Raw genomic sequence first — 56,699 nt, 5'->3', positions numbered from 1 at the left:
ATGAAAGCGACGGGGGTCTCACCGCGGCTCATGGCGTCGGTCAGGGAGTCGAACAAGGCGTCCTCGGAGACCCCTTTCACGGGAACCCTCTGCACACCGCTGTGCGGGCGGTGCTTGAGATCGCGCAGCACGTCGGCGACTGTGTCGACATCCGATTGGAACACCAGTCCGTCCGTCAGGAAGCTGTTGGCCAGGTCCCGCGCGAACGCCCACGTACGCGGATCGTCGATGAACGTGCTCGAGATCGCCACCGTGACGCGCGTCAGCGCACCGCCCGTCCCGCAGTCCATCTCGCACAAAACCTGTGGCCGGAATTCAGGGTTTCCCGGTCGGAACCGGACGATGCCGGAATCATCGGCACGAACCTGCCTGTCCACCTCCTCGAGATGGAACCATGAGAAGAACTCGGTGCGCACCGCACTGTCCACGCTCTCGCCGAAGCTACCGAAGGTCGGTACCCCCATGATGCTGCCCCGCCTTCCGGGGGCCGGCTCCGCGACAGCCGGTGACCCCCTGTTCCGACTCACCGACTACGACGTGCGCGCCCTGCCGACCCACCTCGTCGAGCTGGAGATGTCCGAGACTGCTCAATGGCTGCTCGCGCTGCGTCGATCGGACGGCACCAACGCATGGTATGCGACAAAGGCGGACCAAGTCGCCTATTTGGCAGACCTCCTGATGGTGCGACAGCTTGCTGCAGCCCGCGGGGAGTGGGGCTGGTGCGTCCGCCATGCCCTCGTCGAACGCGCCGTCCGGGACGCCGCCTCGGCCACTCCCCTGCTCCTCGGCACGCTCGTCGAGCGCGGTCTGATGCCGCTCGCGACGGCGTTGTCGAACGTGGAGACCGCGAGCGACCCGGCGGTCCGCGTCGAGGGCCGGGTCCGGCTGCTGCCCCATGTGGGCGACCAGGAGCGCGCCCGGCTCATCGAGGAGGCCTTGACCCTGGCCCGCAGCCGCGTGCGGAACCGCTCAAGCATCAGCGTGGAAGCCGAGCGCCCTCGCGCTCCCTTGGACGACCGTCAGCACTTGGACGTCGTAACCCGGCTCGCCGGCCTTCCCGATCTGCCACCGCAGGCGGTTTCTGAGCTCGTCTCGCTGGCGCGTGAGGCACCCACCTCGTTCGCCGCGGTCCGCGCACTCACCGTCGTGGCCGACCGCTTCCCGGACGAGGACGGGTCGCGGTCGGACCTCCTGGCCGAAGCGTGGTCGCTGGCAGGCGGCCTGGGCCGGTTCGATGGCCGACCGGAGGCACAGGCGTTCGTCGCGGCACGATTCCCCGGCCGGACGGGCCGCGAGCACGTGGAGGAAGCACTGTCCAGCATCCTGCACGTGCTGGAGGACTCCTCGGAGCGCCTCAGGTACGGGATCTGGGGTCCGTACATCGATTCGCCCAGGATCGGCCACTCACGGCTGCTGCGACTGGAGGCGTTCGCGGAACCGCTGCGTGTGCTCGCTCCCGTGCTTACTCCGGACGAGGTGAACACCGTGATGCACGGGCTCGTCGTCATGGATCCGGCGTACAGCGACTTTCCCATGATGGCGGTTCTGACGAGGGTGGCCGAGCTGGGTTCTCCCGAGTTCGCCTGGGATCTGACGCAGGCGTTCGGCCCGTTGACGGTGGCGGCCCTCGCGGTGCTCGGCGGGTCGCCCGCCGGTCTGCCGCCGGGAATCACCGCGAGCGACCTCGCCGAGACGCTTTCGGCGTCCGACGACGCTCAACTACACCTGCTCTCGCTGGTCGCCCTCGCACCGCTGCTCGGCCCTCCGCAACGGCGCGACGTCGTCGTCCGTGTCCTGCGCGAGACGCTTGACAAGCGGGCCGAGACCGAAGGGACCTTCGGGTTCCGGCGTGAGATGCTCAACCGGCTCGTGCCGGTGGTGCGCTCGCTGCCCTCGGAGTTGCGCGATCCGCTGATCGCCGGGCTCGACGAGGGCGACCCGCGGCTCGTGGAGGACGAGGAGGACGCCGCACTGCTCCTGAAGCCGCTGACGGACGTGCTGCCCACTCCCATGCTGGAGTTCCGGTGGTCCGCCACACGGTCCATCGGCCTGGACGACCACGTGGCCGACCGGTTCCGGCGCACGCCCACGGCCCAGTCGGCGCGCCGTCACGTCGGCCCCTCGCTCGACGACCGCCTCGCGCGTGAGGCGCTGCGCATCGCCGCGGCAGCACGCCCCCTGACACGCGCTCGGATGCTGATCTTTCTCGCTCCGCTGCTGAACGCGGACCACCGCGCCGAGGCACGTCGGGTGGCGCGGACCATCGACCTCGTCCACCTGCGCGCCGAGCCGTTGTGGCGGCTCCTGGAGCCCGAGAGTCCCAGACCCGCAGAACTCGTCACGGAATGTCTGCGAACCGTGTTCGACATCAGCGGCGGGCTGGCGCGCGTGCAGCCCCTCATCGACGACATGGCCGCCGGTCTGCGCTCGCCCGAAGGGACCAGTCCGGACGGGGAAGCGGTCCAGGTCATCGACGGCTTTCTCCGCGACGTGGGCCCGGTGGCGGACCTGGCCGCCGCCCTCCCCTTCCTGATCGCGCTGGACGGGGAGCGGGTACGCGAGCGGACCGCGGAGACGATCCAGGATCTCGCGTGCTGGTTCGGTGACCTGCCGAGTGCGCGGGTGCCGGCCACCCGCCCGCGGCCGGACGGACGACCGGAGTCTCCACCGTTGGTGCTGGAGCGACCCGTCGGCGGAGCCGAGTTGGTCGAGGCGGCCGTGGCGCATGGCGGCTGGGACGTCGTCAGCGCGGCTCTTGACGTCCTGCGTTCGATGGGCGAGGAGGCCACGGACGCCCTGCACCAAGCCGAAGGCCACATCGTCCGGCATCTCGCCGAGACGAGCGACGGAGCGAACGGCCCCGTTCACGCCGCAGAGGTGGAACTGGTCGAGGTCATCGCGGACGGCGCGCCGGCCCGGGAACACCGCCTCGAAGCCCGGGCGGCACTGCTGCGGCAGGCCGTCAGCACCGCCGACCGGTCCGCGGCCGAGGCCCTCCTGGCGCATCTGGCGGTCGACCTGGAGGGTGCGCGGGAAGGAGACGGCCTCTCCGAGGAAGCTCTGTTCCCGTTGTCCGCGGACATGATCCAGGCCGAAATCCTGCTGTACCGCACCGAGGCGGCGACTCGCCGACTCCGCGCGCTGCTCGCCGGGCCGGGACCCTACACACCCCTCATGGGCCGGCTTCTCACGCGCGCGGTCACCACCCTGCGGAACGAGGGAGACGCGAACGCCGTCGGCACACAGGGTGCACTCGACGCCTACTTCGACTTCGTCCAGGTACACCATGAGGACTACGCCCTCCAGGAGGACGCCGGGCGCCTGCTGCGCGACCTCGTCGTGACCGACGCGGCCGCCGGACGCCGCGTCGACCCCGCTGCCCTGTGGCGCTTGGACAACCTGGCCGACGCGGACGATCCGGACGAGACCGTGCTGCACGCCCTCGCCGTCGACGCCTGGTGCGCGGCCGCGGCGGCGGCCGACCCCGACGGCGTCCTCGTACCGCTGGACAGGGCGTTCGCCCGGTGGCACCGGCATCCCGAGGTGGAGGCCTGCTCCGAGCGGTTCGTCGACACCGCACTGGCCGTCGGTGAAGCGGCGCGCAACGCCCGTGCCCTGCGGGTCGCACCCCGGGCCGCCGCTCTGGCCTTCCGGGTCGCGTCGCGGCTCGGTGATCCCGTGCGGCTGGCCCGGGCACGGAAGCTGCTGACCCCCCGCCCCTGACCGGATGTGTTCGCGCATCAAGGCTGTTGGCATGAAAAACGCTGATTTCCTCATCGACGAGTCGTCGTCCGGGCACACTTGGCGCACGACGACGGCTCGGCGAGGTCGGGGCGCGGGAACCGGGGGTCTGATGGCGAAGAAGCCACTGCGGGACATGGTCGTGTTGTTGCCCGGGATCACGGGAAGTGTCCTGCGCAGCGAGGGCCGGGACATCTGGGGCCCCTCCGCCGGGGCCCTGTGGTCGGCGCTGACTGCTCCGGACGAATGGCGGGACCAGCTGTCACTCCGTGACGGCGACCCCGGTGCGGTGACGGCCTCGCGGCTCATGCCCGACGCCCACCTCGTGCCGGGGCTCGTCAAGATCGACGGTTACTCGTCGCCGGCCGCCCTCATCCGTGACACGTTCGACGTCGTACCCGGCTCGCCGGACCAAGACGCGCCGGCCAACTACATCGAGTTCCCCTACGACTGGCGCCTGGACAACCGCGTCTCCGCCCGGCGGCTGGCGCAGGTCGTGGACGGCGCGCTGCGCCGGTGGCGGAAGCACAGTCAGGCACCCGACGCGCGGGTCATCTTCCTGGCGCACAGCATGGGCGGCCTCGTCGCCCGCTACTACCTCGAGGTTCTCGGCGGCTGGCGCACCTGTCGCGCACTGATCACCTTCGGTACCCCCTACCGGGGTTCGCTGAACGCCCTCGACTTCCTGGCCAACGGCTACAAGAAGCTGTTCGTCGACCTCACCGAGGTGATGCGGTCCTTCCCGTCGGTGCACCAGCTCCTGCCCGTCTACCGCGCCCTTCGCGTGGGCGACGAGTACGTGCGCGTGGCCGAGACGGACAAGGTTCCCGGTGTCGACCCGGTCCTGGCCGCAGACGCGCTCGCCTTCCACCGGGAGATCGAGGCCAAGGTGACCGAGCATCTCGACGACGAGGACTACAGGACCGGCGGATACACCGTCCTGCCGGTGGTCGGCACCCACCAGAAGACCCGGCAGTCCGGGACGCTGACCGGCGCCCGTGTCGAGGTGAGCTCACGCCTGCCGGACTGGATCGACCCGTTGCTCGACGACGGCGACGGTACGGTGCCTCGCGCCTCGGCCACTCCCATCGAGCTGTCGGACGCCCATCGCGACACGTTCGTCGCGGAGCGGCACGGATCGCTGCAGTGCAACCCCACGGTCCTGACGGACCTGCGGGGGCGGCTGGAGCAGTCCCAGGTGCGGGGTCTGCGCGAGATCCGAGGGCCGCGGGAGAGCCCGCGCGCGGCAAAACGCCCCGCCCTGGCCCTGGACATCGACGACCTGTATCTCGCCGGTGAGCCGGTCGTGCTGCGGGGCCGGTCGATCGGCCCCGCTCCCGACGAACCCGTACGGGCCGTCGTCCAACCGGTGGTCCACGGCCGGGCACCCGCCCCGTTCACCGTCGAGCCGGTCAGCAGCACGGGCGGTGGGCGCCTCGAACTGCCGCAGCTGCCACCGGGGCTGTACCGGGTCGAGGTGCGCACGGCGAAAGCCGGCCCCGACGCACCGCTGCCCGTCCACGACATCTTCGCCGTGGCGGGAGTGGAGCGATGACGCCGGACGACTCGCTGCTCGCCTGGCCGCCCTGGCCGCGCGCGGACGAGCGGGGACTCGTGCGCCACGTCACCGCACGGGCCGCCCGCTGGCTGAGCCTCGACATCGCACCCTTCGACCTCTCGGACCGGCCGGACCGGTGTCGTGAGGTCGCCGCGGCGATCTACGACAGCCTGTGCCGTCGCAACATCCGCTACGCGCTGGAGCCCTACCACCCCTCCGACGCCCTGCAGACGATCCGGAGACCGCCCGAGGTGCTCGTCTCGCCCAGGGAGGGGACCTGCCTCGACCTGGCCGCCCTGTACTGCGGCCTGTGCCTGGCACACGAGCTGCTGCCGGTGCTGGTGGTGGTCGAGGGGCACGCGTTCGCCATGGTGTCCACCACGCACGGCCTGCGCGACTGGAACGCCTACGATCGCCCCGGCCGTGCCCTGTTCGAAGCGGGGCCGGTCGGCGACGCCGCCGCCCTGCGTGAACTGGTCGACAGCGGGTCCTACCTGGCCGTCGAATGCACCGGCTTCGCCCACAGCAACCTTCTCGCCCCCGGATCGGACCTGCCCGAGGCCCGGCATCGCGAGGACGGGCTCCTCACCTTCGACCGGGCCGTGGCGGCCGGCCGAGAGCAGCTGAACCGGCCGGAACGGCCACTGCGGTTCGCGGTCGACGTGGGGCTCGCCCAGTACGGCTGGCGCTTCGAACCGCATCCGCTCGAAGCCTTTCCCGGGGCCTACGGGACCGACATCTTCCGCGTACTCGCCCAGGCGCAGGGGCCACTGGCACGCGAACTGCAGGCGCTGGACGTCGAAGCATACGTCCTTGATCACACCCGGGCGTTCGTCGGCCGCGACTTCGTGTTCCAGGCCGTCGACCAACTGGTCGCCGACCCCGGGTTCCGCTCCGGCTACATCCTGATCCGCGGCGAACCCGGCATCGGGAAGACCTCGCTGCTCAGCCAGTTGGTCAGGACGCGTGGGTACGTCCACCACTTCAACATGGCCCAGGGACGCGTCGACAGCACCCGTGCATTCCTGGCCAACGTGTGCGCGCAGCTGATCATCCGCTACGAACTCGACCACACCTTCCTGCCGCCCGAGGCGACCACCGACAGCGCCTTCCTGAGCCGGCTCCTGGCCGAGGCCTCCGCCAAGGCGGGCGACCAGGCAGTCGTGGTCCTGATCGACGCACTCGACGAGGCCGAGGACGAAACCCTGGCCCCACGGGCCAACCGGCTCTTCCTGCCCAAGGTCCTGCCCGACAACGTCTTCTTCGTACTGACCTCCCGCGAACAGATCGGCTACCAGCTCGTGGTCAACCGCCGCGAGGACATCTATCTGCGCGACGACGACCCCCGCAACCTCGACGACGTCCGAACCTACGTCTCCCACTACCTCGCCACGCACCCGGACATGGCACCGCGTGTGGCGGCCTCAGGTCTCTCGGCGGAAGAGTTCCTGGAGATCATCACCGACAAGAGCCAGGGCAACTTCATGTACCTGGTGTTCGTCCTCGACGACATCCGTACGGGCCGGATCGTGGTCGAGACCATGGACGACGTCCGCAACCTGCCCACAGGCCTGCTCGCGTACTACGACCAGCACTGGAAGGCCATGCGTGCGCACGACACCGCCAGGTTCGAGAGCGTCTACGAACCGGTCCTGCGGATCCTGGCCACCGTGCGCGAGCCGGTCGCCCTGCCGGCCGTCGAGGAGTGGACGGGTGTCGAACCGGCGAGGATCCGCGACGTCCTGCGCGACTGGCGCCCCTTCCTCAACGAGACGCATACGGAGGCCGGCGAGCCGCTGTACCGCGTCTACCACACGAGTTTCCAGGACTTCCTCGCCGAGGAGGGCGTGGGCCTCAGGCCCTACCACAAAAAGATCGCGATGACCGCGCTGAGCAAGATCCCCGGCTTCACGTGGGGCGGGGCGACGCCTCCCGGGTCCGCGTAGGACGGAGAGGCGGGGCGCGTGGGCGGTGCACGGACCGACGGGTTGACCGAGTACGAGCTCTCTCATCTCGTGGCCCACCTGGCCGTGGCGGGGCGGGAAGGCGACGTGCACACCCTGCTGCGCCACGAGAAACCGGACAGGCGGAACTTCTGGCACGCCGCCAAGACCCGGGCCGGACAGACCGGCGGATACGTCGCGGACCTGAAGCGCGCCCGGGCGCTGGCGGAGGAGGACGCGGAGCACCCCGGCTGCGGGAACCTGGGGCGGCAGATCCGCTACGCGTTGATGATCGCATCGATGCGCAGCCGCGCGAGGAGCACGCCGCCGGGTTTCCTCGCCGTACTCGCGGGAGCGGGGGCCATGCCCGTCGCCGAAGCCCTCTCCCGCCTCGCTCAGGTGCCGGAGGAGGACATCCGGGTAACGGGGTTCGACCTGCTGGCCGCCTGTGTGGGACCGGAGAGCCTGGGCGAGGTCCTTTCGGCCGTAACGGCGTCGGGCGACGACGAGGCGCGCGAGCACGCCCTGAAGGACGTGGTGCCTCGTCTGCCGCCCGAGTTGTTGCCCCGCGTCGTGGAGATGCTGGGACCGGGAGACGAGGGGACCACGTCCATCCTGTCGAAAGTCGTGATCCGCTACGCCGAAACGGGTGCGTTGGCGGAGGCCCTCGACCTGCTCGGCCGCTTTCCCGTGGGCTACCCCTGGTCGGCGGATCGTGCCGAGGCGGAACTCCAGGTGGCCGCGCGGCTGGGCAGGGACCGGGTCGGCCGGTTGCTCGCGGTGCCGGGGAGCCTGTGGTCGCTGCTGCGTTCGCCGGAAGGCCTCTCCCGTCTGGCGGGGCAGTGGTTGATCGTCCCTCCCGATCCTTGCCGCAGACGCCCGGGGCAACGGGGCATCCATCGCATCTTCCTGCCACCGCACTTTCTTGGACGGTTCCTTCGCCTGCTGCCGGAGGAACTGCGCACCGAACTCGACGCCGTCGCGGTCGCCGTCGCGCTCGACGATCCGAGCCTGCGAGTGGAGTTGCTGGCACAGGTCATCCCGTGGCTTTCGCCGGTGGCCCGGAACACCGCCCTGGAGTTCGCCGTACAGCAGTGCGAGTTGGTTCCGACCGAGGCCATCGACGAACTGGGTTCGTGGAATCCCCAGGAATGGGCGAGGGCCCGTCTCGCGCCGCTGCTCTTCGAGCACGGGCGACCGCAGGAAGCCGTAACCCAGGCACAAGCCGCGTTCGAGGCGTCACTCGCCCAGAGCGGAGCCGTGACCTACCTCCCCGACGGATTTTGGGCGGGCACCGTTCTGTTCCGTCTCGCACAACGTCTCGAACCAGAGGCTCGCGAGCGGATCACTCAGGACGCACTCGACCGGGCCCTGCGTTCGGACGAGCGCCCGGTCTGGATGTCCGACGTGATCCCCTGGCTTCCCGAACCCCTGAGGACGGAGACCGCCGCCCGGGCATGGGCCGAGACGCGGAGTCTCGAGCCGTTCGGGGCGGCGTGCGTCCTGATGGAACTCGTGCCGCTGCTGCCGGAGGAGGATCGCTTGTCCGCCCTGCGGGAGGCGTTGGCGCGGGATCCGCAGGAAGTCCTCGCCGCCAACGACCTCAGTGCCGACGTGAGGGCCCACCGGCTTCACTCCTGCCTCGCCGTACTCCGGCCGGACGAGCGGCAGGAGTTCCTGGGCGCGGCACACCGGGCCGCCGAGGCCATGGAAGGGGTCTCCGAATCTGTCAGTGTCAGATCCTCGGTCGGCCCGTACCGATCAACCGCGAACGTTCCCCACAGAACCTTCCTGAGGCCGGAGGCGCTGCTGACGGTGGCCGCGTGCCTGACGTGGGACGAGCGGCCCGCGATCGTCGCCGAGGCGTTCAACAGGCTGTACGACGACGTGTGGGCAGCGGATCTGCCCAACTATCTGCCGTGGCCGCTCTTCGAGGAACTCCCCGACTACCCCGAACCCCTGCTCGCGGGCATGCTCGCGCTGACCGAGCAGTGCGGCGACTTCGTCGAAGTGACGGTCCGGCATGCCGTTCCGCTCGCCGCCCATTTCGAAGGCCCACTGCGGGCGGAGCTCCTGGCGGTCCTGCCCGACCTGCCCGACGAACTGCGGGCGCAGGCCGCCGTTCTGCTCAGCTGTGCCTTCGCCGAGACGGACGACCTTGATGCGGCCCTCGAAACCCTCGCTTGTGTTCCGGACGACGCCGAGCGGACCGAGGCCACCGCGGTGGCCCTCGAGTTGTACGCGGCGCAGGGCGAACCCGAACGGGTCCTGCATGAGATCGACGCGGTGGGCGAGAAGGAGGGCACCAGCATCCTGCGCGCCCTCATGGAGAGGGCGTCGCCGGAAATGTGTTCCCTCCTGGTCTCCGCGGCGCAGACCATGTCTCCCCAAGGGCACGGCGAAATGCTCCTCGCCGCGGCCGAGCGGTTGTCCCGCCTCGGCCGTGTCCAGAAATCGCTCGAATGCGCCCAGCGTGCGTGGGACCTGGCGATCGGAGTCGGTGCAATTCCCGCACTCGACGGGATCGGGACGACTCTCCCCTGGTGGGGCGACAAGTGGCTGGCCGCCGAGGCACTTCGTCTGCTCGTACGGGGACAGCCTGCCGCCGGGCAGCGGAATCGGCTGCTGCTCGCCAGGACCCTGGCCACGGCGGACACGCTCTTCATCGGCAGGTACGCCGTGCTGCGCGGCATCGCCCGCTGGCTCCCGGCGGACATGAGCGACGTGGCGGTCCGCGAGTCCGACAAGGTGGCCGACGCCCTGCAACGGAGTCTGCTTCTCGCCGCGTTGGCCCGGGACGACACCCGGCAAAAGCGTCACGCGGCGGAGGCCCTGCGCCTCGCCACCCGGCAGCGCAACGGGTTTCAGCGTGCCCGGTCACTCGATGACGTGGCCGCGGTCCTCCCGCTGAGCCTGGTTCCCCGGGCGCTGCGGCTGATCGGCAGGATCGCGGACGAAGAACACCGGGCCGAGGCCGCCAGAGGGTTGGCCAGGCGTCTCGTGGAGCTCGGATCCGTGTCGCCGGCCGTTGACATCGTGATGAGCCTGTCGGCGAATCGCCGGGGGTGGGACGAGGGAAGCCCCCGCGAGACCGCCGCGGACGGGCTGCCCCAGGCTCTGCTCCGTCACGGCTTCCTCGCCGAGGCCGAGGCCGTCCTGGACCAGTTGCCCCAGCGCAACGGCTGGGAGGAGTCGCCCCGCACCGAGGCCCTTCTGGAGATGCTCCCCGAGCTGACGGTCCGCGACCCGGACACCGCCTGGCGGCTGATCTGTTCCATCGGCGACCGGCGGGACGATCTGACGCAGGGTGTGGTCGTCTTCGCAACGCACGTCCGCGACGTGCCGTCCAGACTCCGGTCCTGGAGATCGATCCTCCGGCACGCGTCCGACGCGACGCGGGACATCGCCTCGGAACGTCTCTACGCGGCGCTCCCGCTCACCCTTGCGCTCGGCGGCAGCGAGGCTGCGGCGCTCCAGGCGCAGGCGTTGCGGGACGTCTCCCGATGGTGGCCGTGAGGCACGGCACGCCCCCGGGTGTTCAGTGATCCCAGGGGCCGGCGGGCGGCCCCACTCCGCCCGGCCGGCCCCTGGGTGCGAGATCGCGATGCGCCCCCGCGTCAGTGACCCGCACTCCCCACCTGCGGGCCTCTCGCGGCGTTCACGGGGAGATCGCGACCCCGGTCTCAGAACGCGAAGAGGCTGGTCCCGTAGGAGCTCTTCACGCACTCGTTGGCGAAGGTGCGCTCGTAGGAGACGCGCTTGCCCTGCCAGACGCCGTCGACGGTCACGACGACCGGGTCGTACTGCTTGGTGCACGCCACGCCGTCCGGGCTCCCCAGGGCGTCGAAGTCCCCTTCGGCACTGCGCAGTTCGGCGCAGGCCTGGGCGGCGGCCGGGTGGGTGCCGGAGGGCCTGGGGGCGCAGGTCAGGGTGACCGCACGGGCCGGGTCGGCGAGGGCCGAGCTGTCTCCGTGAGCCACGGTCAGGACGAGCGCCGAGGGGGCGTAGAGCGAGGTCGGGGCGGCGTGGGCGGGTCCGGTGAGGGGGCCGTATACGGCGGTGGCCGCGAGGCCGAGGGTCGCTGCCCAACGCGCGGTGTTCCGCATTGTGTGCATCCTTCCGCTTGCTTCGAGGGTGTGCCGGATCCGACTCGGTCGGTGCCGGAGCGGCGAGCGCGAGTCTGCCGAGTCCGCCGTCGAATCTCACATCGAACCCACGGGTTTCAGTAACCTTGCGTATTGAATCAGTGGCGTGAAGTTACAGAATTCGAACGTTCCAACGCCGGAAGCAAGCGCTTCTTGATCCCTATGACGGGTCGGATGGCCGGTTTCCGCCTGTTCGTTAATCGTCCTGAAACATTCCGCTTCTGCTCTCAGCAGACCGCTCCGCACCCCCTTGTGTTCATGCTCCGGACGAGTAATCGTCATTACATGATTACGACAGAACAGCGTGAGAAGTTGCGCGGATGGTTCGCGGGCCGACTGCCCGACGACCTCTTCGAGGAGCTGACCGAGGTGACGGTCGACCGCGAGGAGATCACCGTGATCGGCCGCATCCCCGAACCCCGGCTGACCGAGGACGCCTCGGTCGCCGAGCGGGAGGCGGCCGTGCGAAGCCGCATCCAGGAGTTCCGGGAGCGCACCCGGGAGGCCCGGATGGCGGTGGCCCGCGAGGCCGAGCACCGGTTCGACCGCAAGGTCTCCTGGGGCGTGGTGTGCGACGGGGAACGCGCCCTGTTCACGCATGTGGCGGCGCCCGTGATGACGCGGCTGCGCCAGCCCGAGCGCCAGGTCCTGGACACCCTCATCGCCGGGGGCGTGGCCCGTAGCCGCAGCGACGCCCTCGCCTGGTGCGTCCGGCTGGTCCAGCAGCACACCGACGACTGGCTCACCGAACTGCGGGACTCCCTGGAGCACGTCCAGCGGGTGCGGGCGCAGGGACCGGACACGGAGGCGGAGCAGAAGGATCGACCGGCCGAGGGAGAGTGACTGTCAGACCCCTCCGCCACGTTGCGGGCATGACTCACTTCGTAGTGGTGGCGGGTGCGTGGCTCGGCGCGTGGGCGTGGGACGAGGTGGCGTCCGACCTGCGCGCCGCCGGGCACGACGTCCACCCCTGCCCCTGTCCGGGCTCGCGGAGAAGCAGGGGCTTCCCGCCGAACCGAACACACACGTCGGGGACATCGTCGGCGAGGTCGAGCGCCTCGGCGGTTCCACCCCGCACCCCGGCGCCACGCTCACCGACCCGGCCGCCCTCGCCCGCCCGCTCGGCGCGTGGCCCGACCGCCTACGTCAAGTGCCTGCTCGACGGCGACGAACCGATGGACGCGGTCGCCGGGCTGCTCAAGAGCGCGCTCCGGGAGCTGGTCGAGATGAACACCGGCCTCTGGCCGATGTTCTCGCAGCCGCGCGAACGCGCCCGGATCCTCCACGAGCCGGCCGCCGGCCGCTGACCCGTCCGTCTCACCTACCGATCGGTATGGTCACCGTGCGGTGGTGTCGTCGACGACGAAAGGCGGGACGGACGGATGGCCAGGCACTGGGCGGACTTCCAGTACGAGATCTATCTGAACGGGATGTCGGGCGCGGTGCCCCGACTGCCCACCGATCTGACCCGGCTGGAGGAGCTCACCGAGCAGCGGCTGGGCCCAGGCCCGGTCGGCTATGTGGCGGGCAGCGCGGGCGACGGCAGTACGGCGCGGGCGAACCGGGCGGCCCTGGAGCGCCGCCGGATCGTCCCGCGCATGCTGCGGGACGTGCACGAACGCGATCTCTCGGTCGAGGTGCTCGGACGCTCCCTGCCCGCCCCGCTGGCGCTCGCCCCGGTCGGCGTGCTGTCGATCATGCATCCGGACGCGGAGTCCGCCGCCGCCCGGGCCGCCGCCGCGCAGGGCGTGCCGTACATCCTGTCCTCGGCGTCGAGCACGCCGATCGAGCAGGTCGCGGAGGCGATGGGCGACGCCGAGCGCTGGTTCCAGCTGTACTGGGCCAAGGACCAGGAGGTGACGCGGAGTTTCCTCGGCCGGGCGAAGGCGTCCGGGTTCACGGTGCTCGTCGTCACGCTGGACACGCCGCTGCTCGCCTGGCGCCCCCGCGACCTCGACCAGGCGTATCTGCCGTTCCTGCACGGCGTGGGCACCGCCAACTACTTCTCCGACCCGGCTTTCCGGGCGGGCCTGGCCAAGCCGGTGCACGAGGATCCGAACGCGGCCGTCCTGCACTTCGTCGGCCTGTTCGCGGACCCCGGCAAGACCTGGCCGGACCTGGCGTTCCTGCGGGAGAACTGGGACGGCCCGATCGTCCTCAAGGGCGTCCTGCATCCCGACGACGCGCGCCTGGCGGCCGACGCCGGGATGGACGGGGTGGTGGTGTCCAACCACGGGGGCCGGCAGGTGGCCGGCTCCGTCGCGGCGGCCGACGCGCTGCCCCGAGTGGTGGAGGCGGTCGGAGACCGGCTGAGCGTCCTGTTCGACAGCGGCGTGCGCACCGGCGACGACGTCTTCAAGGCCCTCGCCCTCGGCGCGCGTGCGGTGCTGCTGGGCCGGCCGTACGTCTACGGGCTCGGTCTCGACGGGCAGGCCGGTGTGGAGCACGTGATCCGATGCCTGCTCGCCGAGTTCGACCTCACGCTGGCCCTGTCCGGGCACGCCACGCCGGGCACCGTCGGCGCCACCGACCTCGTCGAGGAACGGTGACGCCGGTCGCCTCATGTCACGACCTGCGGTCGCCTCACCTCACGACGTGCGGTCCGTCAGCTCCACCGGCTGTGCGGAGGGCGTCTCGGTTCCGCTGATCGAGAGGGAACCAGGGGTGGCCGACGCCGGGTCGGTCACCCAGCGCTCCCCGCTGGAGCTGTCACGGACCTTGGCGACGACATCGGCGCCGGGGTCCTCGGTGGTGGAGGCGAGGGCGAGGGCATCGTCCCAGCGGGGCAGCAACTCGCCCTGGCCGGTGAAGTCGTAGCGGACGTCGTCGGCCCGCTTGTCGTCCTCGTCCGCGCACTCCCCGAGGATGACGACACCGGCGTCCGCGTGCGAGTCCAGGCACAGTTCGGGGTCGGCCACGCTGCGCAGCAGCCCGTCCTCCCCGTAACTCCACTGCTGGGTCCAGTCGGAGGAGCACACCGCCAGCTCGGTCGCGGCGCCTTCCTTCGCCTCGCCCCGGACGTCGAGGCAGAGGTCGGCGGCGACGTTGCGCAGCCTGGTCTGGCGGGTCGCGGTGGGCAGTTGGGTGGTGCCGGGCGGCGAGGAGGACACGGCGGGCGGGGTCGCGGAGTCGGTGTCCGGCGCGCTGCCGCGGCCGCCGGCCGCGCTGGTGGAGGCGGCCGGGTCGGCGCCTGAGTCGTCGGCCCACATACCGGCGGCGAGCAGCGTCGTGAGCAGCCCGGCCGAGGCCAGGCCGACACCGGTGAGCAGCGTGCGCGGCGCCTTGGGCCCGCCGGTCACCCGGCGGGCCGGGGACGGGATGCGGGACAGGAGTCGGCGGCCTGTCCCGCCCGGGCGTCCACCGCGGTGGCGGGCGCCACGCACGCGCACGGTCTGCTGCTGGTCGCGGCCCGGCCGCGACTCGATGTAGCGGCGGGCGCCCCAGCCGAGCACGGCCTCCGCGAGGAGCACGCCCAGCCGGCCCTCGAAATGACCGAGTTGCTCGGCGGCGGACCGGCAGTAGCGGCACTCCGTCAGATGCTTCTGGACGTCCGGCAGCAGGGCGCCGCCGCGGCGGATGGGGACGTCGAGGAGCCGGTTGTAGAAGCGGCAGTCCTTGCTCGGGGCGAGTTCCCGGTGGGCGCGGACGAGGCCCTCGCGGAGCTTGTCCCGCGCCTCTTCGAGAGCGGCCGCCGCGGTGGCCGGGTCCAGGCCCAGCAGGCCGGCGGGGACGGTGAGGGGCTCGGCCTCGACCTCGACGTGCCACAGCATGGCCCGGGCGACCGGGAGAAGGCCGTGGAACGAGCGCTCGGCCAGCTGGCGGTTCTCCGGCGTCAGGGACTTGGCGGTGCGCATTCCACGGCCTCCGGCGGGCTTCTGCAGCTCCGTCAGAACACCGGATATGCGGTCCTCGGCGGCCCAGAGCCGGACGGTGTCCCGGACGGACACCAGGAGCCGGGGGCGCAGCGCGGCGCCGGGCTCGCCCAGCGTCAGCCGGTCGAGGACCTGGTGGAAGGCAGCCGTGGTGACCATGGCGGCGACACCCGAGGAGGAGGCGAGGCAGATCACCGCGTAGTCGTGCGCGGGCTGCCAGTGCCGGGTGATCAGGAGGGCGGTCGCCTGGGCGACCTCGTCGTCCGGGCCGCCGCGTGTACGGGTGGCGAGGGAGTCGTCGGACTCTCCGGACGCCCCGCCCGGCGGAGGGTAGGAGGGACGGGGCGGATGGGGGGTGGGCACTGAGCGGATTCCTTCGGTACGTACCTGCGCGGCGCGAGGCGCGAGGGGCACGCGATCACGGCGATACGGACTCGAGTCACCGCCGGACGCACAGGACCCGGCCATTGCCCCCCACGGGTGGTTTACCTTTGCACAACTTGTTCACACACAACAAGGCGCATGACCTAACATCCGATCACTGAAGGAAAGTCAGGGGCGGCGGCCAACTCGTGCCACTCGCGGCGCCCTTCGGTGGACGTGTGCGCCCCGTGTGAATCGTGCGCACTCACCGGGGCGGCGCGCACGGTGCCGGGGCGCTCGCCGGCGTAGTCCACTGAAACCGGCCCATCCTCGGGAGCCCCGCGCAGGACGGCGGCTCTTCTGCGCGAAACGGGCCGCCGGCCCTGTTCCTCCCGCCCTCGGCCGGCGGCCCCGAGGCCTGTCCGGAACCCGTCCGGGGCCCGCCCAGGACCTGTCCGAGGCAGGCTCCGGCAAGGCGGTCAGATCTGCCAGGAGCGCAGCCGGTCCGCCGCGCCGTAGATGTCCGTCTTGCTGTCGATCAGGTCACGGGCGAGGTCCACCAGGGCGCCGTAGGGCGGGTCCATGCCGACCCCGCTGACGAACATGTACGCCACCGCCGTCGCGCAGGCGAACCGGGCGTTGGCCGACGGCAGGGGCTTGAGCAGGCTGAGGGTGTGCAGCAGGGCGGCGGCCCGCCAGGCCGGGTCGGAGTCCACGCCGAGGCGTGGCGGATCGACGCGGTGCCGGGCGACGGCGGCGACCAGTGCGGAGAAGTCGTTGATGGTGGGCTGGTCCGGCAGGACCTCTTCGTGGCGCTGGAGCAGCCAGGGCACGTCGATGTGGATGACGGGTGCCATCGGTCAGGCGCCCCGCCCCTCGCCCTTGGCGGGCGGCTCGTCGTCGGGGAACGCGGCCGCGAACTCGTCGGCGTGGGACGCGAAGAACCGGCGGAAGGCCTCCGCGCCCTCCTGCAGCGCCCGGTGCCGGGATATGTCGGCTGCGGCCGCCTCGCGCACGAGGGCCTTCATCGACGTACCCCGCTCCTTGGCGATCTGTCGCAGGTCCTCCAGCTCGCGATCGCTGAACTCCACGTTGAGGGCTGGCATGCCCCTCACGGTACCGCGCGGGTACTTACTCGTAAATATTCCCAGTTCAAGAGCATCAGAGGGAGGTACCGGGGGGAGAGGTACCGAGTAGAGACAAGGACGGCCCCGGTCCGTCGTCGGACCGGGGCCGGTGCGCCCTCCCGGCGCCCTCAGGCAACTCTCACCTTCACTTTCAGGCCTGATCCGCCACGAAGGACGCCATCCGGGTCAGCGCCGCGTTCCAGTTGATCGCGGTCTCGTTCGTCGACCAGGACTGGATGTCGTCGATGTAGCAGAACTGGCCCACGCAGCCCCGGAGCTTGAGCTGGGCGTAGGGGTCCTGGATGCTCGAGTTGGGGCCGCCGGCGAGGGTTCCCGCGGGCGGGTTCGGCAGGTTCGGGTCGAGCTGGTGGGCGTACCAACGGCTGTGCTGGTTGTGGGCGTGGGCCTCGCCGTAGCCGGTCACGTACGACATGTTCAGGGCGTTGCGGCCGAGGAGGTAGTCCATGCTCTGGACCGCTGCGTCGCGGTACTTCGAGGCGCCCGTGATGTCGTAGGCGGTGGCGACGACCACGGCGTTGTTGAGGACCTGGTGGCTGGAGCCCCAGTCGTAGAGGTTGTTGGCGGGTGCGTAGGGCATGCCGTACGGCTGCGACCTGAGTGTGGCCAGGTATGTGTCGGCGCCCTTGACCACCGACTGCCGGATCTTGTCCCGGCCGGGGAGCTTGCTCGGGACGGTGGCGAGGTCGAGGCGGCCGGCCGCGGCCGTCCTGCCCCAGTCGAAGCCGGACGGGCCGAAGATGTCCGCGGTGTGGACCGGGGAGTTCAGGACATGGTCGGCGAACTGCTTCTCGCCGGTGGTGAGGTACAGCTCCGCGGCCGCCCAGTAGAACTCGTCGGTCGCGTCGGTGTCCGGGTAGGCGCCGCCGCCGGTGCCGTCATCGGGGTCGGCGTACACCGCGGGGTGGGCGAGCGCCGCCGACCACGCCTTGCGGGCCGCCGCCAGCGCCTTCGCCGCGAACGCCTTGTCGTAGGGCCGGTACAGGCGCGCGGCCTGTGCGGCCGTGGCGGCGAGGTTCAGGGTGGCCTGGGTGGACGGCGGGTGCAGTTCGCGCTTCTGCGGGTCGTCGCTCGGCAGCAGCGGCAGGCCGGTCCACGCCTCGTCGTGGATCTTGTGGTGGGCCATGCCGGCCAGCGGCTGCCCGTCGGGCACCTGCATCTTCAGCAGGAACTCCAGCTCCCAGCGGGCCTCGTCGAGGATGTCCGGCACCTTGTTGCCGCTCTCGGGGAGGGCGAGCGTGCCGTCGCCCAGCTTCGCCGGCTGTCCGGTGCGGGCGTGCAGGGCGCGTTCGTGGGTGCTGAGCAGTTCCCAGGTGGTGATGCCGCCGTTGACGACGTACTTGCCGTGGTCGCCCGCGTCGTACCAGCCGCCGGTCACATCGAGCGTGTAGTCGCAGACACCGGGCTGGCAGGGCACGGCCGAGTCGCCCCGGTTGGGTGCCACGTCGACGTGACCGGCGCGCCTGCCGTAGCCGGGCCGCAGGTCCTCCCGGATCGGGGTGCCGCTGCGCTGCGTGTAGTAGTACTTCACCGCGTCGAGCCGCAGCTTCTCGTAGGCGGCGCCGCCGATGTCGAACGGGCGGCTGGTCTCGCCGTCGGCGACCAGGGTGAAGCCCGTGCCCTGCTTGCGGTAGGCACCGAAGTCGATCGCCTGGACGTTCTGCCCCGAGGAGACGTCCACCCCGCGCGGTGCGCTCCAGCCGTGGGCGACCGTGGTGCCCTGCGCGTTCTTCAGCTGCCAGGGCAGTTTCGTGGTGGCGTCGGTGACGAGCGTGGCGTTCTTCGGGCCGGCGGGCAGGTAGGCGACCTGGTTGACGCGGACCCGCGGACCGGTGTCGGGCTCGTACACCTCGGGCGGCACCCCACCCAGCAACGACACGTCGTCCATGCAGAACCGCCAGGCGTCCGCGCTGCCACCGAGCTGGAAGGCGACCTGACCCTGGGCGGTGTCGACGGGCGAGGTGAAGGTGAAGCTGTAGGAGTCGCCGGACACGCTCAGCACCGGGCTCGCCTCGTACCAGGTGTCGTACGGCGACACGGACAGGCCGACGAGCGCCCGCGCCACGTGGCCCTCGGGCGCGCCGGACGCCTTGAAGGAGAACCGGTACGACTCCCCCTTCACCAGGGTGATGTCGTTCTGGCCGACGGCTGCGTCCCAGCGGTTGGTGGTGCCGCCCGGCACGTCGGCGCACAGGCGGCCCTCGGACAGGCCCGCGGTGACGTTGCTCGTCCACCACGGGTCGGCGGTGGTGTCGAAGGTGCCGTTCCTGACCTGTTCGACCTCGTCGGCCCCGGCCGGCTGCGCGGGGAGCGCGCTCAGTGCGGTGGCGAGCAGGGCCGTCAGGGACAGCAGGGCGGTTCTGCGTCGTTTCACGTCTGGGCTCCTCGGGGAGGTGCGGGGGACGCTCGTTGTGGGAGCGCTCCCAGAGACGGACGGGGCCATGCTGGTTCGCCGGGTGACACCCCGTCAACGGTCCGGACGGGACTGGTTTCCCGCCCGGACCGTGAGCCGCCCCCGTCGGCTCCCGCTCAGCCCGCCGGTGCCTCCAGCCTGCTGATGCGGACCGCCCCTTGGGCCTCACCGGGGTGGCTGCCGGCCAGGGTGAGCCGCAGCCGGGAGCCGCGCACCGCGTCGAAGGTGATCACCGTCGGCGCGTCCGAGGCGGTGGCCCAGTCGACGGCCGCTCCGGTGACCGGGGTGTACGCGCGCCCGTCCCAGACGGCGACCTCGACCGACGCGGGCCGGGTGTGCCCGGCGTCCACCGTGAACGACACCTCCACCCGGTCGAAGCTCCGCGTCCGCCCCCAGTCCACCGAGATCCAGTCCCCTTGCCGGGCCCCGCCGAAGGCGGGCAGCAGGGCGGTCGCGGACTTGAGGAAGCCGTTGGACCAGCCGGTGGCCGGGTCGCCGTCGAGCACGGCCGCGGGAAGGGTGTCCGGTCGGCCGGAGTAACTGGCCTCCGCGTAGGGGTAGTTCACGGGCGCCGGGTAATCCGGTGCGAAGTCGGGCGCAGGGGTGGTCGCCGCCGAGCGAGCGGTGGTCGTGCGCACGATCGCGGTGCCCGACCGCAGGCCCTCCGCCCGTGCCGTCACCTTCAGGACGCCCGGCTTCGTACCGGCCCGCACGATCGCGAGCGCCTTGCCGTGGAAGGCGGTGCGCGTACTGGCCTGGTAGCGCTCGGCGCTCTCCTGGCGGCCGTTGTCGAGCCCGGCGAGGGATCCGCCCCTCACGTCGAAGCCGATCAGGTGCTCGGCGTCGGGCACGACCACCCCACGGACGTCGACGACCTCGGCGGTCACGAAGGCCGGCGAACGGCCGTCGGCGGCAACGGACTTGCGGTCGACGGTCAGTCGTACGGCGTGCGGCTTCCCCGCCGTGCGCAGGACGTCCGTGGCGACCACCCGGCCGCCGCGGCGCGCCACCGCCTTCAACTCCCCCGGCCGGTACGGCACTTTCCAAGTGAGGTGGAGTTTGCCGGCGCTGCCGTTCGGGCTGGTGTAGCTGCCGGGGTAGGGGCCGTCGGTGAAGGTCTTGTCGTCGCCGGTCGCCTCGGTGGTCTCCAGGTACTCCCGCCCGTCGACGGTCTTCTTCGTGTCGAACTTCCTTGTGCCGAGGGACTTTCCGTTGAGGAACAGCTCGACGGTGTCCACGTTGGAGTAGGCCCACACCTCGACGGTGTCGCCCTTCTCGTGGTTCCAGGTCATCGGCAGCAGATGGACCATGGGTTCGTCGGTCCACTGGCTCTTGAAGAGGTGGTACATGTCCTTCGGGAAGCCCGCGGTGTCGACCGCGCCGAAGAAGGACGCCTTCACCGGGAAGACGTCGTAGGGCGTGGGCTCCCCGATGTAGTCGATGCCCGACCACAGGAACTGCCCGGCGAACCACTTCCGGTCGCGGTCCTTCTTGTGTCCGTACTCGCCGCTCATGGTCCAGGAGGCGAGGTTGTTGTCGTACGAGGAGGTGGCGCGCCTGCCGGGCGTGTGGTTCTCGCCGGTGTTGAGGCGCTCGGGCTCCTGGTACGCGCCACGCGTCGAGGTCTCCGACGACGACTCGGACTCGAAGAGGAACAGCTTGGGGTAGCGGGCGTGCAGCGCGTCCACCGACTTGGCGGTGTTGTAGTTGAGGCCGAGGCCGTCGAGCTCGGCGAGGATCAGGTCGCCCGGGGAGCCGGGGGCGGGCACGCTGCGATGCCGGTGGCTGCCGATGACGATCGGCCGCGTCTCGTCATGGGCCTTGACCGCGGCAATGAGCCGGTCCGCCATGCCGAGACCGGCGGTGGAGGTGAACTCACTGATCTCGTTGCCGATCGACCACATGACGACGGCGGGCGAGTTGCGGGCGGCGAGCACCATCTCCGCTATGTCCTTGTCGGCCCACTCGTCGAAGAACCGTCCGTAGTCGTACCGGGTCTTGGAGCTGCGCCAGCAGTCGAAGGCCTCCACCATCATCACGATGCCCAGCTCCTCGCAGACCTGGATCATCTCCGGCGAGGGCGGGTTGTGGGAGGTGCGGAAGGCGTTGACGCCCATCGATTTCATGATCGTCATCTGGCGGCGGACGGCGTCGGCGTCGACCGCGGCGCCGAGGGCGCCCAGGTCGTGGTGGAGGTCGACGCCCTTGATCTTGGTGTGGGTGCCGTTGAGGGAGAAGCCCTCGTCCGCATCGAAGCGGAAGGTGCGGATGCCGAAGGGGGTGCGGCAGGTGTCCGTGGTGGTGCCGTCGACGCGCAGCTCGGTGTGCAGGGTGTAGCGCTGAGGGGTCGCGAAGTCCCACAACCTGGGCTTCGGGACGGTGAGTTCATGGGTCGCGGTGGTCTCGTCGGTGACGGCGACCGTGGCGGACGTACGGGCGACGGTGCGGCCGCGGGGGTCGGTGATCCGGGACACGACCTCGACGTCGGCGGCGCTGCCGGTCTCGTTCACCACGGCCGTCCGCACCCGTACGAGGGCCCGCTCGGCGGTGATGTCCGGCGTGGTGACACTGGTGCCCCAGCGCGCCACGTGCACCGGTTCGGTGACGACCAGGCGGGCCTCGCGGTAGATGCCGCTGCCGGAGTACCAGCGGCTGCTGGGCAGCCGGTTCTGGACCTTGACCGCGAGGACGTTCTCGGTGGTGCCGTCGGTGTGCACCAGGTCGGTGAGGTCGAAGGCGAAGCCGGTGTAACCGTAGGGGTGGCGGCCGGCCTCGGTGCCGTTGCAGTGGACGTACGAGTCCATGTAGACGCCGTCGAACTCCACCGAGATCCGCTTGTCCGCGAGGGCGGGCGGCAGGGTGAAGGCGAGGCGGTACCAGCCGAGGCCGCCGGGGAAGAACCCGGTGCCGCTGGTCGTGCCGTGCTGCGTGGTGGGGGTCTGCTCGATGCTCCAGTCGTGCGGGACCGCGACCTCGCGCCACGCCGAGTCGTCGTAGGCGGGGTCGGCGGCGCCGGCGTAGGCGCCGGTGGGGTCGGTGATCCCGCCCGGGTTGACCAGCGCGAAGCGCCAGCCGTCGCGCAGGGCGACGGTGTGGCGGCCGGACGTGTCGCGGGTCGCTTCGGCGGCCGTCGCGGCCGGGGCTGCGCCCAGGAGCGATCCGGCGGCCGGGGTGGCCGCGGAGGCGATCAAAACCGATCTGCGAGTGACTGACATGGCGGCTCTCCCTCATCGGGACTCATCAAGACCCATAAGTACTCACAACTGATCGTGAACCAACAGAATCTGACGACGTGCCACACGTCCCCGTCAAGAGTGCGGTGAGCCGGTCCCGTCTCTCACGTCCCAGCGGTGGCGCTCCGCCGGAAGGGGTCGACGTTCGCGGAGGACCGGTACGCACTAGGCTGGAACAGCGGTGACACCTGTTCACTGTGAGTGTGCGCGATGGAGTGGCGACGATGAGCCCGGTGTATCCGTTCGACGATGCCGCCACGGCGCGGGCCCTCGTCGGCGCGGACGGCCTCCTCGCCGAGTGGAACGAGGGCGCGCGCCGTCTGCTGGGCTGGTCGCCGGAGGAGGCCGTGGGCCGCCCGGCCACGGACCTGCTGGCCGGCGAAGTGCCCGCCATCCGCGCCGACGAGCGCCGCTGGAGCGGCGAGCTCGCGCTGCGGCACCGCGACGGCCGCACCGTCTCCGTCTGGGTCCTCGTCCATCAAAGACGTCCCGAGGACGGCGGTCGGCTCGTCGTCAGCCCTCTGGAGGCACTTCGACCGCTGCCACCGGACGACCCGCTGTCCCGGGTCGAGCTGACGCAGTCCCCCTGCGCGGTCGCGATCTTCGACGAGCGGCTGCGCCTGCACCGGATCAACTCGCCCATGGCCGAGATCCTGCGCGTTCCCGAGGAGCGCCTGCGCGGTCTGCGCGTCCCCGACATCGACGCTCGGCCGCAGAGCGCGGACTTCGAGCAGCAGATGCACCAGGTGCTCACCACCGGCCGGGGGCACGACGTGCGGTCCTACCTCCCGATCAGCGGCGACGGCCGCGTGGCGGCGTGGCTGGCCCGGATGTCCCCGGTCACCGACGCCGACGGGCGGGTGCGGGGTGTGTGCGTCGCAGCCCACGACTTCACCGAGCATTACCTGGCCCGGGAGCGGCTCCAGCTGGTGAACGAGGCGAGCGTGCGCATCGGCACCACCCTCGACGTCACCCGGACGGCCCAGGAGCTGGCCGACGTCTGCGTGCCGGTGCTGGCCGACTTCGTCAGCGTCGACCTGCTGGAGCCGCCGGAGCAGGGCGCCGAGCCCGCCGTCGGCCGGCTCAGCGCGCCGATCACCCTGCGCCGGGTCGCCCTCGGCTCGGTCAACCCGGGCAGTCCCGAGGCCGTGGTCAAGCTGGGACAGGTCGACGTCTACCCGACGCCCTCACCGCAGGCCGACTCCCTGCTCGCGGGCCACGCGATCGTGGCGTCGACGGTGACGGACGACCTCGAACAGTGGCTGGCCTGGGACCCGGTCCGCCGGCGGCGGATCGATGAGTACGGCATCCACTCCACGATGTCCGTGCCGATCCAGGCCCGGGGCACGACCCTCGGCGTCGCGGTCCTCGCCCGCTTCCGGCGCCGCGACCCGTTCACGCCCGACGACGTCATGCTCGCCGAGGAGATCACCGCCCGGGCCGCGGTCTGCATCGACAACGCGCGCCGTTTCTCCCGCGAGCGCGAGACCGCCCTCGCCCTGCAGCGCAGCCTGCTCCCCCGCAACCTGCCGCGCACGGCCGCCGTCACGGCCGCCTCGCGCTACCTTCCGGCGGCACAGGCCGGGGTGGGCGGCGACTGGTTCGACGTGATCCCGCTGTCCGGGATGCGGGTCGCCATGGTCGTCGGGGACGTCGTCGGCCACGGCGTCCAGGCCTCCGCCACCATGGGCCGGCTGCGCACCGCCGTGCGCACCCTCGCCGACATCGACCTGGCCCCCGACGAGCTCCTCACGCACCTCGACGACCTCGTCCTGCGGCTGTCGGACGAGGCCGGCACCGACGGCAGCCCCGGCGAGGTCGGCGCGACCTGCCTGTACGCCGTGTACGACCCGGTGTCCCGGCGCTGCACTCTCGCGCGCGCCGGACATCCGCCGCCCGTGCTGCTCCCGCCGGGCGGCGCTCCCCGGCAGGTCGATCTGCCCTCCGGTCCGCCGCTGGGCCTGGGCGGGCTGCCGTTCGAGTCGGCCGAGCTGGACCTGCGCGAGGGATCCGTCCTGGCGTTCTACACCGACGGGCTGATCGAGTCCCGCGAACGGGACGTCGGAGCGGGGCACGCGCTGCTGCGCGAGGCCCTGGCGGCCGACGCGGACTCCCTCGACGAGACCTGCGACCGGATCCTGCACACCCTGATGCCGACCGGCGGAGCTGCCGACGACGTGGCCCTGCTGCTGGCCCGCACCCAGGGGCTGCCGGCGTCCCGGGTGGCGACCTGGGACATCCCCGCCGACCCCGCGCTCGTCGCCCCGGTCCGCAAGCAGGCCGTCGAGCAGCTCGCCGTCTGGGAGCTGGACCAGGTCTCGTTCACGACCGAGCTCGTGGTGAGCGAGCTCGTCACCAACGCCATCCGCTACGGCTCCCACCCCATCCGGCTGCGGCTGATCCACGACGCGGCCACGCTGATCTGCGAGGTGTCCGACACCAGCCACACCGCTCCGCACCTGCGCCGCGCCAAGACGTGGGACGAGGGCGGCCGGGGGCTGCTGCTGGTCGCCCAGCTCACCCAGCGGTGGGGCAGCAGGCACCACACGGAGGGCAAGACGATCTGGGCGGAGCTGGCGCTGCTCGACGAGGAGTGAGGACTTCTCGGATGACGCGCTTCGGTCGCCGCGCTGGGGGGAACTCGGCGGTGATGACTCAGTCGAAGCGTTTCTTCGCCTTATGGGTGGGCGCGCTCGCCGTACCGGGCCTGCTGGCCTCCTGCGGCACGACGGGCCCCTCCCAGGGATCGGCCGACACCACGGGCGGCGTGCACCGGATGGCGGCCGAGCCCGCCGCGAGCACCACGCGGTGTCACACCTCCGAGCTGCGCGCCTCCGTGGGCCGCAACGATCCGGGCGCCGGGCAGTGGAACTTCCCGGTCGTCCTCACCAACGTCTCCTCCCGCACCTGCACGGTGCACGGCTATCCGGGCGCCGCCTTCCTTGACGCGTCCGGCAAGCAACTGGGCAAGGATCCCAAACGCGCGCCCGACCAGAAGCCGACGACCGTCAGGCTGGCGCCGGGCCGCAGCGCGTGGGCGGGGCTGACATACAGCAATCCGGAGATCAGCGGCGCCCACGCGGCCACTCCCGCTGTGCTTCTGGTCACCCCTGCGGACGAGCGGGACCCGCTGAAGGTGAAGTGGACGGGCGGGCCGGTGCCCGTGTCCGGCAACTCCTCCTCGGTGTTCCTGACGGTGTTCGCGCCGGGCACCGGTCCCTGACCACACCTGACCCTCCCGGCGAGCTTCTTACCCGGTCGTGTTTTGATGGGCGGCTTCCCCAGCTGATCGTGTCCTGAAGGAATCCGCCCTGAACGCCCCGCTCGCCGAGTCCCTGTCCGTCGCCCTGCTCGTCGCCACCCTCGTCTGGGCGGTCCTGCGTCCCGGGGGGTGGCCGGAGGCGGTCGTGGCGGTCCCGGCCGCCGGGATCGCCCTCGCCACCGGGGTGATCTCGCCGGATCACGCGCTGGCGGAGGTGGAGCGGCTCGGGCCGGTGGTGGGTTTCCTCGCCGCTGTCCTGGTCCTCGCCCACTTCTGTGACGTCGAGGGCCTCTTCACGGCGTGCGGTGCGTGGATGGCCCGCTGGGCCCGGGGACGGCCCCGACGGCTGCTGACCGCGGTGTTCGTCCTGGCCTCGGTGATCACGGCCGTGCTCAGTCTGGACGCCACCGTGGTGCTGCTGACGCCGGTCGTGCTGGCCACCGCCACCCGGATGGGCGTGCGCTCCCGGCCGCATCTCTACGCCTGTGCGCACCTGTCGAACACGGCGTCACTGCTGCTGCCGGTCTCCAACCTCACCAACCTGCTGGCGTTCACGGCGAGCGGCCTGAGCTTCACCCGGTTCGCCGCGCTGATGGTGCTGCCCTGGCTGGTGGCGATCGGCGCCGAATACCTGGTCTTCCGGCGGTTCTTCGCGGACGACCTGGCGGCTCCCGCGCCCTCCCCCGATGCCGCCGAGCCACCGCGGCTGCCGCTGTTCGCCCTGGTCACCGTGGCCTGCACGCTCGCCGGGTTCGTGGTGGCCTCCGCCGTCGGCATCGACCCGGCGTGGGCCGCGTCGGCGGGGGCGATGGTCCTGGCGGTCCGCGCGCTCGTACGGCGGCGGGCCACACCGCTCACGGTGGTGCGGGCCGCCTCTCCCGCGTTCCTGGCGTTCGTGCTCGCGCTCGGTGTCGTCGTGCGCGCGGTGGTCGACAACGGCCTCGCCGACGCGCTGCGGCACGTGCTGCCGGACGGCTCCGGGCTCGTCGCGCTGCTCACACTCGCCGCCCTGGCCGCCGTCCTGGCGAACCTGATCAACAACCTGCCCGCGGTGCTGGTCCTGCTGCCGCTCACCGCTGCGGCCGGGCCCGGGGCGGTGCTTGCCGTGCTGCTCGGGGTGAACATCGGGCCGAACCTGACGTACGCCGGGTCGCTGGCGACGCTGCTGTGGCGGCGCATCGTGCAGGGGCAGGAGGAGAGCGGCAGCGGCCGGAGCGGCGCGGAGGGCGAGGGCGTCGTCGGCTTCGGGGAGTTCACCCGGCTCGGACTGCTCGCGGTACCGGCCGCGTTGGTCCCGGCCGTGGCGGCGCTGTGGGTGTCGCTCCTGGTCGTCGGGGCCTGAGCGCCCGACTCACCCGCGCGTCACCGGCCGCCGTAGCCATAGCCCCCGTATCCCCCGTAGCCATAGCCGTAACCCCCGTAGCCATAGCCTCCGTAACCGCCCGGCCCACCGCCGTACTGGTTGTCCCCGGAGCAGTAGTACGGGTTGTACGAGCAGGGGTCGGCCGTGGACGGCGAGGCGGTCGGCGTCGGCTTCGGGGTGGTGCGGGGCTCGGTCGGGGTCGGCGTGGGGGTGGGGGGCTCCGAAGCCTTCGGGGTGGGCGTCGGCGACGGGGGCGTCGTGGCGGGTTCGCTGTCCGTGCCCCAGTTGACGGCCTGCATCTGGGGGTCGGGCTTCGAGGTGTCGACGACCCAGCGCTGGGCGGGGTCGTTGACGCGGTTCTTCAGGACGAGGGCGCCGGAGCCGTCGGTGGCGGCGGGCGCCAGCGCCAGGTCCTGGTCCCAGCGGGGCACCAGCGTGCCCTGGAGGGTGAAGTCGTAGCGGACGTTCTTCTCGCCGGGCCGGTCGCCGCCCGTGCACGGCGCGAGCCGTAGGGAGTAGCCGAGGTGGGAGTCCAGGCAGAGGTCGGGGGCGGCGGCGTTGCGCAGCAGGCCGTCGGTCTCGTACGTCCACTGCTGGGACGCGGTCGAGGAGCAGGCGGCCAGGCGGACTTCCGCGCCCTGGACGGCCTTCGTGCCGGCGACGCCGACGCACAGCCCCGACTCCACGTTGTGCAGCCTGCCGCGCAGGGTGCCCCGGGAGGCGTCGCCGGCCCCGGCCCAGGACGGGTCGGTCGTCGAGTCGCCCGCGCCCGAGCCGGGTGCCTCGGTGGCCTCGCCGCCGTCGGCGCTCGAGTCGTTGTCACCGGAGCCCAGGGCGGACCACAGCACCAGCGGCAGGACGACCAGCCCGCTCACGGTGAGGACGGCCGCGGCGAGGTTGCGGCGGCGGGCACGACGGGCCGCCTTGCGGTCCGAACGACGGGGGACGGGGCGGGTGTCGCCATCGGGGGTGGTGCGGGAGTTCGGGCCGATGTCGCCGCGGGAGTCCGGACGGGTGTCCGTAGGAAAATCGGCCCGAATGCCGGAGCCGGTACCGGAACGGGAGCCGGCGCGGGTGCCCTTGCGGGCGCGGGAACCGGAGTCGGCGCGGATGCCCTTGCGGGTGCCGGAATCGGAGTCGCCGCGGGTGCCGTTGCGGCCACCGGAACGAAAGCCGGCGCGGGTGCCCTTGCGGGTGCCGGGACCGGAGTCGGCGTGGTCGGTGGATCTGGAGTCGCCGCGGGCCTCCGGGGCCGGCCCGGGTGAGTCGAACGGCTCTCCCGGGAACGCCATGAACTCCTCCGACGACGGCGCCGCCGCCTCGGCCGGCCTCTCGGCGCTGCTCGCCCGCGCCTCGAGGTAGGCCCGCGCGCCCCAGCCCAGCACGCCTTCGGCCAGGGCGACGCCGAGCCCTCCGCCGTTGAACTGGTCCAGCTGGCCCGCGGTGTGCCGGCAGTGCCTGCACTGCTCCAGGTGGGCGCGCAGGTCAGGGTCGAGGTCGATACCGCCGCGCCGGTAGGTCACGTCCAGCAGCCGGTGGTAGCGGCGGCAGTCGTCGTCGGGGGCGAGTTCGCGGTGCACCTGGAGGCACTCGTCGCGCAGGCGCTCACGCGCGCGGCGCAGCTCGACGCGCGCGTCCTCCTCGTCCAGGCCGAGCAGCGCGGCCGGGGTCGCCAGCGGTTCGGCCTCCACCTCGGTGTGCCACAGCAGGCAGCGGGCGGACTGGGACAGCCGCTGGAAGGCGCGGGACAGCAGCCGCCGGTCCGCCGACGGGAGCAGTCGGGCGGCGACGCGGGACCCGTCGTCGGTGTCGGAGCGCAGGGCGGGGTGGAGCAGGTCGCGGCGGCCGTCCGTGTCCCACTCGGCGGCGATCCGGCGCACGGTGACGAGGAGGTGGGGCCGCCACGCGGCGGTCGGTCCGCTCTGCCGCAGGGACGCGCCGAAGAGCCTGGTGAACGCCGCGGTCGTGAGCATGCCCGCGGCCCGCGCGCTGTCGGTGCAGAGCCTGGCGTAGGCGAAGGCCGCTTCCCAGTGCCGGTCCAGCAGTTCGCCGACAGGGTGGAGCGCGGGCGAGCCGCCCGTCCACTTGGTGAGCTCGGCACTGAGCTGCTCGTCCGTGGCGTCGAACCGGCGCGCGGGGGTCGGGGAATTCGACGGGCCTGCGTCAGTCAAGGCTGCATTCCTTCCGAGGGCATGCGGCGTCACAGTCCATAGTCCATACCAACGAGTATGTCACCATGCCGACAGGGCCACGGATCCACCCGTACAGAGTTCGGCATCTCGAACATCCGCCCGGGGCAGCTCTTTTGAAGCGCGGGGGTGGACGGGAGCGGCCTCGTGCGCGCAGCGGAAAAACATTGCCTGCACGCCGACACGGCACACCTTTGCACAGGCCAGGGACAGTCAACAAGGGATCTCGCGGTTTTGTGCATTGCGTGCACGTGATGGGGTTTGACGGAACGTCAATCAATTTCGCGTCTAATCGGAGCGTAAATTCGTGTGGGGATTCCCCGATACGCGCCCGGCGGCATCCCGTAGCGCTCCCGGAACACCCGGCTGAAGTGATACGGACTGGCGAAGCCCGAGGCGGCGGCCACCCGTTCCACCGACAGGTCGGTGCTCTCCAGCAGCCGGGCCGCGTGCCCCAGCCGGGCCTCGCGCAGCGCCCGCATCGGTGACCGGCCGAACTGCTCGGTGAACAAGTGCGCGAACCGCGAGGGCGACAGGGCGACCGCTTCGGCGAGCGAACGGACCGTGTGCGGGGCGCCCGGATCGGCGGCGATCAGCGCCTGTGCCCGGCGCACCCTGGCGTCCGCACCGGGCCGGGCCGACGGTGGGCGCGCGGCGGCCGTGGTGAGCAGGACGACCTCCTCCAGGGAGCACAGGGCGAGTTCCCTGGCCGCGCTGCCGTGCGCGACGGCGACCGGATCGCCGTCCGTGGAGGCGCCGGTGGGCGGGGCGTCGGTGCCGGTCCAGCGGGCGTCGGCGAGCATCCGGCCGAACGCCGCCTCGACGCGCCCGTGCAGTGCGGCGGGGACGGGGGTGACGACGTACATCCCGTCCCCGGTGTCGTACGGCCGCAGCCAGGACGTCCAGGAGGGCCGCGCCTGGCAGTGCGCCCACCAGAAACGCCAGTGCGGGGCGCCGGGTTCGACGCCGTAGCCGTGCGGGACACCCGGTGCGAGGACCACCAGGTCCCCCGCGCGCGCCCGGGCCCCCGCGGTTCCCTGGCTGAGCCGGCCGTGTCCGCCGGCCGTCCAGGTGAAGAGATAACTGTCCGAGCCCCGGGGGCGGTTGACGCCGTACCCCGGGCTCTGGTCGAAGTGGCCGACGACCACGTGACCCGGTGGCGGCGAGGGGTCGCCGGGCGCGGCAGCCCTGGGCATGTCGTCAGCACGCATGGGCATCCTTCCGTACGCCGTGTCGGCCTAGCGTGGTGAGCCGAGGACACCGGACCGAGGAGGAAAAGCATGACAGTCACGGGCATCGACGCCGCCGACACTCCCATACTGACGGAGGCCGGGCTGCGGCAGTACCGGGAGGACGGCTTCACCGTCGTCCGCGGGATGTTCGGGTACGAGGAGATCGACCGGCTCCGCGCGGAGTTCGCGGCGCTGCACGCGGCCGGTCCGGTGCCCGGGCACTTCGAGCCGCGCCCCGGGTCCGCCGACCCGCTGCGCGCGTACCCGAGGGTGATGCAGCCGCACGCGTTCAACCCGCTCGCGCGGCGGGTGCTGCTGGACGCCCGGCTGCGCGGCGTGCTGGAGACACTGCTCGGCGAGGAAGTGCTGGCCGCGCAGAGCATGTTCTACTTCAAGCCGCCGGGGGCGCGGGGGCAGGCGCTGCACCAGGACAACTTCTATCTGCGGGTCGAGCCGGGCACGTGTGTGGCGGCCTGGATCGCGTGCGACGAGATCGACCGGGACAACGGGGGTCTCGAGGTGGTGCCGGGTACCCACGCGATGGACCTGTTCTGCCCCGAGCAGGCGGACGCGGAGGTGTCGTTCGCGCGGGAGTACGTGCCCCCGCCTGCCGGACTTGCGGCTGTTCCGGTCGACATGGCTCCGGGGGACGTGCTGTTCTTCAACGGCAGTCTGGTGCACGGGTCGCAGCCGAACCGCACCGGGGACCGGTTCCGGCGGTCGTTCATCGGGCACTACGTGGGGCGCTCCACCGCGCGCATCGGTTCGTTCTACCGGACGCTGACCATGAGCGGGGCGCGGGTCGTGCTGGCGGAGAGCGAGGGCGCGGGGCCGTGCGGCACGGAGTTCGCGCCGGACGGACCTCACTGACCGGTTTTCAGAGCCTCGGACACGTTCCAGGCGACGGCGACGGCGCCGAGGCTCGGCTTCGCGGCGGTGATCTCGAACGACACTTCGCCGCGCGGCTGTTCGATTCTCACCAGATCATTGCTGGTGTCACAGGACAGTTTGTGTGAGTCCGTCGTCCCGTTGACGGTCAGTCCGAGCGTGGCCCCCGCGCCGCGCGGCCCGGAGCAGGCGACCGACAGGAAGTACTCGGTGCGGGAGTCCAGTGCCAGGACGCGGTGACGGATCGTTCCGGGGAGGGTTCCGGTGCCTTCGTCCGCGTGGTCGTCCGGCTTGCGGTCCAGGTTCACGTCGGCCTGCAGACTGGTCAACGCCGTCTGCCGGTAGAGATTCAGCGGCGAGGTGCCCTCCAACAGCCGCTGGACGTCACGGAGGGTCTTGGGGTTGTAGGTCTCACTGACGGCGAACTTGGCGACCGCGTCCTTCTGCATGCCCACGACAGCCCTGCGGTAGGCGTTGGCACCGATGGTGCGGCCCTCCAACTCCCCCTGGCCGAAGGTCGCGGCGTCGTAGGGCACGGCCGCGTCGTCACCGATCAGTTCGACCCCGTTCCCCGTACCGGTGAAGCCGACGCCGACGACATAGGTGTGGCCCGGTTCGAGACGAGGCGCTCCCTCACGCGCGGCTTCCTCCCTCCCGCCCCAGAGGGTGGTGTACCAGCCGTGCGCCCGAAGGGTGATCTCCTTGGGCAGCCGAGGCGCCCCGGGTCTCGACCAGATGACCCGGGTGACGGTCGCGGTGACCGTGCGGGGGATGTAGTCGCCGTCTTTCGGGTCGGCCTGGCCGGCTTTCTCCCGCGTGACGCGGACGACAGCGGCGTGGTCGCCGTAGGCGACCCATTCCGGTGCGGCGGCCGAGCCGTGGAACGGGTCGTACGAGGCGCGGGGAAACAGCCGACGGCCGTCGTCACGCGCGACGGCCACCGCGCACACGGCCGTCACCGAGACGGCCAGTGCCGCGACGATCGCCACCCTCCGTCGTCTCTTCGGCGACACCTGTCCCCGTCCGTTGTCCTCAGCATCCCCTGTATCGGTCATCGCACTGAGGGACGGTTCGGGCAGGCGTTCGGTTGCGTCGGGTCCGGCGACGCTCAGTGGCCTGCGATCGGGTGCGGAGCGTACGGCTGCTCCAGCTCCTGCAACTCCTTTTCGCTCAGGGTCAGTTCCACCGAGGCCACCGCGTCCTCGAGGTGGCGGGGCTTGGAGGCGCCGACGACCGGGGACGTCACCGTGTCCCGGTGCAGCAGCCAGGCCAGGGCCACTTGGGCGCGAGGGACGCCGCGGTCGTTCGCGATGCGGGTGACGGTTTCGACGATGGCGCGGTCGCCCTCCAGGTAGAGGGTGCTGCCGAAGGTGTCCGTGGCGCTGCGGCCGGTCTCGACACCCCAGTCCCGGGTGAGGCGGCCGCGGGCGAGCGGGCTCCAGGGCAGTACGCCGACGCCCTGGTCGGCGCAGAGGGGCAGCATCTCGCGCTCCTCCTCGCGGTAGAGGAGGTTGTAGTGGTTCTGCATGGAGACGAACCGGGTCCAGCCGTGCCACTCGGCCGTGTGCTGCATCTTGGAGAACTGCCAGGCGTACATCGAACTCGCCCCGATGTAGCGGGCCTTGCCCGCCTTGACCACGTCGTGCAACGCCTCCATCGTCTCCTCGACCGGGGTGTGCGGGTCGAAGCGGTGGATCTGGTACAGGTCGACGTAATCGGTGCCGAGGCGGGTGAGGCTGTGGTCGATCTCGGTCAGGATCGCCTTGCGGGAGAGGCCGCCGCCGTTGGGCCCCGGCCGCATCCGGCCGTGCACCTTCGTGGCGAGCACGATCTCGTCGCGGCGGGCGAAGTCGCGCAGCGCCCTGCCGACGATCTCCTCGCTGGTGCCGTCGGAGTAGACGTTCGCGGTGTCGAAGAAGGTGATGCCGGCCTCCAGCGCCTGCCGGATCAGCGGGCGGGACGCCTCCTCGTCGAGGGTCCACTCGTGGTTGCCGCGGTCGGGGACTCCGTAGGTCATGCAGCCCAGACAGATCCGCGACACGTCCAGACCCGTCGTACCGAGCTTCACGTACTGCATCGTCACTGCTCCTGCCTTCGCACGTGGGTACCTCAGGGGAGCCTACGTCCCACCCAACAGGTCCAGCGCGCGCTCCCAGCCGAACTCCCCCGCCTCGCCGCCCGCGTACGGCTCCGCGAAGCGCACGCCCATCCCCCGCAGCCGGATCAGGCTGTCCCGGTAGGCGGGGTGGGCGGCGAGGGCGGCGGACACGCACGGCAGGACGGCGATCGGGACGCCTTGGCCGGACACCTCGCACAGGGTGCCCAGGGCGAGGGTGTCGGCGATGCCGGCCGCCCACTTGTTGACGGTGTTGAACGTGGCCGGCGCGACGACGACGGCGTCCGGGTCCGGGAAGGGGCGCGGGTCGCCGGGGCGCCGCCAGGCGGAGCGGAGGGGGCGCCCGGTCTGTGCCTGAACCGCGGCGGTGTCGAAGAAGCCGTTCATGGCGGTGGGCGTGGCGAAGACGCCCACTTCCCAGTCCCGTTCCTGGGCGGCGGTGATCAGCTTGCTGACTCCCGCGGCGATCCCGGCGGCGCAGACGACGACGTAGAGAAAGGGCTTCCCGTCCGGTTCGGTCACGCGGGGAACCCTACTGAAGCGGGAAGGACCGGCCGTATCCGGCCTCGGGCCGCGCTCCGAGGATGCGGCGCTCCCCCTCGGTGATCGGCACGTCGTTGATGCTCGCCTCGCGCCGGGCCATCAGGCCGTGCTCGTCGAACTCCCACAGTTCGTTGCCGTACGACCGCCACCACTGCCCGTCGGCGTCGCGGCACTCGTACTGGAAGCGGACGGCGATGCGGTCGCCGTCGAAGGCCCACAGGTCCTTGCGCAGCGCGTAGTCGCGTTCGCGTGCCCATTTCGCGGTGAGGAACGCGACGATCTCGGCGCGGCCGGTGAGGAAGGTGTCGCGGTTGCGCCAGACCGAGTCCTCGGAGTAGGCGAGCGCGACCCGGTGCGGGTCCCGGGTGTTCCAGGCGTCCTCGGCGGCCTGGACCTTGCGGGCGGCGGTCTCCCGGGTGAAGGGCGGCAGGGGCGGGCGGTCGGACACGGGCTGCTCCACTGACAGAAGTGGAGAACGAGCGTTCTCCGGGTGACTGCTAATATAAGAGAACGCTCGTTCTCGCGTCAAGGAGGCGTGCGAGGTGGGAGGAAGGGTCGATGGACAGCGCGGTCGCCCGCGAGCAGGCGCTGGACGCCGCCGAGAGGCTGTTCTACGGGCGGGGCATCCGGTCCGTCGGCATGGACAACGTCCGCGGGGCGTCCGGTCTCTCGCTCAAGCGGCTCTACCAGCTCTTCCCGGCGAAGGAACAGCTGGTGGAGGCGTATCTGGAGCGGCGGGACGAGCGCTGGCGCGGGCGGCTCGCACGGTACGTGGAACGGCACGAGGACCCGCGCCGGCGCGTCCTCGCCGTCTTCGAGTGGCTCGAGGAGTGGTTCGCCGAGGACGGATTCCGCGGCTGTGCCTGGATCAACGCGTACGGCGAACTGGGCGCCACGTCGGACCGCGTGGCGCACCAGGTCCGCGCCCACAAGCGGGCGTTCGGGGACTACCTCGCCGCTCTCGTGGCCGACGCGGGGCTGCCCGCCGCGCTGACCGGGCCGCTGTTCCTGCTGGCCGAGGGCGCGATGGTCACGGCGGGCATCACCGGCGGCACGGAGCCGGCCGCCCAGGCCCGGGAGGCGGCCCGGCTGCTGATCGGCTGACGCCGGTCAGGTGTCCGTGACGGCGATGGCACTCACCGGGCAGGCTCGTGCGGCCTCCCGGGTCATCTGGTCGCCCGCGCCGTCCTCCCGGCCGGGCAGAAGGGCGCTGTAGCCGTCGTCGTCCTGGGTGAAGACGCCCGGCGCGGCGAGGGCGCACTGGCCGGCGCCGATGCAGACGTCCTTGTCGATGTCGATGTGCATGACCGTCGGCCTCTCACCAGGTCACGGGGAGTTCCAGCATCCCCTGGATGGTGTCGCCCGGCTTGAAGGGGATCGTGTCCGCCGGGACGGCGAGCCGCAGACCGGGCAGACATGCGAAGAGGGATTGCAGGGCGATCTCCATCTCGGCGCGGGCCAGGTTCTGGCCGAGGCACTGGTGGATACCGAAACCGAACGCGACGTGGTGGCGGGCGGAGCGGTGCCAGTCGAGGGTGTCGGGGTCGGCGTAGACGGCCTCGTCGCGGTTGATGACCGAGGTCGAGAAGACCACGCCGTCGCCGGCCCGGATCGTCGTCCCGGCCACATCGATGTCCTCGGTGGCCTGCCGCAGCAGCCCGTCCGCGATGGACAGCATCCGCATCAGTTCCTCGACGGCGGCGGGCAGCAGCGCCGGATCCTCCCTCAACTCGGCTAGTTTTTCGTGGTGTTGGAGCAGGGTGTAGGTGCCGAGCGAGATCATGTTGGCGGTGGTCTCGTGGCCGGCGACCAGCAGGATGATCGCGAGGGCGGTCACCTCCTCACGGTCCACGGCGCCTTCGCGCAGCCGCTGGTGGACGAGGTCGTCGAGGACGCCGTCCCCGGGCCGTCGCTCCTTCTGCTTGCGGTCGATCAACTCACCGACATACTCCTCGAGTCGGTCGCGGGCCCGGAGCGTGTCGTCGGCCGTCGGGCCGCGCAGCAGCCGCCGTGACTGCTCCTCGAAGAACTCGTGGTCGGCGTACGGGACGCCCAGCAGGGCGCAGATCACCATCGACGGCACGGGCAGCGCGTAGGCGCTCACCAGATCGGCGGGCGGCCCCTGGGCGATCATCGCGTCGAGCCGCTCGTCGACGATGCGCTGGATGCTCGGGCGCAGTTCGGCGGCGCGTTTCAGGGTGAAGCTGGGGACCATCATGCGGCGCTGGACCCGGTGTTCGGGGTCGTCGACGCCGAGCAGGGCGGTCTTCTTGTGGCGGACGGCCGCGAAGCGTTCGGTGGGCGCGGGGAAGCCGGGGCGGGTGCGGTCGGTGGACAGGCGGGGATCGGCGAGCAGGTCACGTGCGACACCGTGGCCGGTCACCAGCCAGACGGGGCTCTTGTCGAAGAGGGTGACGCGCGTCAGGGGGCGCGTGTCGCGCAGCGGGTCGTAGGCGGTCGGCGGGTGGTAGGGGCAGGTGCGGTCCTGGGGGAAGGCGACGGGTTCCGACAGTTCCGTCATGGAAGACCTCGCAGACGAAGGGTGCGGCGTGCCGATCTTCATTAGATGCCCCGGGCATCTATGGGGCGACGCGAAGTTCGGCCAGATCGGCGAACGGGGCGATCTGGCCGGAGTTGAGCGTTCCGCGGCGCGGGCCGGAGGGGCGGGCGCCGCCTCCGGCCCGTAAATCGGTTGCCGTCGGGTGGGGCCCGACCTCAGGATCCAGCCATGCCCACGATCGATGCCCTTCTGCCGCTGTCGCCCGCCGCCGTTCCGGTGCGTGGCCGACAGCAGCCCGGGGCTCCCCGGAGGCGCGACGCCGCGCGCTCATGACGGGCGCGCTCGTCGCGGGGCTGGTCGCGGGCTACGGCATCGCCGTACCCGTGGGCGCCGTCGGCACGTACCTCGTCTCTCTCACCGCGCGCACGTCCCTGCGCACCGGTGCGTGCGCCGCGCTCGGCATCGCGACCGCCGACGGGCTCTACGCCCTGCTGGCCACGGTCGGCGGTTCCGCCGTGGCCGCCGTGCTGCGACCGGTGCTGGGACCGCTGGCCTGGGCCTCCGCCCTGGTGCTGCTCGCGCTGGCGGCGCTGGGCACGGTCACCGCCGTACGGCAGTACCGCGCGCACCGGCTCACCGCTCGCTGCGAGCCACCGCCACCGAGTCCGGCGCGGGCCTTCCTGTCCCTGCTCGGGATCACGCTCCTCAACCCCATCACCGTCCTCTACTTCGCGGCCCTCGTGCTCGGCACGGGCACCGCGGACGCGGGCCGCCCTCTGGAGCAGGGCGCGTTCGTGCTGGCCGCCTTCGCCGCGTCCGCCAGCTGGCAGCTGTTGCTCGCCGGGGGCGGGGCGCTGTTGGGCCGGGCCCTGACCGGGCACCGGGGGCGGCTGGTGACGGCGCTCGTGTCCAGCGGGGTGATGGCGGTGCTCGCCGTGCGGATCGTCGTGTAGGGGGTACCGCTCCCTATCGGCGGGGCACTACTGCGGGTCGGCGAAGGCCCGGGCGACGGCGAGGCTGTCCTCGTACACGTGGTGGCGGACGACCAGGCCCGCCTCGACGGTCAGGTGCAGGGCGAACCTGGCGCGATAGGCGCGTCCTGTGGACCGGGCGGTCTGCCGGATCTCCCCCAGCACCACCGCGTCCGCGCCGTCGACCAGGATCCGCTCGACGCGGGTGTCGGCACGGCCGGCCGTACCGCCGGTGCACACGACTGTGCCCGAGGCGCCGGGGCCGGGCCATTACCCGAGAAGTAAGGGGGAGGGACACGGTGCGGATGAATCCCACGCATACGCGTGTTGTAGTGCGGTACGAGTCACCGTACGACGCGACAACCGATGGCGAAGACCGAAGAACGACGAAGGGGACGGATGCCATGCCTCTCGAGGGCGAGTACGAACCCAGCCCGACCCAGTGGGTGCGTGAGCAGGTGGAGCTGTACGAGAAGTCCGGCGGTACGGAGGGAACGACCCTGCTCGACACGGGGATGCCCGTCATCGTGCTGACCACGCGGGGCGCGCGGAGCGGGAAGATCCGCAAGACGCCGCTGATGCGCGTGGAACACGACGGACGGTACGCCGTGGTCGCCTCCCAGGGCGGGGCGCCCAAGCACCCGGTCTGGTACCACAACCTCAAGGCCGACCCTCAGGTGGAACTCCAGGACGGCCCGGAGAGGCGTGACCTGACGGCCCGTGAGGTCACGGGTGAGGAGAAGACCGCGTGGTGGGATCGTGCCGTCGCGGCCTATCCCCCGTACGCCGAGTACCAGACGAAGACGAGCCGGGAGATTCCGGTGTTCGTCCTCGAACCGGCCGACGGAAGCTGATCGAACCGGGCGCCGGAGGCCGCTTCGAAAAATTTCTTGTTCCGGGTGCATGAAGCGGCCGACCCCGGGCACCCGAACGTCAGGCCCCGCCGCGTTCCCCCGTCGCGGCGGGGCTTTCCCATGTCTCCCGCGCCGACCGGTCGGTCACGTCCAGGAAGATCTGGTCCGCCTCGGAGACGACACCGGCGATGGACCCCTTGATGCGGTCGGCGACCTCTTCGACCCGTTCGCTGTCCAGACCGGGCATCAGGTCGACCCGGGCCGCCACGAGGGCCGTGTCCAGACCCGTCTTCATCGTGAACAGCGCCTCGACGCTGTCGATCTCGGGCTGTGCCTCCAGCAGTGCCCGGATCCTGCTGCTCGCCTCCGGGTCGGCGGCCTCCCCGATCAGCTGGTCGCGCGCGTCGCGGCCGAGCCGGTAGGCGACGTAGACGAGCAGCGCGCCGATGGCCAGCGACGCGGACGCCTCCCACACCACCTGGCCGGTGACCATGTGCAGCGCCATGCCGACCAGAGCGAGGCTCACTCCCAGCACCGCCGTGCCGTCCTCGGCGACGACCGTGCGCAGGGCCGGGTCGCGCAGACCGGCGGCGCCGCCCTGCTTGCGCACCTGGTGCAGGGCCCGTAGGAGGGAGGCGCCCTCGGCGAGGAGGGCGACGCCGAGCACGATCAGGCCGACGACGTATCCGCCGAGTTCTTCCTCCGCACCGTTTCTGAGCGCCTCGAAGCCCTGGAAGAAGGAGAAGCAACCCCCCATGACGAAGATCCCGACGGCCGCGAGGAGCGACCAGAAGAACCGCTCCTTGCCGTAGCCGAAGGGGTGACGGGCGTCGGCCGGACGGCGGCTGCGGCGCAGTGCGGCCAGCAGGAAGACCTCGTTGAGGCTGTCGGCGACCGAGTGGGCCGCCTCCGACAGCAGCGCGGGTGAGTGCGCGACGAGGCCACCCACCGCCTTGGCGACGGCGATGACCAGGTTGGCTGCGAGGGCCACCAGGACGGTGACGCGTGTCTTGCGGTCGGCTGTGCGTTCCGTGGGTGTCTCGGCGGGTGTCTCGCTCATCCTTCGCCGATTGCCCAGGCCGGGACCGCTCACACCGTGCCGTCGGCGGAAAACGGGGAACCCGGGAAAAGCCGGGGCAGGCGGGGAACAGTCCCGGAGCACGCACCACAGCCCACACGCATCACAGCCAGGAGGAAGAATGAGCGCCGGGGGCGACGGCAACAGCGCGTACGGCCACAGGACGTTCAAGCGGTCCAAGAGCCACTTCACCGACCGGATCACCGCGGACGGCCAGGACGGCTGGCCGGTGGAGGCGGGCCGCTACCGTCTGGTGGTCAGTCGCGCCTGCCCGTGGGCGAGCCGGACCCTGGTGTCCCGGCGGCTTCTGGGCCTGGAGGACGCCGTGTCCCTGGCGGTCGCCGATCCGGTCCAGGACGACCGCAGCTGGCGCTTCACCCTCGACCCCGACGGGCGGGACCCGGTCCTCGGCATCCGCTATCTCAGTGAGGCGTACGACCGGCGGGAGACCGACTACCCGGGCGGGGTCAGTGTGCCGGCGGTCGTGGACGTCCCCAGCGGGAAGCTGGTCACCAACGACTACCAGCAGATCACCCTGGACTTCGCGACGGAGTGGGCGGCCCTGCACCGGCCGGGCGCGCCCGACCTCTATCCGCGGGCGCTGCGCGACGAGATCGACTCGGTGATGGCGGACGTCTACGAGGACGTCAACAACGGTGTCTACCGCGCGGGTTTCGCCACCGACCAGGAGGAGTACGAGGAGGCCTGCACGGGCGTCTTCCGACGGCTGGAGCTGCTGGTGCCGCGGCTGGCCCGGCAGCGCTATCTGGTCGGTGACACGATCACCGAGGCGGACATCCGGCTGTTCACCACGCTGGTGCGTTTCGACGCCGTCTACCACGGTCACTTCAAGTGCAACCGCTGGAAGTTGGCCGAGAACGAGGTGCTGTGGGCGTACGTCCGCGATCTCTACCAGACGCCGGGCTTCGGCGACACCGTCGACTTCGACCACATCAAGCGGCACTACTACCAGGTGCACACCGGCATCAACCCGACCCGCGTCGTCCCCCTCGGCCCGGACCTGTCCGGCTGGCTGACCGCGCACCACCGGGAGCAGCTCGGCGGGCGCCCGTTCGGGGACGGGACGCCGCCGGGTCCGGTGCGCGCCGAGGAGGAGATCCCGGCCGTCGGCCGCCCCTGAGAAGCCGACCGTGACGACCATGTGCCCCTGACACACCTGACCCCTCCGACGACCCTGACATCCCCGACATCCCTGACAACCCACTGCTCTGCCAAGGAGGTCCCGTGGCCAAGAAGAAGAAACTCTCCCGCGGCTACCAGCCGATCGGTTTCGTGCTGGGCTGGTCGAGCGGGTGGCTGGCCGGGCTCGCCTTCCGCAAGACCTGGAAGGCGTTCCGGCACGAGGACGACGCCCCCGACGCCCTCGACCGCGACCGCGGCTGGGGCGAGGTCCTCCTCGCCGCCGCCGTGCAGGGCGCCATCTTCGCCGTCGTCCGCAGCGCCATCGACCGCACCGGCGCGAAGGCCATCGAACGCAGGACAGGAATCTGGCCGACGAAGGAGGAGGGCGGCCGCGACTGAGCCCGTCACCGGGCCGGAGACCGACTCCCGACACTGAGGCCGGGTCCGGCCGCCGTTGCCGTGGCGGCCGGACCCGGCCTCATCCGCGCTCCGCCACTGGTCGGTGCGTGTCTGCGGTGGTTCAGCCCTGCTTCGGTGCCGTCGACGGGACGCGGCGCAGGGTGAAGGAGTGGCCGGCGGGGTCGGCGTAGCCGCGTTCCTCGTAGGGGCCGGGGGCGTAGTTCGTTTCCAGGGGGCGGCCGCCGAGGCCGACGACCTTGCGTTCCGCCTCGTCGAGGTCGTCCACCAGGAAGTCGAGGTGGGCCTGGAGGGAGTTCTCGGGGCGCGGCCAGCTGGGCGGGGTCGCATTGACGTCACGGCGGAACGCCAGGCGGGTTCCGCCGGCGCCCCTGATCTCCACCCGGTTGGCCGTCGCGTCGGTCTCCTCCGCGTCCAGCAACTCCTTGTAGAACACGGCGAGCTTCTCGGGCTCGGCACAGTCGAGCACGACGACGCCCGCTTTCACCAGTGCCATGTCTCCTCCGCGGGATCCTGGGCGCGGAACGGACGTGCCCCGCCGCCCTGTACCTTGCGGATATCCCGGCCCGCCGGATTCAGTCGGCCCCACCGCGCCGGCCCCACCGCGCCGGTCCCGTTCGGCGATCGCGGAGCCGGACCGGCGGTTGTCACGGGGCGACAGCCGGCGCCCCCACAACTGTCCGCCGTTGATGAGCCGTTACGTGTTACCGGCGGGTATCGTCGCCGCCGTGCCGAAGAGAGCCGCAGGGGTGGACGAGGAGACGGGCAGCCCGTTCAGGGCGTTGCCGGCGGGTCTGCATGCCCGTCTGCGACCGTACTTCGCCGACATCACCGAGGAGGTCGTCGAGGCGATCCGTACGGAGATCCCCGAGTACGCGCGCCCCGCGGACGACACGTACATGCAGGGCGTGCACCGGGGCGTGGACCATGCGCTGCGGGGGTTCCTGGAGCGCATGGCGGAGCCTGACACCGACTGGGAGCCGGTGAAGGCGACGTACCGGCGCATCGGCCGCGGGGAGGCGGAGGAGGGGCGCAGCCTCGACTCGTTCCAGGCGGCGCTGCGGCTCGGCGCGCGGGTGACCTGGCGCCGGGTGAACGCCCTGGTGGACGCCGGTCTGCTGCCGCGCGGTGTGCTGGGCGCGTTCGGTGAGGCGCTGTTCGTGCATCTGGACGAGATGGCGGCCGCGACGACCGTGGGCTTCACGGAGGCACGGCTGCACGCGGCCGGTGAGCTGCGGCAGCGGCGGAGCCGGTTGATCGACCTGCTCACCGCCGACCCGCCGGCCTCGGCCGAGGCCATCGCGGACCTGGCGCACAGTGCGCGCTGGCCGGTGCCGCGGGGTGTGGCGGTCGTGGCGATCGACAGCGGGTCGGGGTCCGCGGCACGGCCCATCGTGCCGCCGGAGTTCCTCGCGCGGTTCGACGTGCAGCCCGCCGTGCTGGTGGTGCCGGATCCGGAGGGTCCCGGGCGGGCGCGGGCCGTGGGCCAGGTGTTGCGGGGGCTTCAGGGACTGCGGGCGGCGATGGGACCGACGGTCGCCCTGCCGGAGGGCGCGCGGTCGCTGCGCTGGGCGTCGGAGGCGCTGGACCTCATGCGGCGGGGCATCCTGCCGTCCGCCGGTCTGGTGCACTGCCAGGACCACCTGTCCACGCTCCTGCTGCTGCGCGACGACGCCCTCGTCGACGCCCTGGCCCAGCGCCGGCTGCGGCCACTGGAACGGGTGCGCCCACCGCAGCGCGAGCGCCTCGCGGAGACCCTGCTGAGCTGGCTGAGCTCGGCCCACAACGTCGCCGAGGTCGCGTTACGCCTCGCCGTCCACCCTCAGACCGTCCGCTACCGCATGCGCCAGCTCGACGACCTCTTCGGCCCCCAACTCCAGGACGCGACGGCCCAGTTCGAGACCCAGCTCGCCCTGCGCGCACTGGAACTGCGCAACCGCGTCACAGAGGACGCCGCAGAGTGAGGGCACTCCCTGGACAGGTGTCCAGCTATACTCGCGACCAGTCCTGGACACCTGTCCAGGACACCGGTGGGAGGGCAGGGAGAGCATGGGGATTCTGGCGGGTGTGCTGGTCGGGCTGGTGGCGGCGTTGCATGCGTACATCCTGGTGATGGAGATGTTCCTGTGGCAGAAGAGGCCGGGGATGAAGTTCCACGGTTTCGATCGGGAGATGGCGAAGGCGACCGCGGCGATGGCGGCCAACCAGGGGCTGTACAACGGCTTCCTCGCGGCGGGTCTGGTCTGGGGGCTGATCGCGGCCGATCCGACGGGGTTCCGCGTCCAGGTGTTCTTCCTGTCGTGTGTGATCGTCGCGGGCGTGTACGGCGCGGTCACCGCCAACCGCCGCATCCTGGTCGCGCAGGCACTGCCCGGCGCGCTCGCCCTGGCCGCCGTCCTGATCGCGCAGTGACGCGCGGCGCCCAGGAGGATCCGCGGGCCTCGCGCACCCGGGCGAGGCTGCGCGAGGCCCTGCTCGCGGAGTGCGCCGAGCGGCCGCTGGCGGAGGTCGGCGTGGCCGCACTGGTGCGGCGCGCCGGCGTCGGCAGGGCCACGTTCTACGTCCACTACGCCGACCTGCAGGCCCTGGCCGTCGACGCCTGCGCGGACGTCGTACGCGAGGCGGTGGAGGCGCTGCACGCCTGGCACGGCAGCCCCGACCCCGTGCACGCGCCGCCCGCGCTCGCGGAGTTCTTCGCCTCCCTCACCCCGCACGCCGGGCTGTACCGCGCCCTGCTCGGCCCGGGCGGCGGCGGCCCGCTCGGCCGGGTTCTGCACCGGGACCTGCGCGCCTACAGCCTGCGCGAACGCGAACGCGCGGGCGCGGCGGACGCCCCGCTCGTCGCCTCGGCCGTCGCCGCCACCTTCGCCGGAGTACTGGCCGACTGGCTGCACGGCCTCCTGGACGCCACCCCCGAGTCCATCGCCGACCAGGTCTGGCAACTCCTGGTCGCCCTGCACGCCAGCCGGTGAGTGCCGAGCCGGGTTCAGCGGCAGCCCAGGCCCTCTTTCACCAGCGGCCAGGCCTCGACGCCGTCAGGGGTGCGGACGTACGCCTTCGCGGGGTCGCCGGTCAGCCACAACCGCCGGTCGCGGAGCCGGTATCCGGTGTCGTGGGCGCCCGCGGGCATCGGGACGTCCCCGTCGTACGGGGCGGTCAGCATGCCGGGTTCGAGGACGCCGTCGGGGTCGCGGGCGTACAGGCGGGCGTCCTCGCCCTGGCCGAGCTCCAGGAAGTGCGCCTCCTGCCAGTCGCAGTGGGCCGAGCCGGCCGAGCTGCTGATCCGCGTGGTCGGCACCCGGCGTCCTTGCTCGTCGGTCCAGATCTCGTACGGCAGGGAGTCGGTGAAGTCGGCGGGGAGTTCGGCCGGGTTGCAGGACGCGGTGGTCTCGGGGCCCCAACCGGGAGCGCCCGCACGGTCCTTGGTGACCACGACGGCCACCTTGGTGCGGCCGCCGACGTCCAGGGAGTACAGCACCCGGCCGCCGTCCTCGCGCTCGACCCGGTAGCCGGACCGGGGGAGGTCGGGCTGCTCGATGTCGAAGTACAGCTTCAGGCCCTGCTCGGGGGTCGAGCCGCCGTCGCCTTCGCTCCATCGTTCCCCCTGGCCGCCCGTGTAGATCTCCCCGTCGCACTCCAGGGCCCGGCCCGCCGCCCCCGACTCGACGCGCGTGGCGCGCACGCTGTCCTCGTCCAGGTCCCGCGCGGCGACGTGCAACGGTCCGGCGTACGGGGTCGCGGGCGGGGTGCCCTCGACCACCACGTCCTTCTCCGTGCCGCATCCCACCGCCGCCACGGCCAGCACCGCCGCCACCGCCACGAGCCCTCTGCGCATGCCCGCCCCCGTTCTCCGGTCGTTCGTCCCGTTCCCGCGTCGCGCTCCTGCGACGCCGCAACGGCCGGGAACGTTCACCCCCGACGCGCTCCCCTCAGCGCACCGCCTGGAACGTGCGCCGATAGGCCTGCGGCGACACCCCGATCGCCGCATGCAGGTGCTGGCGCAAGGACGCACCCGTCGCGAAGCCGACCTCGCCCGCGATCTGGTCGACCGACAGGTCGCTGGCCTCCAGCAGGTGCCGGGCGCGGGAGACGCGCTGCTGGATCAGCCAGCGGCCGGGGCTGAGGCCCACCTCGTCGTTGAAGCGGCGGGCGAAGGTGCGCAGGCTCATCCGGGCGTGCCCGGCGAGGTCGGCCAGGCTCAGGGGTTCGCCGAGGCGCTCCAGCGCCCACGCCCGGGTGGCGGCCGTGCTCGTGGCCGCGGACTCGGGCACCGGTTGCTCGATGTACTGCGCCTGGCCGCCGTCCCGGAACGGCGGGACGACGCAGCACCGGGCGATGGTGTTGGCGAGCTCGCTGCCGTGGTCCTTGCGCACGATGTGCAGACAGACGTCGACGCCGGACGAGGCTCCTGCGGAGGTCAGGATGCGGTCGTCGTCGACGAAGAGCACGCCCGGGTCGAGTTCGACGTGCGGGAACATGCTCCGGAACTGCTCGGCGAGCAGCCAGTGGGTGGTCGCCCGGCGGCCGTCGAGGAGCCCCGCGGCGGCCAGTACGAAGGCGCCGGTACAGATGGAGACGATGCGCGCCCGCTCGGGAATGCGGGCGAGGGCGGCGGAGACCTCCGCGGGGAGTTCGGCGGTGACGCGTGCGGGAGAGATCGGCGCGACGACGACGGTGTCCGCCGTTTCCAGCGCCTCGGGTCCGTGCTCCACGGTGACGGTGAAGTCCGCGTTGGTACGCACCGGTTGACCGTCGACGGTGCAGGTCACCACCTCGTACCGGCCGACGGCCGTGCCGAAGATCCGGCTGGGGATGCCGAGTTCGAAGGGGTAGACCCCGTCGAGGGCCAGGACGACGACCCGTTCCGGGCGCTTCCGCGTTCGCATGGCACGATCCTATCGAAGGTTGGCCATCGTGCCATTTTAGAGGCGGCCACTCCCGGGCAGGCTGGGACACCATGAGCAATGTGAACACGATGCGTGCCATCCGCCAGGACGTCCTCGGCGGTCCCGAGGTACTGAAGGAAGTGGAACTGGAGCGGCCCGCACCGCGGCCGAACGAGGTACTGGTCCGGGTCCGGGCCGCCGGGGTCAACCCCACCGACTGGAAGCACCGGGCCACCGGCGGCTTCCTCGGCTCGCCGCCCTTCGTCCTGGGCTGGGACGTCTCCGGCGTGGTCGAGGCGACGGGGATCGGCGTCGCCGCCTTCGTGCCCGGCGACGAGGTCTTCGGCATGCTGCCCTACCCGTTCGGCCACGGCTCGCACGCCGAGTACGTCACCGTCCCCGCCCGTGCCCTCGTGCACAAGCCCGCCGCGATCGACCACGTCCAGGGCGGGGCCCTGCCGCTGGTCTCGCTGACCGCGTGGCAGGCCCTGGTGGAGACGGCCGACGTGCGGCCGGGGCAGCGGGTCCTGATCCACGCGGCGGCCGGCGGGGTCGGGCACGTGGCCGTGCAGATCGCCAAGGCGCGCGGGGCGTACGTCATCGGCACGGCGAGCGCGGGCAAGCACGGCTTCCTGCGGGAGCTGGGCGTGGACGAGGCGATCGACTACCGGGAGACCGACTTCGCCGAGGCCGTCAAGGACGTCGACGTGGTGCTGGACACCATCGGCGGCGACTACGCGGTGCGCTCGCTGCGGGTGCTGCGCCCGGGCGGGGTCGTGGTGTCGATCCTGCCGGTCGGATCGGAGGAATTCCTTCAGGAGGCCGAGCGGCTCGGCGTACGCGCGCTGCGCATGCTCGTCGATGCCGACCGCGCCGGGATGCGGGCGATCGCGGAGCTGGTCGAGGCGGGCGAGCTGCGCGCCACGATCGCGGGGACGTTCCCGCTGGCCGATGCCGCCGAGGCACACAGGCTCGGCGACACCGGCCGGACCACGGGCAAGCTGGTCCTGACGGTCGACTGACAGGCTGCAGTCTGCAGACCGCGACAGGCCTCGGGCTGCAGACCGCGGGCCGTCAGAAGGTCAGGACCGGCTTGATGGTCTTGCCCGAGGTCATGTCCTGGACCGCCTGCTCGATGTCCGCGAAGGCGTAGGTGCCGATCAGGCGGTCCAGCGGAAGCCGTCCCTCCTTGACGAGCTTGACGAGGGCCGGGATGAAGGTCTGGGTCTCGCTGTCGCCGAGGGTGAGTCCGACGACCTGCTTCCCGCCGAGCAATCCGTTGACGTCCAGGGAGACTTCGGTGCCGAAGGGCGGGGCCCCTACGACGACCAGGGTGCCGCGTCCGGCCAGCGCGTCGACGCCCTGGCGCAGGACCGCCACGCTGCCCGTGGTCTCCACGATGCCGTCGGCGCCCTGGCCGCCGGTGATCTCGGCGATCGCCTCACCGAGCACGGCCTGGCCGGCGTCGACGGTGTGGGTGGCGCCCAACTCCTTGGCCAGTGCGAGGCGTTCGGCGACCCTGTCGACGGCGATGATCGTGGTGGCCGGGCTGAGGGCGGCCACCATCACCGCCGACAGGCCGACGGCACCGGCGCCGAGCACGACGACCGTGCTGCCGGCGGTCGGCTTCAGCACGTTCCAGACGGCGCCGACGCCGGTCTGTACGCCGCAGCCCAGCGGGGCGATCGACTCCAGCGGTACGTCCGGGTCGACCTTGACGAGGCTGCGCTCGTCGACCAGCGCCCGCTCGGCGAAGGAGGACTGGCCGAAGAAGTGGCCGCCGAGGTCCTCACCGTCCCGGCTGATGGTGGCGGTGCCGTCGGCGCGGCGGCCGCCGAGGAGGTTCAGCGGCAGCCAGGTGGTGCAGTAGGCGGGGTGGCCGCCGTGGCAGTTGCGGCAGTCGCCGCAAGAGGTGAAGGACAGCACGACGTGGTCGCCGGGGGCCACGCCGGTGACGGCCGAACCGACCGCTTCCACGACCCCCGCGCCCTCGTGGCCGAGGACGCCGGGCAGCGGGAAGGGCAGTCCGCCGCTCGCCACACCGAGGTCAGTGTGACACAGGCCGGCCGCCACCAGGCGGACGACCGCCTCGTGCGGGGCGGGGTCGTCGAGGACGACGTCGGAGAGGGTGAAGGGCGCTCCGCCGGACTCGACGACGGCGGCGCGGGTGGTGATGGGCATGCGGGTGAACTCCCTTTGTTTACGGGCGCACTCAGTCGAGCGAGACGACGACGGACTTGACCTTGGTGTAGGAGGTGAGCGCCTCGGGCCCGTACTCGCGGCCGAAGCCGGAGTCCTTGACGCCGCCGAACGGGACGGCGGGGTCGAGCATCGCCCAGTCGTTGACCCAGACGATGCCCGCCTGGAGCCGGTCGGCGACGCGGTGGGCGCGGGCGAGGTTCCTGGTCTGGACGCCGGAGGCCAGACCGTACGGCGTCGAGTTGGCGAGGGCGACGGCCTCGTCCTCGGAGTCGAAGGGCTGGACGGTGAGGACCGGGCCGAAGATCTCCTCCTGGACGACCCTGGAGTCGTTGGCGAGGTCGGCGATGACGGTGGGCTTGTAGTAGTAGCCGCCGTCGAGGTCGAGCCGCTCGCCGCCGCAGACGATGCGCGCGCCCTCCTTGCGGGCGATGTCGACGTACTCCTCGACCTTGCGCAGGTGCTTCTCCGCCGCCATCGGGCCGACGACGGTCTCGGGCCGGCGGGGGTCGCCGACGGGCACGCCGGGGACGGCCTCGGCGAGGATGCCGAGCAGGGTGCTGTAGACGGAGCGCGCCACCAGCAGGCGCGGGCCGCCCATGCAGAACTGGCCGGTGTTGAAGACGAAGCCCTTGATGATCGCGCCGACGGCCTTCTCCAGGTCGGCGTCCTCGAAGACGATGTGCGCCGCGTTGCCGCCGAGCTCCATGGTGACGGGCTTGAGGTTCTCGCCGGCGACGCTCGCGGCGTGCCGGCCGATCGCCGTGGAGCCGGTGAAGGCGATCTTGTCGACGCCGGGGTGGCGCAGCAGGGCCTCGCCGGCCACCGGGCCCGCACCGGTGACGACGTTGACCACGCCGTCGGGTACGCCGGCCTTCTGGAGGAGCCCGGCCATGTACAGGGCGCTGAGCGGGGTCTCGTCGGCGGGCTTGTGGACGACCGTGTTGCCGGCGGCGAGGGCGGGGGCGAGCTTGGAGCCCGCGAGGATCAGCGGGAAGTTGAACGGGGTGATCGCTGCGACGACGCCGAGGGGGCCGCGCTTGGTGTAGGCGTGGGCGTTGATGGGGAGGTCGCGCTGCGCGCCGTCGAGGGTGTAGGCGAGGGAGGCGTAGTACTCGTAGTCGTTGGCCGCGTTGGTGACGTCGACGGCGTGGGCCAGGCTGATCGGCTTGCCGACGTCGAGGCTCTCCAGCCGCGCGATGTCGTCGGCGTTCTCGCGGATCAGCTGGGCCACGCGGTGCAGGATCCGGCCCCGCTCACGGCCGCTCAGGCCGGACCACTGCCCGGAGTCGAAGGCCTCGCGGGCGGCGCGTACCGCCGCGTCCACGTCGGCGGGGCCCGCCTCGGCGACGGTGGTGACGACCGCGCCCCGGGACGGGTCGACCACCTCGCTGCGCGCTCCGTCGGCAGCCTCGCGCCACTGTCCACCGATGAACAGTCGACCGGGTTCCATCTCGAAGGTGGTCATTGCCACTCCCCAGCGTCGTCGCCAAGATTTCAACCAACAGGATTCCTGTTGTTTCGCCGTCTTGTGCGCAGTCTCATTACAGACAGGTTTCCTGTCAATGGTCTACGCTCTGTTCATGCTCGGCACCCAGGAAACCAAGGCACCTCCGTCCCTGCTCTACATGGTGAAGCAGGTGGAGCTCGTCGTCCGCTCCCACCTGGACGAGCTGGTCAGACCGTCCGGGATCACCGCGCTGCAGTACACCGCGCTCACCGTGCTGGAGCGGCACGACGGACTGTCCGCCGCGCAGCTCGCCCGCGACTCGTTCGTCACCGCCCAGTCCATCGCCGACCTCGTGCGCTCACTGGAGGGCCGCGGGCTGGTGCGCCGGGAGCGCAATCCGCGCAACCGGCGCGAGCTGCTGATCCTGCTGACCGACGACGGACGCGAGCTGCTCACGCGCCACGCGCAGCCGGTACGGGAGCTGGAGGAGCGGATGGTGCGGGACCTCACGGCGCACCAGTCCGAGCAGTTCCGCCAGGCCCTCACCAAGGCCTGGCACGCACTTTCTTAACCCTGTGAACAAAACCTCGAAGGAAGCGGTCGCATTTCGAAGACATATGTCAACCGAACATGCTCAAATTCACTGCATCGAGGGTAACTTGCTGGGCGGGGGGCTGCTCGGCGCTCCCCGCCTTCGGAGCAGGTCGGAGCAGGTCGGAGCAGGTTGGAGGCGATGTCGTCGTGCGGCAGGAACCGGCGGCGCCCACCCGCCATCTGCGTGTCCACCGGGACCGGGGACACACGGTGCTGGAGTTCCACGGTGAGATCGACATCGTCGCGGCCGGGGAGATCGTCCCGCACCTGGACGACGTGACGGCCGGGCCCGACCCCCGGGTGGTGATCGACCTGACCCGGGTCGACTTCTTCGACTGCTCCGGGCTGCGCCTGCTGTACCGGGCCCGCAGCCGGGTGCTGGAGCACGACGGACGGCTGCTCCTCGTCTGCACCCACCCGCTGACCCTGCGCGTCCTGCGGGTCACCGGCCTCACCCGCCTGCTGCCCCCGCACCCGACCCTGGATGAGGCCCTGAGCCGCCCCGAGGCCACGTCGGGCTCGTTATGACGGCGCCTTCGGCCGTCCCGCCCTCGGCTACCCGGCCGACGGCGCGTCGAACAGGGCGCTGACGGACTCGCCGTTGTGGATGCGGCGCACGGCCTCGGCGAGGGCCGGGGCGATGGACAGGATCCGCAGCTTGTCGGTGTGCTCCTCCTCGGGCACCGGCACCGTGTTGGTGCACACGATCTCCAGGACGTCCGGCTGCTCGCTGAGCCGCTTGAGCGCACCGGCCGCGAACAGGCCGTGCGTGCACGCCACCCGGATCGAGCGCGGGCCGAGCTCCCGCAGCCGGTCGAGGAGTTCCAGGACGGTACTCCCCTTCGCGATCTCGTCGTCGAGGACGATCACGTCCCGCCCCGCGACCTCGCCTATCACCGAGCTGATGGTGACCCGGTCGTCCGCGAACCGCTGTTTGGCGCCCGCCGCCACCTGCGCGCCGATCAGCCGGGCGAACGCGGCCGCCTCCTTGGCGTTGCCGAGGTCCGGCGAGACGACGGTGGTGCGCGTGAGGTCGTACTGCCGGAAGTGCGCGGCCAGCTCGCGGTGGGCGTGCAGATGGTCGACCGGAACCGAGAAGAAGGCGTGCACCTGCGGCGAGTGCAGCGTCATGGCGAGGACGCGGCTCGCTCCCGCCGCCACCATCAGGTCGGCGACGAGCCTGCCACCCAGGGAGATGCGGGGTGCGTCCTTCTTGTCGGAGCGGGCGTAGGAGTAGTGCGGCATGACGACGGTGATGCGTCCCGCGGACGCCCCGCGCGCCGCGTCGCACATCATCAGCAGCTCGACGAGATGCTGCTGCACGGGCCGCACCAGCGGCTGGATCAGGAAGACGTCCCGCTCGCGGCAGTTGGCCTGGAGCTGGACCTCCAGACAGTCGTTGGCGAACCTGCTGACTCGGGTCGGGCTGAGGGGTACGCCCAGATGGGCGCAGACCTCGGCGGCCAGTTCGGGGTGGGCGCTACCGCTGAACACGGCGATGTCTCGCACGATCCGCTCCTCGCGTGATCACGTCCGGGTGACCTCATGCTACGGACCCGGAAAACCCGTTGCGGTCCACCCCCTGCGGCGCGCCATGATGGCGCCGTCCGTGTTCCCTCACGTCAGGACCACCCGCATGCGCCGACTCCTCGAAAACACCCGGCTCCCCCACTGGACGACGGTTCTCGAGGACTCGACCACACATGCAGACCCTGAACATCGGAATTCTGGCCCACGTCGACGCCGGTAAGACCAGCCTCACCGAGCGGCTGCTGTTCGACCACGGCGCCGTCGACCGGCTCGGCAGCGTCGACGCCGGTGACACCCGTACGGACGACGGGGCGATCGAACGGCAGCGCGGGATCACCATCCGCTCGGCCGTCGCCGCGTTCACCGCGCACGGCACGCAGATCAACCTCATCGACACCCCCGGGCACTCCGACTTCATCGCCGAGGTCGAACGCGCCCTGGAGGTCCTGGACGGCGCGGTCCTGGTGCTGTCCGCGGTGGAGGGGGTGCAGGCGCAGACGCGGGTGCTCATGCGGACCCTGCGCCGGCTGCGGCTGCCCACGCTGGTCTTCGTCAACAAGATCGACCGCGCGGGCGCCCGCGCCGAGGGCCTGCTCGCCGACATCCGGCGCCGGCTCACCCCGCACGTCGTCCCGCTGACGCGGGTCACGGGCGCCGGCACCGCCGACGCCCGCGTCGAGCCGTGCCTCCTGACCCGACCTGCCGCCGAGATCCTCGCCGAGGTCGACACCGACGTCCTCGCGGCCCTCGTGGACGGCCCCGAACCGACCCCGGACATGCTGCGCACCGCGCTCGCCGCACGCACCGCCGACGGCTCGGTCCACCCGCTGTACTTCGGCTCGGCCCTCGGCGGCCAGGGCGTCTCCGAGCTGGTCGAGGGCCTCGTCGGGCTGCTCCCCGAATCCCCCGGGCCCAAGGCACCGGACAGCGCCGCCCCGCGCGGCACGGTGTTCGCCGTACGCCCCGGACCCGGCGGCGAGCGGACGGCGTATCTGCGGTTGTACGACGGTGAGGTGACACAGCGTCAGCGGCTGACGTTCCTGCGCCGCGAGGCCGACGGCAGGACCACCGAGGTCCCCGGGCGGGTCAACCGCCTGGAGGTGATCGGCCGCGCCGGACCGCTCACCGGCGGCAACATCGCGACGCTGAGCGGGGTCGCCGGCCTGCGCGTGGGCGACCGGCTCGGCGATCCCCCGTCCGGCCGGGCACCGCAGTTCGCGCCGCCGACCCTTCAGACCCTGGCCCGGGCCCGCCGCCCCGAACAGGCGGCGCGGCTGCGCTCCGCACTGCTGGCCCTGGCCGACCAAGATCCCCTGCTGCACGCCAGCCCGGCGGCCGAAGGCGCCACCGCGCTGCTGCTGTACGGCGAGGTCCAGCTGGAGGTGGTCGCGGCGACCCTCGCCCAGGACTTCGGCATCGAGGCCGACTTCGAGCCCGGCCGGGTCCGGTTCCTGGAGCGGCCGGCCGGAACCGGTGAGGCCTGGGAGGAACTGCCGTGGCTCGACCACACCAAGTACTGGGCGACGATCGGGCTGCGCGTCGAACCGGGAGCGCCCGGCTCCGGCGGGGTGTTCACGTACGAGACGGAACTCGGGGCACTGCCCCGCGCCTTCCACCAGGCCGTCGAGGACACCGTGCACAGCACCCTCCTGAGCGGACAGCACGGCTGGGCCGTCACCGACTACCGCGTCACCCTGATCCGCTCCGGCTTCAGCGCACCCCTGAGCACCGCGGCCGACTTCCGCGGCCTCACCCCGATCGTGCTGCGGCAGGCGCTCGCCCGGGCGGGGACACGGGTGTACGAGCCGTACCACGCCTTCGAGACGGAGGTCCCCCCGGACGCCCTCGCCCCCGTCACCGCTCGGCTCGCCGCCCTGGGAGCGGAGTTCAAGGAGACCACGGGAGGGGCGACGGCCTGGCTGATCAGCGGCGAGCTCCCCGCCCGCCATGTCCGTGCCGTCGAACTGAGCCTTGCGGGCCTCACCCACGGCGAGGGCGTGTGGTGGTCCCGCCCGTCGGGCGACCGGCCCGTCCGTCGGCCCGCTCGCACATGATCGGTCAACCGGTCGGTCTGGTAGGGGCGTTGAGGGGGAATCCGCTCTGTAGGAAGGAGGACCGTCGCCATGACGACTCCCATCAGGCGCGTGTCCAGGCGGATGCCCGGCTGGGCGAAGGCGGTGAGTGCCGTCGTGATCGTGCTCGTCGTGTTCTTCGCCGGGATCCGGCTGAGTGTGCTCCCCGGTCTGAAGGACCTGTTCGGCACGGAGACGCACGACCGCTCCGGGCCCGCGCTGCTCGAGTCCATCCAGGACATCAGCCGCTACGACGCGGCGTCCGGCAACTTCCAGGTCGTCGTGGACCTGGAGAAGGATGCCAAGCTTCTGCCCGACGCGATCCGCGGCACCCGCACCCTGTACGTGGGGGCGGGCACCGTCGACGCCTACGTCGACCTCGGGAAGGTCGGCAAGAACGACGTGACGGTCGACGACGACCGTACGTCGGCCACGCTCCGCCTGCCCCACGCCCAGCTCGGCAAGCCGGCCCTGGACACCGAACGCTCCTACGCGGTCTCCAAACAGCGCGGTCTGCTCGACCGCCTCGGCGACTTCTTCTCGGACAACCCGGGCGGCGAACAGGCCGTGCAGAAGCTCGCGGTACGGCACATCGGGGACGCGGCCAAGGAGAGCGAGCTGACCAAGCGCGCCGAGACGAACACCACCAACATGCTCGAAGGCCTGCTGCGCTCCCTCGGCTTCAAGGAGGTGAAGGTCTCCTTCGGCACCTGATCGCCCGACCCGGGTGCCTCAGGTGCCTCAAGTACCTCAAGTACCTCAGGTGCCGAGCACGCCCGGCAGCGCGAGGGCGCCGACCAGTGTGGCGCCCACCAGCAGCCATGCCACGTAGTCGCCGATGTGCCCGGACTGCAGGCGCCGCAGGGGCAGCGCCCGGTCCGGTGCGGCGAGCAGACCGGGCCGGGCGACGGCCACGGCGGCCAGGCCCACGGCCAGCAGGGTGGAGAGGAGGCCCTGCAGGGCTCCGGTCGAGGTCCAGTGCACGGCGGCGGGCGCGCCCCCGGACCCGGCCTCGTTCACGGCGTGCGCCACGACGTGGGCGAGTCCGGGGGCGACCCCGACGGCCAGCGCCCCGGCGAGCAGCACCGCCGGGACCGCCGTCATGGTGTCGGGGATCCGGGTCAGCCGCTCCCGGGTCTCGGGCCGCTCGTCCGTCCCCGTCGTCTCGTACTCGGCCTCCTCGTGCGGCGGCGGGCCGAGGCCGAGGAACACCCGTGCGGCGACCCGCAGGACGGCTCCCGCGGTGACCGCCGACGCGACGACGTACAGCACGGTGAGCGGCCCGCCCGCGGCCTCCTCCGCGACCCCCTTGCCCAGGGCGGTGCCGAACGGCGGCATCCCCGCGAGGCCGAGAGCTCCGACGGTGAACATCACGCCGACGCCGCGCAGCCGCCGGGCCCGCCCGTGCAGCGCCCGTTCGTCGACGCTGCCGTAGCGGTCGAGGAGGATGCCCGCGCAGGCGAACAGGGCCGCTCCGCGAGGACCGGCGCGTCGGGGCGGCCGTGCGCGTCCAGGCCCCGCCCGATGTGCGTCATGGCGAGCTCACCGGTGCGCCCGTACAGCAGGGCGATGCCCATGAGCACCGCGTACGCACCCAGGAAGTTGACGACCACGAAGGTCAACGCGCCGTGCACGGCTCTGCGTTCGTCGATGCGGAAGCCGGCCAGGGCGTACGCGACGCCGCTCATCAGCTCGAAGAACACGAACGCGTCGAAGAGGTCCCCGGCGATGGCGAAGCCGCACATGCCCGCCTGGAAGACCAGCATCAGCGCCGGGAAGGAGCCCGCGTGCCGGCGGGGCGGTTCCTCGAAGTAGTGCCAGGAGTACACCAGGGCCGCCAGCGTGAGCAGCGAGGCGAGCGCGGCCATCCCGAGCCCCGGCCCGTCGCCGACGACGATGCCGACGCTGCGGCCGTTCGAGCGGCGGCGCGCGCTGGTCTCCACCCGGAGTGCCCCGAGCGCAGGAACGGAAACCGACGACGTGGCAGGGCAAGGCGGGCGGCGGTGGACTGGTCGGCGCGCCCCGGGGTAATCGCCTTGTAACGCAGGGACGTTGAAGACTGGAGAAGACTCATGGTCCGCTCTGCACTACGCCTGCGCACCATCAGGTCGGCCAGGTCGGCCCGGGCGACCGGACCGGCCAAGCCGGCCAAGTCCGGTCAGGCGTCGAAACCGTCCCCCGCTGCCCGTGGGCGGCTGCCCTTCCCGCTCCGCCTGTTGGCGACGCTGCTCGCCTTCGCCTTCATGGTGGCGTTCGCCGTGGTCCTGGCCCGGCTCACGCTCCAGCCGTCCCCCGCCTCGGAGGCGCTGACCCACACCAACCTCCATCCGGGCCGCTCTCTGAGGGCCTACCTGGACCAGCCCGCGCTGCGGGACGCGGTCAAGCAGATCGGCGGGAACCTGCTGCTGGGCGTGCCGTTCGGCGTTCTGGTGCCGGTCGTGGCGCCCCGGACGCGCGGCATCCTGCGCGTGCTGTTCCTGACCGCCCTCGTGATGCTCCTGGTCGAGTGCGCCCAGGGCGCGCTGGTCACGGGCCGCGCCTTCGACATCGACGACGTCATCCTCAACACGACGGGAGCACTGGTCGGTTACCTCCTGCTGGGGCGCCGTCTCAGCAGGGCGGTGCACAGCTGAGGAACCGCTCGTCGTGCGGTTCGCCCAGTTCCTCGAGTCGGGTGCGTACCCGGTCGGCGTCGGGGTGGGCGAGGTCGGTGAGGAGGGTGAGGGCGCTGCGCCAGGCGGCGCGGGCGGCCTCGTGGTCGCCCGTCGCACGGTGGGTGTCGCCGATACGGACGAGGGATCCGGCCTCCTCGGCCGGCACGCCCACGTCCTGGTACAGGGCGAGGGCGTTGCGGTAACCCGTCAGGGCCCGGGCGTGGTCGCCGAGGTGGTGGTGGGCGTAGGCGATGCTGTCCCAGGTCGCGGCCTGCCCGACGAGGTCGCCGAGCTCCTCCAGCACGGCCAGGGCCTCGACACAGTGCCTGAGGGCCTCCCGGTACT

The 56,699-nt window shown here is 71.8% G+C and carries 48 protein-coding genes and 3 pseudogenes (2 of these 51 only partly in view); 26 read left to right on the top strand and 25 right to left on the bottom strand.

Annotated features, from left to right (window positions below):
- Positions 1-416 carry the 5' portion of a hypothetical protein gene (locus ACFYWX_RS31260; RefSeq protein ID WP_389427790.1) on the bottom strand. 181 nt of this gene lie to the left of the window's left edge, so only the first 416 of its 597 coding nucleotides appear in the window; it begins with the start codon at positions 414-416; its stop codon lies off the left edge, out of view.
- Here ACFYWX_RS31260 and ACFYWX_RS31255 point away from each other — a divergent pair.
- From ACFYWX_RS31255 to ACFYWX_RS31240, 4 genes are read left to right on the top strand one after another with little or no spacing between them, the layout of a single operon-like run.
- Positions 409-3,723, top strand: coding sequence for a hypothetical protein (locus ACFYWX_RS31255; protein WP_389427788.1), 3,315 nt, complete (start codon positions 409-411; stop codon positions 3,721-3,723). The two genes, ACFYWX_RS31260 and ACFYWX_RS31255, sit on opposite strands and share 8 nt — an antisense overlap.
- A 31-nt stretch (positions 3,724-3,754) precedes the next feature.
- Complete coding sequence (locus ACFYWX_RS31250) at positions 3,755-5,296, top strand: esterase/lipase family protein (RefSeq protein ID WP_389427786.1); 1,542 nt, start codon at positions 3,755-3,757, stop codon at positions 5,294-5,296.
- Complete coding sequence (locus tag ACFYWX_RS31245; RefSeq protein WP_389427784.1) at positions 5,293-7,245, top strand: AAA family ATPase; 1,953 nt, start codon at positions 5,293-5,295, stop codon at positions 7,243-7,245. The genes ACFYWX_RS31250 and ACFYWX_RS31245 overlap by 4 nt, the downstream gene beginning before the upstream one ends.
- A gap of 18 nt (positions 7,246-7,263) precedes the next feature.
- Positions 7,264-10,758, top strand: coding sequence for a hypothetical protein (locus ACFYWX_RS31240; protein WP_389427782.1), 3,495 nt, complete (start codon positions 7,264-7,266; stop codon positions 10,756-10,758).
- Between the two features lie 167 nt (positions 10,759-10,925).
- Here ACFYWX_RS31240 and ACFYWX_RS31235 read toward each other — a convergent pair whose 3' ends face one another.
- On the bottom strand, positions 10,926-11,348 hold the full coding sequence (locus ACFYWX_RS31235; protein WP_389427780.1) for a subtilase-type protease inhibitor: 423 nt from the start codon (positions 11,346-11,348) through the stop codon (positions 10,926-10,928).
- Positions 11,349-11,672: 324 nt separating this feature from the next.
- On the opposite strand from ACFYWX_RS31235, the gene ACFYWX_RS31230 reads away from it, so the two are divergent.
- The 3 genes and pseudogenes from ACFYWX_RS31230 to ACFYWX_RS31220 all read left to right on the top strand — a co-directional run bounded on the left by ACFYWX_RS31230 (position 11,673) and on the right by ACFYWX_RS31220 (position 13,936).
- Positions 11,673-12,230, top strand: coding sequence for a hypothetical protein (locus tag ACFYWX_RS31230; RefSeq protein ID WP_389427778.1), 558 nt, complete (start codon positions 11,673-11,675; stop codon positions 12,228-12,230).
- A 29-nt stretch (positions 12,231-12,259) separates the two neighbouring features.
- Positions 12,260-12,694 (top strand): annotated as a pseudogene (locus tag ACFYWX_RS31225) (hypothetical protein).
- A 75-nt stretch (positions 12,695-12,769) separates the two neighbouring features.
- Entirely contained in the window at positions 12,770-13,936 is a 1,167-nt protein-coding gene (locus ACFYWX_RS31220; RefSeq protein WP_389427776.1) for a lactate 2-monooxygenase, read from the top strand.
- 39 nt (positions 13,937-13,975) lie between these two features.
- Here the strand turns inward: ACFYWX_RS31220 and ACFYWX_RS31215 are convergent, their stop codons facing one another.
- The 5 genes from ACFYWX_RS31215 to ACFYWX_RS31195 all read right to left on the bottom strand — a co-directional run bounded on the left by ACFYWX_RS31215 (position 13,976) and on the right by ACFYWX_RS31195 (position 22,395).
- Positions 13,976-15,622 carry an RICIN domain-containing protein gene (locus ACFYWX_RS31215; RefSeq protein ID WP_389427774.1) on the bottom strand — a complete coding sequence of 549 codons (1,647 nt, stop codon included), beginning with the start codon at positions 15,620-15,622 and terminating at the stop codon, positions 13,976-13,978.
- A gap of 479 nt (positions 15,623-16,101) precedes the next feature.
- Positions 16,102-16,479 (bottom strand): toxin Doc, encoded by a 378-nt coding sequence (locus ACFYWX_RS31210; protein ID WP_389427772.1) that lies wholly within the window; start codon positions 16,477-16,479, stop codon positions 16,102-16,104.
- A gap of 3 nt (positions 16,480-16,482) precedes the next feature.
- The gene (locus ACFYWX_RS31205) at positions 16,483-16,728 is read right to left on the bottom strand and encodes a hypothetical protein (RefSeq protein ID WP_389427770.1); all 246 of its coding nucleotides are present in this window, start codon (positions 16,726-16,728) and stop codon (positions 16,483-16,485) included.
- 172 nt (positions 16,729-16,900) lie between these two features.
- Positions 16,901-19,141 (bottom strand): glycoside hydrolase family 9 protein, encoded by a 2,241-nt coding sequence (locus ACFYWX_RS31200; RefSeq protein WP_389427768.1) that lies wholly within the window; start codon positions 19,139-19,141, stop codon positions 16,901-16,903.
- Positions 19,142-19,296: 155 nt separating this feature from the next.
- The gene (locus tag ACFYWX_RS31195; protein WP_389427766.1) at positions 19,297-22,395 is read right to left on the bottom strand and encodes a glycoside hydrolase family 2 TIM barrel-domain containing protein; all 3,099 of its coding nucleotides are present in this window, start codon (positions 22,393-22,395) and stop codon (positions 19,297-19,299) included.
- Positions 22,396-22,637: 242 nt separating this feature from the next.
- Here ACFYWX_RS31195 and ACFYWX_RS31190 point away from each other — a divergent pair, with 242 nt between their 5' ends.
- The 3 genes from ACFYWX_RS31190 to ACFYWX_RS31180 all read left to right on the top strand — a co-directional run bounded on the left by ACFYWX_RS31190 (position 22,638) and on the right by ACFYWX_RS31180 (position 27,017).
- A complete protein-coding gene (locus tag ACFYWX_RS31190) occupies positions 22,638-25,010 on the top strand; it encodes a SpoIIE family protein phosphatase (RefSeq protein WP_389427764.1) in 2,373 nt (790 codons plus the stop codon).
- Positions 25,011-25,063: 53 nt separating this feature from the next.
- Entirely contained in the window at positions 25,064-25,636 is a 573-nt protein-coding gene (locus ACFYWX_RS31185; RefSeq protein ID WP_389427762.1) for a DUF4232 domain-containing protein, read from the top strand.
- A gap of 88 nt (positions 25,637-25,724) precedes the next feature.
- Complete coding sequence (locus ACFYWX_RS31180) at positions 25,725-27,017, top strand: SLC13 family permease (protein WP_389427818.1); 1,293 nt, start codon at positions 25,725-25,727, stop codon at positions 27,015-27,017.
- A 20-nt stretch (positions 27,018-27,037) separates the two neighbouring features.
- Here the strand turns inward: ACFYWX_RS31180 and ACFYWX_RS31175 are convergent, their stop codons facing one another.
- Together ACFYWX_RS31175 and ACFYWX_RS31170 are read right to left on the bottom strand one after the other, a co-directional pair.
- Positions 27,038-29,209: a ricin-type beta-trefoil lectin domain protein gene (locus tag ACFYWX_RS31175; protein ID WP_389427760.1), complete on the bottom strand. Its 2,172-nt coding sequence runs from the start codon at positions 29,207-29,209 to the stop codon at positions 27,038-27,040.
- 290 nt (positions 29,210-29,499) lie between these two features.
- Entirely contained in the window at positions 29,500-30,438 is a 939-nt protein-coding gene (locus ACFYWX_RS31170; protein WP_389427758.1) for a helix-turn-helix domain-containing protein, read from the bottom strand.
- A gap of 69 nt (positions 30,439-30,507) precedes the next feature.
- Between ACFYWX_RS31170 and ACFYWX_RS31165 the strand changes: the two genes are divergently transcribed.
- Positions 30,508-31,329, top strand: a complete 822-nt coding sequence (locus tag ACFYWX_RS31165; protein WP_389427756.1) for a phytanoyl-CoA dioxygenase family protein — start codon at positions 30,508-30,510, stop codon at positions 31,327-31,329.
- On the opposite strand, the gene ACFYWX_RS31160 is transcribed toward ACFYWX_RS31165, so the two are convergent.
- From ACFYWX_RS31160 to ACFYWX_RS31145, 4 genes are all read right to left on the bottom strand, one after another.
- Positions 31,323-32,336, bottom strand: coding sequence for a hypothetical protein (locus ACFYWX_RS31160; protein ID WP_389427754.1), 1,014 nt, complete (start codon positions 32,334-32,336; stop codon positions 31,323-31,325). The genes ACFYWX_RS31165 and ACFYWX_RS31160 overlap by 7 nt on opposite strands.
- Before the next feature lie 119 nt (positions 32,337-32,455).
- Positions 32,456-33,424, bottom strand: a complete 969-nt coding sequence (locus ACFYWX_RS31155; protein WP_389427752.1) for an aldo/keto reductase — start codon at positions 33,422-33,424, stop codon at positions 32,456-32,458.
- Positions 33,425-33,466: 42 nt separating this feature from the next.
- Positions 33,467-33,985, bottom strand: coding sequence for a flavoprotein (locus tag ACFYWX_RS31150; RefSeq protein ID WP_389427750.1), 519 nt, complete (start codon positions 33,983-33,985; stop codon positions 33,467-33,469).
- A gap of 10 nt (positions 33,986-33,995) precedes the next feature.
- Positions 33,996-34,454: a nuclear transport factor 2 family protein gene (locus ACFYWX_RS31145; RefSeq protein WP_389427748.1), complete on the bottom strand. Its 459-nt coding sequence runs from the start codon at positions 34,452-34,454 to the stop codon at positions 33,996-33,998.
- Positions 34,455-34,564: 110 nt separating this feature from the next.
- Here ACFYWX_RS31145 and ACFYWX_RS31140 point away from each other — a divergent pair, with 110 nt between their 5' ends.
- A complete protein-coding gene (locus ACFYWX_RS31140; RefSeq protein WP_389427746.1) occupies positions 34,565-35,110 on the top strand; it encodes a TetR/AcrR family transcriptional regulator in 546 nt (181 codons plus the stop codon).
- A gap of 6 nt (positions 35,111-35,116) precedes the next feature.
- Here the strand turns inward: ACFYWX_RS31140 and ACFYWX_RS31135 are convergent, their stop codons facing one another.
- Positions 35,117-35,311 carry a ferredoxin gene (locus tag ACFYWX_RS31135; protein ID WP_389427744.1) on the bottom strand — a complete coding sequence of 65 codons (195 nt, stop codon included), beginning with the start codon at positions 35,309-35,311 and terminating at the stop codon, positions 35,117-35,119.
- 13 nt (positions 35,312-35,324) lie between these two features.
- The gene (locus tag ACFYWX_RS31130; RefSeq protein WP_389427742.1) at positions 35,325-36,527 is read right to left on the bottom strand and encodes a cytochrome P450; all 1,203 of its coding nucleotides are present in this window, start codon (positions 36,525-36,527) and stop codon (positions 35,325-35,327) included.
- Here ACFYWX_RS31130 and ACFYWX_RS31125 point away from each other — a divergent pair.
- The gene (locus ACFYWX_RS31125; protein ID WP_389427740.1) at positions 36,526-36,693 is read left to right on the top strand and encodes a hypothetical protein; all 168 of its coding nucleotides are present in this window, start codon (positions 36,526-36,528) and stop codon (positions 36,691-36,693) included. The genes ACFYWX_RS31130 and ACFYWX_RS31125 overlap by 2 nt on opposite strands.
- A 142-nt stretch (positions 36,694-36,835) precedes the next feature.
- Positions 36,836-37,459 carry a LysE family transporter gene (locus ACFYWX_RS31120; RefSeq protein ID WP_389427738.1) on the top strand — a complete coding sequence of 208 codons (624 nt, stop codon included), beginning with the start codon at positions 36,836-36,838 and terminating at the stop codon, positions 37,457-37,459.
- Positions 37,460-37,486: 27 nt separating this feature from the next.
- On the opposite strand, the pseudogene ACFYWX_RS31115 reads toward ACFYWX_RS31120, so the two are convergent.
- Positions 37,487-37,684: pseudogene (locus ACFYWX_RS31115) on the bottom strand (nuclear transport factor 2 family protein); the annotation flags it as partial.
- A gap of 197 nt (positions 37,685-37,881) precedes the next feature.
- Here ACFYWX_RS31115 and ACFYWX_RS31110 point away from each other — a divergent pair.
- Positions 37,882-38,331: a nitroreductase family deazaflavin-dependent oxidoreductase gene (locus ACFYWX_RS31110; protein WP_389427736.1), complete on the top strand. Its 450-nt coding sequence runs from the start codon at positions 37,882-37,884 to the stop codon at positions 38,329-38,331.
- Between the two features lie 79 nt (positions 38,332-38,410).
- On the opposite strand, the gene ACFYWX_RS31105 is transcribed toward ACFYWX_RS31110, so the two are convergent.
- Positions 38,411-39,391: a cation diffusion facilitator family transporter gene (locus ACFYWX_RS31105; protein WP_389427734.1), complete on the bottom strand. Its 981-nt coding sequence runs from the start codon at positions 39,389-39,391 to the stop codon at positions 38,411-38,413.
- A gap of 139 nt (positions 39,392-39,530) precedes the next feature.
- Between ACFYWX_RS31105 and ACFYWX_RS31100 the strand changes: the two genes are divergently transcribed.
- Positions 39,531-40,550 (top strand): glutathione S-transferase family protein, encoded by a 1,020-nt coding sequence (locus tag ACFYWX_RS31100; protein WP_389427732.1) that lies wholly within the window; start codon positions 39,531-39,533, stop codon positions 40,548-40,550.
- A 104-nt stretch (positions 40,551-40,654) separates the two neighbouring features.
- Positions 40,655-40,951 (top strand): DUF4235 domain-containing protein, encoded by a 297-nt coding sequence (locus ACFYWX_RS31095; protein ID WP_389427730.1) that lies wholly within the window; start codon positions 40,655-40,657, stop codon positions 40,949-40,951.
- 121 nt (positions 40,952-41,072) lie between these two features.
- On the opposite strand, the gene ACFYWX_RS31090 is transcribed toward ACFYWX_RS31095, so the two are convergent.
- Positions 41,073-41,465: a VOC family protein gene (locus ACFYWX_RS31090; protein ID WP_389427728.1), complete on the bottom strand. Its 393-nt coding sequence runs from the start codon at positions 41,463-41,465 to the stop codon at positions 41,073-41,075.
- 232 nt (positions 41,466-41,697) lie between these two features.
- Between ACFYWX_RS31090 and ACFYWX_RS31085 the strand changes: the two genes are divergently transcribed.
- From ACFYWX_RS31085 to ACFYWX_RS31075, 3 genes are all read left to right on the top strand, one after another.
- The gene (locus tag ACFYWX_RS31085) at positions 41,698-42,933 is read left to right on the top strand and encodes a PucR family transcriptional regulator (RefSeq protein WP_389427726.1); all 1,236 of its coding nucleotides are present in this window, start codon (positions 41,698-41,700) and stop codon (positions 42,931-42,933) included.
- 85 nt (positions 42,934-43,018) lie between these two features.
- Positions 43,019-43,381, top strand: a complete 363-nt coding sequence (locus tag ACFYWX_RS31080; protein WP_389427724.1) for a DUF1304 domain-containing protein — start codon at positions 43,019-43,021, stop codon at positions 43,379-43,381.
- Positions 43,378-43,941: a TetR/AcrR family transcriptional regulator gene (locus tag ACFYWX_RS31075; RefSeq protein WP_389427722.1), complete on the top strand. Its 564-nt coding sequence runs from the start codon at positions 43,378-43,380 to the stop codon at positions 43,939-43,941. The genes ACFYWX_RS31080 and ACFYWX_RS31075 overlap by 4 nt, the downstream gene beginning before the upstream one ends.
- A 14-nt stretch (positions 43,942-43,955) precedes the next feature.
- Here the strand turns inward: ACFYWX_RS31075 and ACFYWX_RS31070 are convergent, their stop codons facing one another.
- Together ACFYWX_RS31070 and ACFYWX_RS31065 are read right to left on the bottom strand one after the other, a co-directional pair.
- A complete protein-coding gene (locus ACFYWX_RS31070; protein ID WP_389427720.1) occupies positions 43,956-44,804 on the bottom strand; it encodes a hypothetical protein in 849 nt (282 codons plus the stop codon).
- Positions 44,805-44,898: 94 nt separating this feature from the next.
- Positions 44,899-45,855 carry a GlxA family transcriptional regulator gene (locus tag ACFYWX_RS31065; RefSeq protein WP_389427718.1) on the bottom strand — a complete coding sequence of 319 codons (957 nt, stop codon included), beginning with the start codon at positions 45,853-45,855 and terminating at the stop codon, positions 44,899-44,901.
- A gap of 71 nt (positions 45,856-45,926) precedes the next feature.
- Here ACFYWX_RS31065 and ACFYWX_RS31060 point away from each other — a divergent pair, with 71 nt between their 5' ends.
- The gene (locus ACFYWX_RS31060; RefSeq protein WP_389427716.1) at positions 45,927-46,877 is read left to right on the top strand and encodes an NADP-dependent oxidoreductase; all 951 of its coding nucleotides are present in this window, start codon (positions 45,927-45,929) and stop codon (positions 46,875-46,877) included.
- Between the two features lie 52 nt (positions 46,878-46,929).
- On the opposite strand, the gene ACFYWX_RS31055 is transcribed toward ACFYWX_RS31060, so the two are convergent.
- Entirely contained in the window at positions 46,930-48,036 is a 1,107-nt protein-coding gene (locus ACFYWX_RS31055; RefSeq protein ID WP_389427714.1) for an NAD(P)-dependent alcohol dehydrogenase, read from the bottom strand.
- 31 nt (positions 48,037-48,067) lie between these two features.
- Positions 48,068-49,522 (bottom strand): aldehyde dehydrogenase family protein, encoded by a 1,455-nt coding sequence (locus tag ACFYWX_RS31050; protein ID WP_389427712.1) that lies wholly within the window; start codon positions 49,520-49,522, stop codon positions 48,068-48,070.
- Positions 49,523-49,637: 115 nt separating this feature from the next.
- Between ACFYWX_RS31050 and ACFYWX_RS31045 the strand changes: the two genes are divergently transcribed.
- Positions 49,638-50,075 (top strand): MarR family winged helix-turn-helix transcriptional regulator, encoded by a 438-nt coding sequence (locus ACFYWX_RS31045; RefSeq protein WP_389427710.1) that lies wholly within the window; start codon positions 49,638-49,640, stop codon positions 50,073-50,075.
- Between the two features lie 170 nt (positions 50,076-50,245).
- A complete protein-coding gene (locus ACFYWX_RS31040; RefSeq protein WP_389427708.1) occupies positions 50,246-50,626 on the top strand; it encodes an anti-sigma factor antagonist in 381 nt (126 codons plus the stop codon).
- 27 nt (positions 50,627-50,653) lie between these two features.
- Here ACFYWX_RS31040 and ACFYWX_RS31035 read toward each other — a convergent pair whose 3' ends face one another.
- Positions 50,654-51,607, bottom strand: coding sequence for a ribose-phosphate diphosphokinase (locus ACFYWX_RS31035; RefSeq protein ID WP_389427706.1), 954 nt, complete (start codon positions 51,605-51,607; stop codon positions 50,654-50,656).
- Between the two features lie 194 nt (positions 51,608-51,801).
- On the opposite strand from ACFYWX_RS31035, the gene otr(A) reads away from it, so the two are divergent.
- Both otr(A) and ACFYWX_RS31025 read left to right on the top strand, forming a co-directional pair.
- Positions 51,802-53,682 carry a tetracycline resistance ribosomal protection protein Otr(A) gene (otr(A), locus tag ACFYWX_RS31030; RefSeq protein WP_389427704.1) on the top strand — a complete coding sequence of 627 codons (1,881 nt, stop codon included), beginning with the start codon at positions 51,802-51,804 and terminating at the stop codon, positions 53,680-53,682.
- A gap of 69 nt (positions 53,683-53,751) precedes the next feature.
- Positions 53,752-54,414: a DUF4230 domain-containing protein gene (locus tag ACFYWX_RS31025; RefSeq protein WP_389427702.1), complete on the top strand. Its 663-nt coding sequence runs from the start codon at positions 53,752-53,754 to the stop codon at positions 54,412-54,414.
- Between the two features lie 45 nt (positions 54,415-54,459).
- Here the strand turns inward: ACFYWX_RS31025 and ACFYWX_RS31020 are convergent.
- Positions 54,460-55,616: pseudogene (locus tag ACFYWX_RS31020) on the bottom strand (proton-conducting transporter membrane subunit); the annotation flags it as partial.
- A gap of 156 nt (positions 55,617-55,772) precedes the next feature.
- On the opposite strand from ACFYWX_RS31020, the gene ACFYWX_RS31015 reads away from it, so the two are divergent.
- Positions 55,773-56,333, top strand: a complete 561-nt coding sequence (locus tag ACFYWX_RS31015) for a VanZ family protein (protein WP_389427701.1) — start codon at positions 55,773-55,775, stop codon at positions 56,331-56,333.
- Here the strand turns inward: ACFYWX_RS31015 and ACFYWX_RS31010 are convergent.
- Positions 56,311-56,699, bottom strand: the final stretch of a protein-coding gene (locus ACFYWX_RS31010; protein ID WP_389427816.1) for a BTAD domain-containing putative transcriptional regulator. The gene runs 2,521 nt beyond the window's last position; only the last 389 of its 2,910 coding nucleotides appear in the window; the start codon falls outside the window, past its right edge — the gene reads right to left on this strand; the stop codon is at positions 56,311-56,313. The genes ACFYWX_RS31015 and ACFYWX_RS31010 overlap by 23 nt on opposite strands.

Origin of the sequence: Streptomyces sp. NPDC002888 (assembly GCF_042888465.1) — a bacterium.
Lineage (GTDB): Bacteria > Actinomycetota > Actinomycetes > Streptomycetales > Streptomycetaceae > Streptomyces.
The sequence above is the reverse complement of the archived record's forward strand: the minus strand, read 5'-3'. Positions and strand labels throughout refer to the sequence as shown.

Coding starts and splice junctions, on each gene's coding strand:
- ACFYWX_RS31185 (WP_389427762.1), top strand. CDS start 25,064: ATGACTCAGTCGAAGCGTTTCTTCGCCTTATGGGTGGGCGCGCTCGCC.
- ACFYWX_RS31090 (WP_389427728.1), bottom strand. CDS start 41,465: ATGGCACTGGTGAAAGCGGGCGTCGTCGTGCTCGACTGTGCCGAGCCC.
- ACFYWX_RS31080 (WP_389427724.1), top strand. CDS start 43,019: ATGGGGATTCTGGCGGGTGTGCTGGTCGGGCTGGTGGCGGCGTTGCAT.
- ACFYWX_RS31130 (WP_389427742.1), bottom strand. CDS start 36,527: ATGACGGAACTGTCGGAACCCGTCGCCTTCCCCCAGGACCGCACCTGC.
- ACFYWX_RS31170 (WP_389427758.1), bottom strand. CDS start 30,438: ATGCGTGCTGACGACATGCCCAGGGCTGCCGCGCCCGGCGACCCCTCG.
- ACFYWX_RS31135 (WP_389427744.1), bottom strand. CDS start 35,311: ATGCACATCGACATCGACAAGGACGTCTGCATCGGCGCCGGCCAGTGC.
- ACFYWX_RS31205 (WP_389427770.1), bottom strand. CDS start 16,728: ATGCCAGCCCTCAACGTGGAGTTCAGCGATCGCGAGCTGGAGGACCTG.
- ACFYWX_RS31100 (WP_389427732.1), top strand. CDS start 39,531: ATGAGCGCCGGGGGCGACGGCAACAGCGCGTACGGCCACAGGACGTTC.
- ACFYWX_RS31190 (WP_389427764.1), top strand. CDS start 22,638: ATGAGCCCGGTGTATCCGTTCGACGATGCCGCCACGGCGCGGGCCCTC.
- ACFYWX_RS31155 (WP_389427752.1), bottom strand. CDS start 33,424: ATGCAGTACGTGAAGCTCGGTACGACGGGTCTGGACGTGTCGCGGATC.
- ACFYWX_RS31165 (WP_389427756.1), top strand. CDS start 30,508: ATGACAGTCACGGGCATCGACGCCGCCGACACTCCCATACTGACGGAG.
- ACFYWX_RS31055 (WP_389427714.1), bottom strand. CDS start 48,036: ATGCCCATCACCACCCGCGCCGCCGTCGTCGAGTCCGGCGGAGCGCCC.
- ACFYWX_RS31050 (WP_389427712.1), bottom strand. CDS start 49,522: ATGACCACCTTCGAGATGGAACCCGGTCGACTGTTCATCGGTGGACAG.
- ACFYWX_RS31105 (WP_389427734.1), bottom strand. CDS start 39,391: ATGAGCGAGACACCCGCCGAGACACCCACGGAACGCACAGCCGACCGC.
- ACFYWX_RS31060 (WP_389427716.1), top strand. CDS start 45,927: ATGAGCAATGTGAACACGATGCGTGCCATCCGCCAGGACGTCCTCGGC.
- ACFYWX_RS31045 (WP_389427710.1), top strand. CDS start 49,638: ATGCTCGGCACCCAGGAAACCAAGGCACCTCCGTCCCTGCTCTACATG.
- ACFYWX_RS31210 (WP_389427772.1), bottom strand. CDS start 16,479: ATGGCACCCGTCATCCACATCGACGTGCCCTGGCTGCTCCAGCGCCAC.
- ACFYWX_RS31070 (WP_389427720.1), bottom strand. CDS start 44,804: ATGCGCAGAGGGCTCGTGGCGGTGGCGGCGGTGCTGGCCGTGGCGGCG.
- ACFYWX_RS31235 (WP_389427780.1), bottom strand. CDS start 11,348: ATGCGGAACACCGCGCGTTGGGCAGCGACCCTCGGCCTCGCGGCCACC.
- ACFYWX_RS31025 (WP_389427702.1), top strand. CDS start 53,752: ATGACGACTCCCATCAGGCGCGTGTCCAGGCGGATGCCCGGCTGGGCG.
- ACFYWX_RS31120 (WP_389427738.1), top strand. CDS start 36,836: ATGACGGGCGCGCTCGTCGCGGGGCTGGTCGCGGGCTACGGCATCGCC.
- ACFYWX_RS31110 (WP_389427736.1), top strand. CDS start 37,882: ATGCCTCTCGAGGGCGAGTACGAACCCAGCCCGACCCAGTGGGTGCGT.
- ACFYWX_RS31015 (WP_389427701.1), top strand. CDS start 55,773: ATGGTCCGCTCTGCACTACGCCTGCGCACCATCAGGTCGGCCAGGTCG.
- ACFYWX_RS31220 (WP_389427776.1), top strand. CDS start 12,770: ATGGCCAGGCACTGGGCGGACTTCCAGTACGAGATCTATCTGAACGGG.
- ACFYWX_RS31250 (WP_389427786.1), top strand. CDS start 3,755: ATGAAAAACGCTGATTTCCTCATCGACGAGTCGTCGTCCGGGCACACT.
- ACFYWX_RS31245 (WP_389427784.1), top strand. CDS start 5,293: ATGACGCCGGACGACTCGCTGCTCGCCTGGCCGCCCTGGCCGCGCGCG.
- ACFYWX_RS31195 (WP_389427766.1), bottom strand. CDS start 22,395: ATGTCAGTCACTCGCAGATCGGTTTTGATCGCCTCCGCGGCCACCCCG.
- ACFYWX_RS31125 (WP_389427740.1), top strand. CDS start 36,526: ATGGAAGACCTCGCAGACGAAGGGTGCGGCGTGCCGATCTTCATTAGA.
- ACFYWX_RS31140 (WP_389427746.1), top strand. CDS start 34,565: ATGGACAGCGCGGTCGCCCGCGAGCAGGCGCTGGACGCCGCCGAGAGG.
- ACFYWX_RS31065 (WP_389427718.1), bottom strand. CDS start 45,855: ATGCGAACGCGGAAGCGCCCGGAACGGGTCGTCGTCCTGGCCCTCGAC.
- ACFYWX_RS31230 (WP_389427778.1), top strand. CDS start 11,673: ATGATTACGACAGAACAGCGTGAGAAGTTGCGCGGATGGTTCGCGGGC.